Origin of the sequence: Microtetraspora fusca, assembly GCF_001570365.1 — a bacterium.
Taxonomy (GTDB): Bacteria; Actinomycetota; Actinomycetes; order Streptosporangiales; family Streptosporangiaceae; genus Microtetraspora; species Microtetraspora fusca.
The window spans coordinates 55,995-113,665 of sequence record NZ_BBYK01000052.1; the positions used below are offsets into that span (position 1 = coordinate 55,995).

General features: G+C 71.2%; 47 protein-coding genes (2 of these 47 cut by a window edge). 22 read left to right on the forward strand and 25 right to left on the reverse strand.

Going from position 1 to position 57,671, the window contains the following annotated elements; translation table 11 throughout:
• The 4 genes from AWQ68_RS21940 to AWQ68_RS21955 form a co-directional block, all read right to left on the reverse strand.
• Positions 1-416: the beginning of an ATP-dependent DNA ligase gene (locus AWQ68_RS21940; protein ID WP_066943104.1), read on the reverse strand. Its footprint begins 1,111 nt before the window's first position; only the first 416 of its 1,527 coding nucleotides appear in the window; the start codon lies at positions 414-416; the stop codon falls past the left edge of the window.
• A gap of 51 nt (positions 417-467) precedes the next feature.
• Positions 468-1,964, reverse strand: coding sequence for a glycosyltransferase family 39 protein (locus AWQ68_RS21945; protein ID WP_169808966.1), 1,497 nt, complete (start codon positions 1,962-1,964; stop codon positions 468-470).
• Between the two features lie 120 nt (positions 1,965-2,084).
• Entirely contained in the window at positions 2,085-2,459 is a 375-nt protein-coding gene (locus AWQ68_RS21950) for an FKBP-type peptidyl-prolyl cis-trans isomerase (protein WP_066943106.1), read from the reverse strand.
• A gap of 140 nt (positions 2,460-2,599) precedes the next feature.
• A complete protein-coding gene (locus AWQ68_RS21955) occupies positions 2,600-4,039 on the reverse strand; it encodes a GuaB1 family IMP dehydrogenase-related protein (protein ID WP_066943108.1) in 1,440 nt (479 codons plus the stop codon).
• 117 nt (positions 4,040-4,156) lie between these two features.
• Between AWQ68_RS21955 and AWQ68_RS21960 the strand changes: the two genes are divergently transcribed.
• The gene (locus AWQ68_RS21960) at positions 4,157-4,630 is read left to right on the forward strand and encodes a GyrI-like domain-containing protein (RefSeq protein ID WP_066943110.1); all 474 of its coding nucleotides are present in this window, start codon (positions 4,157-4,159) and stop codon (positions 4,628-4,630) included.
• Positions 4,631-4,648: 18 nt separating this feature from the next.
• On the opposite strand, the gene AWQ68_RS21965 is transcribed toward AWQ68_RS21960, so the two are convergent.
• The gene (locus AWQ68_RS21965) at positions 4,649-5,767 is read right to left on the reverse strand and encodes a CaiB/BaiF CoA transferase family protein (RefSeq protein ID WP_066943112.1); all 1,119 of its coding nucleotides are present in this window, start codon (positions 5,765-5,767) and stop codon (positions 4,649-4,651) included.
• 227 nt (positions 5,768-5,994) lie between these two features.
• On the opposite strand from AWQ68_RS21965, the gene AWQ68_RS21970 reads away from it, so the two are divergent.
• Entirely contained in the window at positions 5,995-7,365 is a 1,371-nt protein-coding gene (locus AWQ68_RS21970; protein WP_066943114.1) for an FAD-binding oxidoreductase, read from the forward strand.
• Between the two features lie 3 nt (positions 7,366-7,368).
• Positions 7,369-8,628, forward strand: coding sequence for a class I SAM-dependent methyltransferase (locus AWQ68_RS21975; protein ID WP_066943115.1), 1,260 nt, complete (start codon positions 7,369-7,371; stop codon positions 8,626-8,628).
• Positions 8,629-8,670: 42 nt separating this feature from the next.
• On the opposite strand, the gene AWQ68_RS21980 is transcribed toward AWQ68_RS21975, so the two are convergent.
• Positions 8,671-10,194 (reverse strand): long-chain-fatty-acid--CoA ligase, encoded by a 1,524-nt coding sequence (locus tag AWQ68_RS21980; protein ID WP_066943118.1) that lies wholly within the window; start codon positions 10,192-10,194, stop codon positions 8,671-8,673.
• Between the two features lie 169 nt (positions 10,195-10,363).
• On the opposite strand from AWQ68_RS21980, the gene AWQ68_RS21985 reads away from it, so the two are divergent.
• Positions 10,364-11,635 carry a cytochrome P450 gene (locus AWQ68_RS21985; protein ID WP_066943120.1) on the forward strand — a complete coding sequence of 424 codons (1,272 nt, stop codon included), beginning with the start codon at positions 10,364-10,366 and terminating at the stop codon, positions 11,633-11,635.
• A gap of 18 nt (positions 11,636-11,653) precedes the next feature.
• Here the strand turns inward: AWQ68_RS21985 and AWQ68_RS21990 are convergent, their stop codons facing one another.
• Positions 11,654-13,576, reverse strand: coding sequence for a hypothetical protein (locus AWQ68_RS21990; protein WP_066943121.1), 1,923 nt, complete (start codon positions 13,574-13,576; stop codon positions 11,654-11,656).
• Positions 13,577-14,026: 450 nt separating this feature from the next.
• On the opposite strand from AWQ68_RS21990, the gene leuS reads away from it, so the two are divergent.
• The 3 genes from leuS (at position 14,027) to AWQ68_RS45140 (ending at position 18,518) form a co-directional block, all read left to right on the forward strand.
• Positions 14,027-16,489 carry a leucine--tRNA ligase gene (leuS, locus tag AWQ68_RS21995; protein WP_157545567.1) on the forward strand — a complete coding sequence of 821 codons (2,463 nt, stop codon included), beginning with the start codon at positions 14,027-14,029 and terminating at the stop codon, positions 16,487-16,489.
• A 33-nt stretch (positions 16,490-16,522) separates the two neighbouring features.
• Entirely contained in the window at positions 16,523-16,756 is a 234-nt protein-coding gene (locus tag AWQ68_RS22000; RefSeq protein ID WP_066943122.1) for a hypothetical protein, read from the forward strand.
• 166 nt (positions 16,757-16,922) lie between these two features.
• Positions 16,923-18,518 (forward strand): cellulase family glycosylhydrolase, encoded by a 1,596-nt coding sequence (locus tag AWQ68_RS45140; RefSeq protein ID WP_245656032.1) that lies wholly within the window; start codon positions 16,923-16,925, stop codon positions 18,516-18,518.
• Between the two features lie 24 nt (positions 18,519-18,542).
• Here the strand turns inward: AWQ68_RS45140 and AWQ68_RS22010 are convergent, their stop codons facing one another.
• Together AWQ68_RS22010 and lexA are read right to left on the reverse strand one after the other, a co-directional pair.
• A complete protein-coding gene (locus tag AWQ68_RS22010; protein WP_218006970.1) occupies positions 18,543-19,664 on the reverse strand; it encodes a MalY/PatB family protein in 1,122 nt (373 codons plus the stop codon).
• Positions 19,665-19,774: 110 nt separating this feature from the next.
• Positions 19,775-20,476 carry a transcriptional repressor LexA gene (gene lexA / locus AWQ68_RS22015; protein ID WP_066943128.1) on the reverse strand — a complete coding sequence of 234 codons (702 nt, stop codon included), beginning with the start codon at positions 20,474-20,476 and terminating at the stop codon, positions 19,775-19,777.
• 426 nt (positions 20,477-20,902) lie between these two features.
• Between lexA and nrdR the strand changes: the two genes are divergently transcribed.
• Positions 20,903-21,364, forward strand: coding sequence for a transcriptional regulator NrdR (gene nrdR / locus AWQ68_RS22020; protein WP_066943130.1), 462 nt, complete (start codon positions 20,903-20,905; stop codon positions 21,362-21,364).
• Positions 21,365-21,473: 109 nt separating this feature from the next.
• The gene (locus AWQ68_RS22025; protein ID WP_066943132.1) at positions 21,474-24,308 is read left to right on the forward strand and encodes a vitamin B12-dependent ribonucleotide reductase; all 2,835 of its coding nucleotides are present in this window, start codon (positions 21,474-21,476) and stop codon (positions 24,306-24,308) included.
• Positions 24,309-24,482: 174 nt separating this feature from the next.
• On the opposite strand, the gene AWQ68_RS22030 is transcribed toward AWQ68_RS22025, so the two are convergent.
• Entirely contained in the window at positions 24,483-25,526 is a 1,044-nt protein-coding gene (locus AWQ68_RS22030; RefSeq protein WP_084464276.1) for a helix-turn-helix domain-containing protein, read from the reverse strand.
• 193 nt (positions 25,527-25,719) lie between these two features.
• Between AWQ68_RS22030 and AWQ68_RS22035 the strand changes: the two genes are divergently transcribed.
• Entirely contained in the window at positions 25,720-26,835 is a 1,116-nt protein-coding gene (locus AWQ68_RS22035) for a serine hydrolase domain-containing protein (protein ID WP_084464277.1), read from the forward strand.
• Between the two features lie 26 nt (positions 26,836-26,861).
• Here AWQ68_RS22035 and AWQ68_RS22040 read toward each other — a convergent pair whose 3' ends face one another.
• On the reverse strand, positions 26,862-27,797 hold the full coding sequence (locus AWQ68_RS22040) for a LysR family transcriptional regulator (protein WP_066943136.1): 936 nt from the start codon (positions 27,795-27,797) through the stop codon (positions 26,862-26,864).
• Between the two features lie 130 nt (positions 27,798-27,927).
• Between AWQ68_RS22040 and AWQ68_RS22045 the strand changes: the two genes are divergently transcribed.
• Complete coding sequence (locus AWQ68_RS22045) at positions 27,928-29,172, forward strand: MFS transporter (protein WP_066943138.1); 1,245 nt, start codon at positions 27,928-27,930, stop codon at positions 29,170-29,172.
• Positions 29,173-29,381: 209 nt separating this feature from the next.
• Positions 29,382-30,041, forward strand: a complete 660-nt coding sequence (locus AWQ68_RS22050; RefSeq protein WP_066943140.1) for a cysteine hydrolase family protein — start codon at positions 29,382-29,384, stop codon at positions 30,039-30,041.
• 192 nt (positions 30,042-30,233) lie between these two features.
• On the opposite strand, the gene AWQ68_RS22055 is transcribed toward AWQ68_RS22050, so the two are convergent.
• From AWQ68_RS22055 to AWQ68_RS22065, 3 genes are all read right to left on the reverse strand, one after another.
• The gene (locus tag AWQ68_RS22055) at positions 30,234-31,265 is read right to left on the reverse strand and encodes a hypothetical protein (protein WP_066943142.1); all 1,032 of its coding nucleotides are present in this window, start codon (positions 31,263-31,265) and stop codon (positions 30,234-30,236) included.
• 150 nt (positions 31,266-31,415) lie between these two features.
• Positions 31,416-31,796: a nuclear transport factor 2 family protein gene (locus AWQ68_RS43625; protein WP_066943144.1), complete on the reverse strand. Its 381-nt coding sequence runs from the start codon at positions 31,794-31,796 to the stop codon at positions 31,416-31,418.
• A gap of 323 nt (positions 31,797-32,119) precedes the next feature.
• Positions 32,120-32,695, reverse strand: coding sequence for an alpha/beta fold hydrolase (locus tag AWQ68_RS22065; RefSeq protein WP_084464279.1), 576 nt, complete (start codon positions 32,693-32,695; stop codon positions 32,120-32,122).
• Between the two features lie 53 nt (positions 32,696-32,748).
• Here AWQ68_RS22065 and AWQ68_RS22070 point away from each other — a divergent pair, with 53 nt between their 5' ends.
• Both AWQ68_RS22070 and AWQ68_RS22075 read left to right on the forward strand, forming a co-directional pair.
• Positions 32,749-33,228: a MarR family winged helix-turn-helix transcriptional regulator gene (locus AWQ68_RS22070; protein WP_245656033.1), complete on the forward strand. Its 480-nt coding sequence runs from the start codon at positions 32,749-32,751 to the stop codon at positions 33,226-33,228.
• Between the two features lie 55 nt (positions 33,229-33,283).
• Complete coding sequence (locus AWQ68_RS22075) at positions 33,284-34,315, forward strand: nitronate monooxygenase (RefSeq protein ID WP_066943146.1); 1,032 nt, start codon at positions 33,284-33,286, stop codon at positions 34,313-34,315.
• A 42-nt stretch (positions 34,316-34,357) separates the two neighbouring features.
• On the opposite strand, the gene AWQ68_RS22080 is transcribed toward AWQ68_RS22075, so the two are convergent.
• Positions 34,358-35,707, reverse strand: a complete 1,350-nt coding sequence (locus tag AWQ68_RS22080; protein WP_066943148.1) for an MFS transporter — start codon at positions 35,705-35,707, stop codon at positions 34,358-34,360.
• Between the two features lie 97 nt (positions 35,708-35,804).
• On the opposite strand from AWQ68_RS22080, the gene AWQ68_RS22085 reads away from it, so the two are divergent.
• Positions 35,805-36,323, forward strand: a complete 519-nt coding sequence (locus tag AWQ68_RS22085) for a winged helix-turn-helix transcriptional regulator (RefSeq protein ID WP_066943150.1) — start codon at positions 35,805-35,807, stop codon at positions 36,321-36,323.
• Between the two features lie 21 nt (positions 36,324-36,344).
• Here the strand turns inward: AWQ68_RS22085 and AWQ68_RS22090 are convergent, their stop codons facing one another.
• The 4 genes from AWQ68_RS22090 to AWQ68_RS43630 all read right to left on the reverse strand — a co-directional run bounded on the left by AWQ68_RS22090 (position 36,345) and on the right by AWQ68_RS43630 (position 38,794).
• On the reverse strand, positions 36,345-37,163 hold the full coding sequence (locus AWQ68_RS22090; protein ID WP_066943151.1) for an Fpg/Nei family DNA glycosylase: 819 nt from the start codon (positions 37,161-37,163) through the stop codon (positions 36,345-36,347).
• 79 nt (positions 37,164-37,242) lie between these two features.
• Complete coding sequence (locus tag AWQ68_RS22095; protein WP_169808967.1) at positions 37,243-37,677, reverse strand: YbjN domain-containing protein; 435 nt, start codon at positions 37,675-37,677, stop codon at positions 37,243-37,245.
• 246 nt (positions 37,678-37,923) lie between these two features.
• A complete protein-coding gene (locus AWQ68_RS22100) occupies positions 37,924-38,568 on the reverse strand; it encodes a pyridoxamine 5'-phosphate oxidase family protein (protein WP_066943316.1) in 645 nt (214 codons plus the stop codon).
• A gap of 49 nt (positions 38,569-38,617) precedes the next feature.
• Positions 38,618-38,794 carry a hypothetical protein gene (locus AWQ68_RS43630; protein WP_169808968.1) on the reverse strand — a complete coding sequence of 59 codons (177 nt, stop codon included), beginning with the start codon at positions 38,792-38,794 and terminating at the stop codon, positions 38,618-38,620.
• Between the two features lie 260 nt (positions 38,795-39,054).
• Between AWQ68_RS43630 and AWQ68_RS22105 the strand changes: the two genes are divergently transcribed.
• Positions 39,055-42,615 carry a protein kinase domain-containing protein gene (locus tag AWQ68_RS22105; protein ID WP_066943156.1) on the forward strand — a complete coding sequence of 1,187 codons (3,561 nt, stop codon included), beginning with the start codon at positions 39,055-39,057 and terminating at the stop codon, positions 42,613-42,615.
• Positions 42,616-42,628: 13 nt separating this feature from the next.
• Here the strand turns inward: AWQ68_RS22105 and AWQ68_RS22110 are convergent, their stop codons facing one another.
• Positions 42,629-42,814, reverse strand: a complete 186-nt coding sequence (locus AWQ68_RS22110; protein ID WP_066943158.1) for a hypothetical protein — start codon at positions 42,812-42,814, stop codon at positions 42,629-42,631.
• 78 nt (positions 42,815-42,892) lie between these two features.
• Entirely contained in the window at positions 42,893-43,333 is a 441-nt protein-coding gene (locus tag AWQ68_RS22115; RefSeq protein ID WP_066943160.1) for a hypothetical protein, read from the reverse strand.
• 236 nt (positions 43,334-43,569) lie between these two features.
• Here AWQ68_RS22115 and AWQ68_RS22120 point away from each other — a divergent pair, with 236 nt between their 5' ends.
• Positions 43,570-43,815, forward strand: a complete 246-nt coding sequence (locus AWQ68_RS22120; RefSeq protein ID WP_066943162.1) for a metallothionein — start codon at positions 43,570-43,572, stop codon at positions 43,813-43,815.
• A gap of 51 nt (positions 43,816-43,866) precedes the next feature.
• Here AWQ68_RS22120 and AWQ68_RS22125 read toward each other — a convergent pair whose 3' ends face one another.
• Positions 43,867-44,616 (reverse strand): DoxX family protein, encoded by a 750-nt coding sequence (locus AWQ68_RS22125; protein WP_066943164.1) that lies wholly within the window; start codon positions 44,614-44,616, stop codon positions 43,867-43,869.
• A gap of 82 nt (positions 44,617-44,698) precedes the next feature.
• On the reverse strand, positions 44,699-46,315 hold the full coding sequence (locus AWQ68_RS22130; RefSeq protein ID WP_066943166.1) for an MFS transporter: 1,617 nt from the start codon (positions 46,313-46,315) through the stop codon (positions 44,699-44,701).
• 152 nt (positions 46,316-46,467) lie between these two features.
• On the opposite strand from AWQ68_RS22130, the gene AWQ68_RS42645 reads away from it, so the two are divergent.
• The 3 genes from AWQ68_RS42645 to AWQ68_RS22145 all read left to right on the forward strand — a co-directional run bounded on the left by AWQ68_RS42645 (position 46,468) and on the right by AWQ68_RS22145 (position 52,589).
• Positions 46,468-48,333: a tetratricopeptide repeat protein gene (locus tag AWQ68_RS42645; protein ID WP_174554131.1), complete on the forward strand. Its 1,866-nt coding sequence runs from the start codon at positions 46,468-46,470 to the stop codon at positions 48,331-48,333.
• 58 nt (positions 48,334-48,391) lie between these two features.
• Positions 48,392-50,734 carry an AAA family ATPase gene (locus tag AWQ68_RS22140; protein WP_066943168.1) on the forward strand — a complete coding sequence of 781 codons (2,343 nt, stop codon included), beginning with the start codon at positions 48,392-48,394 and terminating at the stop codon, positions 50,732-50,734.
• 130 nt (positions 50,735-50,864) lie between these two features.
• Entirely contained in the window at positions 50,865-52,589 is a 1,725-nt protein-coding gene (locus tag AWQ68_RS22145; RefSeq protein ID WP_084464283.1) for an ABC transporter family substrate-binding protein, read from the forward strand.
• A 197-nt stretch (positions 52,590-52,786) separates the two neighbouring features.
• On the opposite strand, the gene AWQ68_RS22150 is transcribed toward AWQ68_RS22145, so the two are convergent.
• Positions 52,787-54,295 carry a hypothetical protein gene (locus tag AWQ68_RS22150; RefSeq protein WP_066943320.1) on the reverse strand — a complete coding sequence of 503 codons (1,509 nt, stop codon included), beginning with the start codon at positions 54,293-54,295 and terminating at the stop codon, positions 52,787-52,789.
• 209 nt (positions 54,296-54,504) lie between these two features.
• Entirely contained in the window at positions 54,505-54,747 is a 243-nt protein-coding gene (locus AWQ68_RS22155) for a hypothetical protein (RefSeq protein ID WP_066943170.1), read from the reverse strand.
• 129 nt (positions 54,748-54,876) lie between these two features.
• On the opposite strand from AWQ68_RS22155, the gene AWQ68_RS22160 reads away from it, so the two are divergent.
• Together AWQ68_RS22160 and AWQ68_RS22165 are read left to right on the forward strand one after the other, a co-directional pair.
• Positions 54,877-55,443: an HhH-GPD-type base excision DNA repair protein gene (locus AWQ68_RS22160; protein ID WP_066943172.1), complete on the forward strand. Its 567-nt coding sequence runs from the start codon at positions 54,877-54,879 to the stop codon at positions 55,441-55,443.
• A gap of 340 nt (positions 55,444-55,783) precedes the next feature.
• Positions 55,784-57,671 carry the 5' portion of a SpoIIE family protein phosphatase gene (locus tag AWQ68_RS22165; protein WP_066943322.1) on the forward strand. Its footprint extends 203 nt past the window's final position, so only the first 1,888 of its 2,091 coding nucleotides appear in the window; the start codon lies at positions 55,784-55,786; its stop codon lies off the right edge, out of view.

Sequence of the window (57,671 nt, forward strand, 5' to 3'; positions counted from 1 at the left end):
TTGGCGACGGCCTCGATCATCACGCCGTCGAGGGCGCCCTGGCGGAGCTCGCCGCGGATCAGGCGCCGCAGGAAGGACTGCTCCTGGTAGGTGGCCGCGCTGAAGAGCTCGTCGATGAGCGCCTTGCGCGCCGCCTGCGATCCGGGCCCCGCCTGCGCCTTGATCCGTTCGAAGAGCGAGTCGACCTGGGTGAGGGTGGCGGTCGCGATCTGGCGCGGCGCCGGTGCCTCGGTGAGTGTGCGCGGTCCCACGCCGATCTGGCGCTGCGGGATCTCGCCGGAGAGATAGGAGATCGCGATCTCGGCCTCGTCGGGGCCCACCCTGCCGAGGATCTCGGCCAGATGCGCGATCTTGGCCAGCCGCGCCGAGTCCGCCGCCACGGCGGCCGACGTCCGGGCAAGGTCGATCAGCAACACACCGTCATCCTGCCTCACCGCCCCGGCTCTTGCCCATCCGGGGACGGGCGGTCAGCTGTAGTGACGCAGCTCAGGCCACAGGGCCCCCCACGTGGTGACCGGATCCCGGCACACGGTGACGGGCACGCCCTGCTCCTCTCCGGCCATGCCGTCGACGGACGCGACCTGATCGCAGCGGGCGAACCGCCCGGTCAGGTAGGACGACGGGGCTCCCACCACGACCGCGACACGGGCCGTTTCGGGCGGCGGCCCCCACCAGTAGAGCTCGTTGTGCGGGCTGTGCACCGTGGGCAGGCCGTACTCCCCGGCCCACCGGTCGAGCGCTCCGGCCTCCCCGTAGTTGGCGGCGAGCAGGACGGCACGCGCGCGGTCATCCGCCGGAAGCGCGCGTACGACCGCGGCCACCTGGGAGGCGAACCCGGGCCAGCCGACCGACTCGCGGGCGACCTCGTTCGCCAGCGCGACCGGGGTGCCGCGCAGCGACTCGGCCGGGATGACCGGCAGGGCGAAGACGACGTTGGAGACCGCCCCCAGGGCGACCGCGGCCGTGACGAGGACCCGCCGCCGGGGCCGTCCGGCGGCCCATTCCAGCGTGGGCGCGCATCCGGCGGCGAAGAGCAGGAGCAACAGCCCCGCCACGTAGTCCGGGCGCCCACCCGCGTAGAGCACGACCGCGCAGCACAGCGGGTACGCGATCGCGAGCGATCGGACGGCGCGGTCGCGCCAGAGCCGGATCCATCCGGCGGCCATGACGGGGACGAGCGGCCAGCTCACCAGGACGAGCTGCAACGGGACGAACGTGATTCGGTTGTTGTCCCCCTCATCGACCTTCAGGGCGGCCGCCATCTGCGCCTGCGGCCAGTCGTGGGTGACCTGGTAGACCACGTTCGGCGCGGCGATCGCCAGCGCGAGCAGCGCGCCGAGCCACAGTCGCGGGTCGCGCAGCGCCGTCCGGGGACCGGCGAGCAGGATCCCGGCGCCGACCCCGGCGAGCAGCAGCACGATGAGTTGCCGGTTGTAGGCGGCCACGCCCGCCGCCGCTCCAACGGCGAGCCACCAGCGGCCGTCGCCGCGCCGCAGCGCGCGCAGGATGAACAGGATCGTGGCCGTCCACAGCGGCAGATCGAGTGTGAGGGTGAGCAGCGCGTGCCCGGCGACCAGCGGGAACAGGCCGGTCGCGATCCCGGCCGCGGCCATGATCTGCGCGGCGCGGCCCCCGCCCAGCTCGCGGGCCACGCAGGCCACGAGGACGACGAGGACGCCCGTCACCACAGCGGGGACGACCCGAAGCGCGGTGACGGTGTCGCCGAAGAGCGCGGTGGAGATCCGGGCCACCAGCGGGGTGAGGGGCGGGGTGTCGAAGTAGCCCAGCCGGGGACGCTGCCCGAGCAGGCGGAAGTAGAGCTCGTCGCGGTGGTAGCCGTACCAGGGGCTGACCGAGAGCAGGACGGCGGTGGCGGCGAGCGCGATGGCGCCGACCGGCCGGAGCGCGAAGCGAGGAATGGACGGTTCCCGGTCGGTCCGGGTGATCTGGGGGGTCCTGGTCACACGGTCATCATCGACGGGAACGCCGCGCGGTGGAATCCGGATCGGCCGCCGATTCCGGTCCGGAGCGCCGGGCGCGGGCCTTCACGACGCCGCGCGTCGTGAAGGCCCCCGCCCGATCGATCAGCTCACGCCGAGCAGGTCGACCACGAAGATCAGCGTCTCGCCCGGCCTGATGGCGTTGCCCGCGCCGCGGTCGCCGTACCCGAGGTGCGGCGGGATGGTGAGCCGGCGCCGCCCGCCGACCTTCATCCCGGCGACGCCCTGGTCCCAGCCGGCGATGACCCGGCCGGCGCCCAGCGGGAACTGGAACGGCGTGCCGCGGTTCCACGACGCGTCGAACTCCTCGCCGGTCGAGAACGCGACGCCGACGTAGTGCACGCTCACGGTGTGTCCGGGCTTGGCCTCCGGGCCGTCACCCTTTACGAGATCGACGATCTCCAGGTCCTTGGGCGCGTCGCCCTCGGGGAAGTCGATCTCGGGCTTTTCCAGTGCCACCTGGCTCTCCTTGTCGTGGTCGTGTCACTCGGGGCCGGGGCCCGATGCCCTGGCCAACCGGATGACTCTACCGGGCGCCGCCCCGCGGTCCGGGCCGCATGGAAACATCGCCGCGGGCCGGGGTGGACGGCGCCCGGTTGTCACCAGCTCTGGTGCAGGGGCATCCCCTCGGTGTAGCCGGACGCGCTCTGCACGCCGACGACGGCCCGCTCGTGGAACTCCTCCAGGCTGGTGGCGCCGGCGTAGGTGCACGCGGAGCGCAGGCCCGCCACGATCGCGTCGATCTGGTCCTCGACACTGGGCCGCACCGGGTCGAGGAACATCCGCGAGGTGGAGATGCCCTCCTCGAACAGCGCCTTGCGCGCCCGCTCGAACGGCGAGTCCTCGGCCGTGCGCAGCCGTACGGCACGGGCCGACGCCATGCCGAAGTTCTCCTTGTACTTCCGGCCGTCCGCGGCGGTCCGCGTGTCACCCGGCGACTCGTACGTCCCGGCGAACCAGGAGCCGATCATGACGTTGGCCGCGCCGGCGGCGAGGGCGAGGGCCACGTCGCGCGGGTGCCGCACGCCGCCGTCGGCCCACACTTGGCGGCCCAGCCGGCGCGCCTCGGCCGCGCACTCCAGCACTGCGGAGAACTGGGGACGGCCGACGCCCGTCATCATCCGGGTGGTGCACATGGCGCCGGGGCCGACGCCGACCTTGACGATGTCGGCGCCCGCCTCGACCAGGTCGCGCACGCCCTCGGCGGTCACGACGTTGCCCGCCACGACGGGGACGCCGGGGTCGAGCGCGCGCACGGCGCGCAGCGCGGAGATCATCTTGTCCTGGTGGCCGTGCGCGGTGTCCACCACGAGCACGTCCACACCCGCGTCGAGCAGCTCCTTGGCGCGCGCGCCCACGTCGCCGTTGACGCCGACCGCGGCCGCGACGCGCAGTCGCCCGGAGGCGTCCACCGCGGGCTCGTACAGCGTGGCGCGCAGCGCGCCGGTGCGGGTCAGGATGCCGACCAGGCGGCCCTCACCGTCCACGACGGGGGCGAGCCGGTGCCGGTGCTCGTGCAGGGAGTCGAAGGCGACCTTGGGGTCGGTGCCCCGGGGCAGCGTCTGCGGCGACGGGGTCATGACCTGGGAGAGCTGGGTGAACATGTCGACGCCGTGGCAGTCGGCCTCGGTGACCACGCCGACCGGGCGGTTGTCCCAGTCGACGACGATGACCGCGCCGTGCGCCCGCTTGGGCAGCAGGTTCAGCGCCTCGCCGACGGTGTCGTGCGGCGTCAGCGTGATCGGCGTGTCGTGGACGAGGTCGCGCTCCTTCACCCAGGCGATCACGTTGGCCACCACGTCGAACGGTATGTCCTGAGGGATAACGGCGATGCCGCCACGCCTGGCCACGGTCTCCGCCATGCGGCGGCCCGCCACGGCTGTCATGTTGGCCACGACGATCGGGATGGTGGTGCCCGTGCCGTCCTTGGCCGAGAGGTCGACGGCCAGTCGGGACCCGACCGAGGAGCGGGACGGGACCATGAAGACGTCGCTGTACGTGAGATCGTAGGGCGGCGTCACATCATTGAGGAATCGCACGTTTGTCCAGCCTATGCGGTGAACGGATGAAGTTGGCATTCCCGCCGGTCCGGTGCCGTGCACCAGCGATCCGCTTTCGTAGGATCCGTGGTGGCGAGGGAACCATTGGGAGGAAATGTGATCATCGTGGACCGGCCGGAGGTGCTCGTCGTCGGCCATGCCGTACGGACGACCAACGCGGCGGAGGCCGACCCCGCCCGTGCCCAGCTTCCGGCGCTGTGGGCCCGTGCGGGCGCGGCCGGAGCCTTCGCGCACGTGCCCGGGCGCGTGGACGAGAACCTGTACGCCGTGCTGACGGACTACGAGAGCGACCACAACGGGGCCTACACCCAGATCGTCGGCGTCGCCGTCCACACCGCGGCGCGGCTGCCCGAGGGCATGGTCGCCGTACGGGTGCCGGGCGTGCCGGCGATGCGGCTCGAGGCGCGCGGCCCGATGCCGGACGCGCTCCTGGACGTCTGGGAGCAGGTGTGGAAGCACACCGAGTCCGGCGGCACGCCGCCCCGCGCGTTCACGACGGACCTGGAGATCCACCACCCGGCGGGCGTGGACCTCTTCGTCGCCGTGCTGCCGTCCTTCGGGGACTCCTGACCCCTTCGGGGATTCCTCTCACGCCAGCGTGCCCGCCTCGCGCAGCGCGGTCGCGGTGGTGTCGTCCAGCCCCCACGGGTCGAGGTCGAGCAGGCGGGTCGCGGGGGCGAGGTCGCTCCGCCCGGCCCCCAGCAGCCGGGGCACGGGCGCGGGCTGAGTGACCCCGTCCACCTCCACGAAGGCGCCGCGCGCCTCGTTGTGCGGGTGGCGCGCGGCCTCGGCCATGGAGAGCACCGGGGACACGCAGGCGTCCGACCCCTCGAAGACGGCCTCCCACTCGGCCCGGGTGCGGCCGCGGAACGCCGCGGCGAGCCGCTCGCGGATCACCGGCCAGTTGGCCCGGTCGTCGCGGTCGGGCAGGTCGGAAAGGCCCATCTTCGCCAGCATCTCGGCCCAGAACTGCGGTTCCAGCGCGCCCACGGCCATGTAGCCGCCGTCCGCCGTCTCGTACGTGTCGTACATCGGGGCGCCGGTGTCCAGCAGGTTCGTGCCGCGCGGACCCCACAGGCCGGACTGCACGGCCTGGTAGAACATCGCGACCATCGCCGCCGCGCCGTCCACCATCGCGGCGTCGATCACCCGGCCGCGCCCGGTGCGCTCCCGCTCGAAGAGGGCGAGCAGGATGCCGTACGCGAGCATGAGCCCGCCGCCCGCGAAGTCGCCGACGATGTTGATCGGCGGCGTGGGCCGCTCGCCCTCCCGGCCGAGCATCGACAGGACGCCCGAGACGGCGATGTAGTCGATGTCGTGCCCTGCCCTCGGCGCCAGCGGGCCGTCCTGGCCCCATCCGGTCATCCGGCCGTACACCAGACGCTCGTTCACGGCGTGCAGGTCGGCCGGGCCGATGCCGAGCCGCTCGGCCACACCGGGCCGGAACACCTCGATCACCACGTCGGCGTTGGCGGCGAGCGTCTTGAACGCCTCCACGCCCGCGGGGGACTTCAGGTCGAGCCCGATCGTGCGCTTGCCCCGGTCCATCACGTCCCGGCGCGGCGCGTCGGTGACCGCGGCCACCCGGTCGACGCGCAGCACCTCCGCGCCGTGGTCGGCCAGCATCATCCCGGCGAACGGCCCCGGCGCGAGACCGGCGAGCTCCAGCACGCGTATTCCGGCCAGCGGGCCCTTCCCGTCGCTCATGGGAGCCTCCTCGGCGTCGCGTCCGTACGGCAGGCACACGAGTAGAACAAGGTTCGGTGCATCGGCGCAAGTCGGGGCAGGTGCGAAGAAATCGCCGCCCCCCCTGAGGATCACTGATTCCGGCGCCCTGATAGTTTTCTCGGGCTTAACGTGTCCGGTCTGGTCTGGGATGGTTTCCAGGGATAGCGTTCCCTAGAGACGATCTCTACATTCCTGGGGGTGGTTTCATGCCAGAGCGCACGGCCAATATGACCGCCCACGACAAGGCGGTCGAGCAGATCAGGGAGTCGTACGCCGCGATCCCCGAAGGCTCCGCGCCGCGACTGGCGAAGGCCACCACGAACCTCTTCCGCTTCCGGGAGCCGGTCAAGACGGCCAAGCTCTCCGCACGTGACCTCGACCAGGTCATCGAGGTGGACCCGGAGCGCAGGACGGCCGAGGTCCAGGGCATGACGACGTACGAGAACCTCGTCGACGCCACCCTGCCGTACGGCCTGATGCCGTACGTGGTGCCCCAGTTGAAGACGATCACGCTGGGCGGCGCGGTGACCGGCCTCGGCATCGAGTCCAGCAGCTTCAGGGACGGACTCCCGCACGAGTCGGTCGAGGAGCTGGAGATCCTGACCGGCGACGGGCGGATCGTCGTCGCCCGGGAAGAGGGCGAGTACGCCGACCTGTTCCGGGCCTTCCCGAACTCCTACGGCACGCTCGGCTACGCGCTGCGGATCCGGATCAAGCTGGCCCCGGTGAAGCCGTTCGTCCGGTTGACCCACGTGCGCTTCACCGACGCCGCCAAGTGCATGCTCGCCATGCAGGAGATCTGCCAGAGCGGCGAGCATGACGGCGAGCGGGTCGACTTCGTCGACGGCACCTACTTCGGTCCCGACGAGCTCTACGTCACGATCGGCACGTTCGCCGACACGGCGCCGTACGTGTCCGACTACACCGGGATGCGCATCTACTACCAGTCGCTGCGCACGCGCACCCGTGACTGGCTGACCGTCCGCGACTACCTCTGGCGCTGGGACACCGACTGGTTCTGGTGCTCGCGCGCGTTCGGCGTGCAGCAGCCGCTGGTCCGCTCGCTCCTGCCGCGCCGCTGGCTCCGCTCCGACGTCTACCGCCGCCTCGTCGGCCTCGACCAGAGGTACGGCATGACCGCGCGGCTGGACCGCTGGCGCGACCGGCCGGTGCAGGAGTCGGTCATCCAGGACGTCGAGGTGCCGCTGGAGCGGGGCGCCGAGTTCCTGGAGTTCTTCCAGGAGCAGGTCGGCATGACGCCGGTCTGGATGTGCCCGCTGAAGGCGACGCGGCAGTGGTCGCTCTATCCGCTGGAGCCCGGCCGGCTCTACGTGAACTTCGGCTTCTGGGGAATGGTGCCGCTGCCCAGAGGCACGCACGACGGTCATCACAACCGTTTGATCGAGAACGCCGTGCACGAGCTGGAGGGGCACAAGTCCCTCTACTCCTCCTCCTTCTATGAGCGGGAGGAATTCTGGCGGCTGTACAACGGGGACGCCTACTGGCCGGTCAAACACGCCTACGACCCCGGCGGGCGCTTGCTCGACCTGTATGAGAAGTGTGTACGGGGAAGGTGATCAATGAAACTCGCCGAGATCTTCGAGAAGATCGTTGGTCCGGACGCGGGCGTGCAGTTCGTCGCATATGACGGGAGCAAAGCGGGTTCCCCCTCCGCCGACGTCCGCATTGAGGTGAAGTCGCCCATCGCGGTCGCGTATCTCGCGCAGGCTCCGGGTGAACTCGGTCTGGCCCGGGCGTACGTCTCCGGCCACATCGACGTCCACGGCGACATGTACGAGCTGCTCAACCGGATGTGGTCGCTGACGCTCAACGACATCCCGCTCAGCGAGAAGATCGCGGCCGTGCGGGCGCTCGGCACCAAGCCGCTGTTGATGCGGGTGCCGCCGCCGCCCCAGGAGATGCGGCGCAGCACGCTGGCCCGGCTCGGCAGCCGGCACGCCAAGAAGCGCGACGCCGAGGCGATCCACCACCACTACGACGTCTCCAACCGGTTCTACGAGTGGGTGCTCGGCCCCTCCATGGCGTACACGTGCGCGGTCTTCCCGACGGCGGACGCCACGCTGGAGGAGGCGCAGTACACCAAGTTCGACCTGGTGGCCAAGAAGCTGGACCTCCAGCCCGGCATGCGGCTGCTCGACATCGGCTGCGGCTGGGGCGGCATGGTCATGCACGCCGCCCGCGAGTACGGTGTGAAGGCCCTCGGTGTCACGCTGTCGCGGCAGCAGGCCGAGTGGGCGCAGAAGGCCATCGCCGAGGCCGGCCTGTCCGAGCTGGCCGAGGTCCGCTTCATGGACTATCGCGACGTCAAGGAGTCGGGCTTCGACCGGGTCAGCTCGATCGGCCTCACCGAGCACATCGGCAAGGACAACCTGCCGTCGTACTTCTCCTTCCTGTACAGCAAGCTCAAGCCGGGCGGGCGGCTGCTCAACCACTGCATCACCCGCCCGACCGGCAAGGAGAAGACGATCAACAAGGGCGGTTTCATCAACCGCTACGTCTTCCCGGACGGCGAGCTGGAGTCGGTGGGCCACCTGGTCCGCCAGATGGAGGACACCGGGTTCGAGATCCGCCACCAGGAGAACCTCCGCGAGCACTACGCGCTCACGCTGCGCGAGTGGTGCGCCAACCTCGACGCCCACTGGGACGAGGCGGTCCAGGAGGTCGGCCGGGGCATCGCCCGGGTGTGGCGGCTCTACATGGCCGGCTGCGTGGTCGGGTTCGAGCGCAACAAGGTCCAGCTCCACCAGGTCCTCGGCGTCAAGCTCGGCCGTGAGGCGCGGTCCCACGTGGCGCTCCGCCCGTCGCTCGACTGGCCGTGAGCCCGGGCGGAGGCCGTCCGCAGTGCTACGCCGCCCTGACCGCTACCGCAGCTCCCGCTTGAGGATCTTGCCGGTGGCGGTCATGGGCAGGGCGTCGCGGAACTCGACGATCCGCGGGTACTTGTAGGCCGCCATCATCTCGCGGCTCCACGCGATCAGCTCGTCGTCCGTGACCGTCGCGTCCGCCTTGCGGATGACGTACGCCTTGATCTCCTCGCCGTGCGAGTCGTGCGGGACGCCGACGACCGCGGCGAGCGAGACGGCGGGGTGGGTCATCAGCACCTCCTCGATCTCGCGCGGGTAGACGTTGAAGCCGCCGCGGATGATCATGTCCTTGGCGCGGTCCACGATGAAGTAGTAGCCGTCCTCGTCGCGCCTGGCCACGTCGCCGGTGCGGAACCAGCCGTCCTTCATGACCTCGGCCGTCGCCTCGGGCCGGTTGTAGTAGCCCTTCATGACGTTGTGGCCGCGGACGGCGATCTCGCCCAGCTCGTCCTGGGTGTTCCACTCGGCGTCGATGAGCTTCATCTCCACGCCCCAGACGGGGGTGCCGATCGAGCCGGGCTTCGTCGGCCGGCCCGGCTGGTTGAAGGCCGCCACCGGGGACGTCTCCGACAGGCCGTACCCTTCGAGAACGCCGACGCCGAAGGTCGCCGAGAAGTCCTTGAGCACCTCGACCGGGATCGCCGCGCCTCCGGAGACGGCGGTGACCAGGGTGGAGGGCACCTCGGCGGCGCCGGTGTGGACCGCGGTCAGCATCGCCCAGTACATCGTGGGCACACCGGCGAACATCGTGACCTTCTCCGCGGCCATCAGCTTGAGGGCCTCGGCCGGCTCGAAACGGGGCAGCAGTACCAGCGCCGCGCGCCGCCGGAACCCGACGTTCATCATCGTGGTCTGGCCGAAGGAGTGGAACAGCGGCAGCGTGGCGAGGAAGACGTCGTCACCCTGGTGGGGGAACATGTCGTCGCTCACCATGGCGTTGAGCAGCATGTTCTGGTGGCTCAGCTCGGCGCCCTTGGGCTGTCCGGTGGTCCCGCTGGTGTAGAGGATGACGGCCGTGTCGTCGGGCGCCGTCTGCACCGTCTCGAACTCGCCGGATATCCCGTCGAGCGCCGCCCACAGCGACTCGCCGTACGGCGACTCCGTGGCGAACGCCTGCGCGGGCAGCACGAAGAAGTGCTCAGCGCCGGACTCCTCGAAGCCCTTGCGGCCACGCTCGCCGAGCGGGAGCTCCGGGGTGCCCTCGAAGCAGAAGAACGCCTTCGCCTCGGAGTCGTCGAGGTGGTAGGAGATCTCCCGCGACTGGAGGAGCACGTTCAGCGGGACGACGGTCGCGCCCGTCTTGAGGATGCCGAAGTAGACGAAGGGGAAGTAGGGGAGGTTCGGGCAGGCCAGCGCCACCTTGTCGCCCTTGCCGACGCCGCGTGAGACGAGCAGGTTCGCCACCTGGTTGGCGACGGTGTTGACGAGGGAGTAGGGCAGGCGAAGATCCCCGAAGATCACGGCGGTCCGGTCCGGGAATTCACGGGCGCTGTCTTCGAGCACGACAGAAAGATTGAGCATCGCCGCTCCTCGGTTCATGGGGGGTTACATACCGACCGGTTGGTAACACACCGTACTAGGAGATCGCCCGGAATGTCATGATCGCGGGAACATCTGGCGCGGGTACGGGCGCTGTGGCAGCATCAAAACCGAACGGCATTCCAGTCATCGCCGACCCGGGAGTCCGCCCATGACTTCTCAGCCCGTGGAACGCACGCCGATCAGGTCGGCGGCCGACGTCAATCTGACCGACTGGGACTTCTGGGCCCGGCCCATGGAGGAGCGCGAGCGCGCCTTCGCGTTGCTCCGCGGCCTGGAGACGCCCGCGTTCTTCGCCGAGCCCGAGTCGCCGTTCGCGACCGTCGGCCCCGGCTACTACGCCCTCGCCCGGCACGCCGACATCGTCGAGGTGAGCCGGAACCCCGAGATCTTCTGCTCCGGTGACGGCGGCTCGACGAACATCATCGACATGCCCGCCGAGTTCGCCGAGTACTTCGGCTCGATGATCAATATGGACGACCCGCGGCACGCCCGGCTGCGCCGGATCGTCTCGCGGGCGTTCACGCCGCGGATGATCAAGCAGTTCGAGGCCGACGTCGAGGCGGCGGCCGCAGGCATCGTCGACGACCTGCTGGAGACCGGGCCGGGGTGCGACTTCGTCACCGAGGTGGCCGCCCGCCTCCCCTTGAAGATCATCTGCGACATGATGGGCATCGCCGAGCGGGACTACGGGTTCGTCTTCGACCGGTCCAACATCATCCTCGGGGCCGGCGACCCAGAGTACGTCGCCGACCAGGAGGCCATCGCCACCGCGCTGCTCTCCGCCGGGATGGACCTGCAGCAGCTCGTGCAGGAGCTCGCCGCCCACCGCGCCGACAACCCCACCGACGATCTCACCTCGGCGCTCGTCAACGCCAACATCGACGGTGAGCGGCTGACCGCGCAGGAGCTCGGCTCGTTCTTCATCCTGCTCGTCGTGGCCGGCAACGAGACCACCCGCAACGCCATCTCGTACGGCATGCGCCTGCTCACGCTCCACCCCGAGCAGCGCAGGCTGTGGACCGACGACCTCGCCGCGCGCACGCCGGGCGCGGTCGAGGAGATCGTACGGCTCGCCTCACCGGTCAACTACATGCGCCGCAAGGTCACCCGCGACCACGAGATGAACGGCACGCTGTACCGGAAGGGCGAGAAGGTCGTCCTCTACTACTGGTCGGCGAACCGGGACGAGTCGGTGTTCACCGACCCGCTCCGCTTCGACATCCTCCGCGATCCCAACCCGCACCTGGGCTTCGGCGGGCCGGGCCCGCACTTCTGCCTCGGCGCTCACCTGGCCCGGCGGGAGATCAGCGTGATGTTCCGCGAGCTGCTCACACGGGTGCCGGGGATCGAGGTGGGCGAGCCGGAGCTGCTCTTCTCCAGCTTCATCAACGGCACCAAGCACATGACCTGCACGTTCTGACGTGGGTGCCCCGGTCGGCTAGCCGACCGGGCGGATCCGCTTGAAGACCGTGTTGATGTCGGGCAGCAGCTCGTTCTTCTGCTTGGGCACCTGCATGTAGACGATCGTGGGCAGCTCGCCGCCCGCGTCCAGGGCCGCGACGACCGCGGTGGTCTGCTCGGCGCCCGACTTCACCGTGTACGCCACGAGCTGACCGGTCATGCCGCCCCGCGACACCCGCTGCTGGGCGGCCTTGGAGACCTTGTTGTCCTTGTCGAAGAGCCTCTGCCGGGCCTGGAGCATCACCGAGTTGATCACCGGGCCGAGGTCGTCCCCGGCGGTGTACTTCGCGGCGAGCGACTTCTCCAGCGGCCCGGTCATCACCTGGGCGAACTGCGGCTTGCCCCCGGGCGTCATCCCGGCCGCCACGTACTGGCGGGTGGCGAAGCCGTACGTGTCGTGGATGTGCTGGCTGCGCTGGTCGAGCGTCCAGGGGCCGCCGAACTTGGGCAGCGTGATCTTGCCCTCGGAGTCGGTGACCGTCCCGGCCACCGGAGACGGCGTGCCCTTGTACGTCGGCAGGGCGGGGAGCGACTGCGGCTTGGCGGCGACCGGCGCCGACTGCTTGGCGGACGGCTTGCTGGACGGCGTCGTGTCGTCCGGGGAGTCGCCGCTCAGCGGGCCGGAGACGAACGCCCACACCAGCGCGGCGACCAGCGCGATGACCACCGTGCCGAGCAGCGCGAACAGCCAGATCGGCCGCCTGTTCTCGTCCTCGTAGTAATCGTCGTTCGGGTCGCGCTCACCCTCGGGGCCGAAGACGGTGTTCCACAGCTCCTCCTGGCGGTGCGCCGGAGGGGTCTTCGGGCCGCTGATCTGGCCGGCCGTGACGAACGGCCGGTACGGGTCGTCGGCGCGCTCCATGCCCCCCTGGGGCGCTTGGCCGTGCGGGCCGGCGGCTGGGGGGAAGCCGGGGTGCTGCTGCGGGGCGGGATGCCCGGCGGGCGGCGGACCGCCGGGGGCCGCCTGCGGGGGCGCGGTGGGCGCGGGCATCGACATCGTCGAGTCCGGCGCGGGCGCCGACGGGGTGGGCAGGGACATCGTGGCGTCGGCGGCCGCGGCCCCGCCGAAGGCCAAGCGGTCGTCGCGCAGCGGGTCCGGACGGTCCTGCCGCACGCCCAGCGGATCCGGGCGCATCGGGTCGGGCGCCAGCGGATCCGGACGCATCGGGTCGGGCGCCAGCGGATCGGGCCGGTCCGCAGAGGGGCCGGAGCGCAGAGGGTCCTGGCGGATGCCGAGCGGGTCGTCGCGCAACGGGTCGGGACGGTCCTGCCGCACGCCCAGCGGGTCCGGGCGCATCGGGTCGGGCGCCAGCGGGTCGGGGCGGGAGGAGTCCGTGGGAAGGGGGTCGGGCCACATCGGCTCCGGCCGCCTGCCGTTGTCCTGGCGGGCCGGCTCGCTCCAGGCCGAGTCCTGGCGGGCGGGCTCCGGCCACATGCTGTCCTGTCGCGCGTGCTCCCGCCGGGGCGTCTCCCACACGTCTTGGCGCGATTGCTCGGACCACGCGTCCTGACGCGCGGGTTCGGGGCGCACGCCCAGCGGGTCGCTCCCGTACGAGGCCGGCGGCGGCGGGAGGAAGGGGTTGGGACCGGTCGCGTGCTGCGACGACTGCGGCATGCCGTACGGGTCGTCGGCGCGGGTGTCGCCGTAGGAGGCCGCCGGGGGAAGGTACGCGTCGCGCGCCTCTCCACCATAAGAGGGGTTCCCTGAGGGGCCCATTGGTGGGTACTGTCCGGTGTGCCGCGACGGATCCGCGGCGTGTTCGGCCGCCTCGAACGACCGCGCGGACGGCGTGAACGACGAGCCCGGAGGGACCTCGGGCCACGCGGGCGGGACCTCCGGCCACGCCGGCGTCCGCTGCGACTCGCTGTGCTCCGAGGGCACGGTACCTCCCGTGATCATGCCCGAATTGGGTGCGCCTGGCATGATCTCATGCGAACCTGGCGACGCCGTATGGAAACCCGAGAATGCTCCGCGGAATTGCTCGCCCGTCGGGTCGGTCGGCGGGTCCTGCATCGGAAGATCCGTCTGCGGGAATTCCGGGCCCGAACCCGGCTGGACTGAGTTCACCACAGCGAAGAGAGTAAACTAAAAGGACATAGACGGTCACAGCGGATCTATCACCTTGCCGTATCTCCGTCCAGATGCGATGCCGTCCGGATAGATCCTGAAGCGACGCTCTTGCCGTCTGCGCTACCCTTGGTATATGCGCGCCGCGACCCTGCTTGCTTGGCCGCATCGACTGGGCTGATTCTCCCTCGATGCGGCTGCCCCTCGTGCGAAGCGGGGGGCTTTGTTGTGAGCAGGCGCCCTCACCGTGCCTTTAAGGAAAGCATCCCTTCGGGAGTTGACGTGGACGAGCTGGTGTACGACCCGCAGGCGCTGCAGGCCAAATGGCTGCAGCGGTGGGAGGAGCTGAACCCCTTCGCGGCGGAGGAGGACAAGGCGGACACCAGGCCGCGCCGCTACATGCTCGACATGTTCCCGTACCCGTCGGGCGACCTGCACATGGGCCACGGCGAGGTGTTCGCCATCGGCGATGTCGTCGCGCGCTACTGGTTCCAGAAGGGCTACAACGTCCTGCACCCCATCGGGTGGGACTCCTTCGGCCTGCCCGCGGAGAACGCGGCGATCAAGCGCGACGCCCACCCCGCCGAGTGGACCTACGCCAACATCGAGACCCAGGCGAACTCCTTCAAGCGCTACGCCATCTCCTTCGACTGGTCGCGGCGGCTGCACACGAGCGACGAGGACTACTACCGCTGGAACCAGTGGCTGTTCAACCGCTTCTATGAGCGCGGCCTGGCCTACCGCAAGGGCGGCCTGGTCAACTGGTGCCCGACGGACCAGACGGTGCTGGCCAACGAGCAGGTCGTGGCCGGCAAGTGCGAGCGCTGCGGTTCGGACGTGGTCCGCCGCGAGCTGACGCAGTGGTACTTCAAGATCACCGACTACGCCGACCGGCTGCTGGACGACATGACCCTGCTGGAGGGCGGCTGGCCCGAGCGGGTGCTCACCATGCAGCGCAACTGGATCGGCCGCTCCACCGGCGCCGACGTCCAGTTCCGCATCGAGGGCAGGGACGAGCCGGTCACCGTCTACACCACCCGCCCCGACACGCTGTTCGGCGCGACGTTCTTCGTGGTCGCGGCCGACGCCGCGCTGGCGGAGGAGATCGTGGCCCCCGACCGGCGCGAGGCGCTGGAGGCCTACCGCGCCGAGGTGGCCAAGCTGTCCGACATCGAGCGCCTGTCCACCGAGAAGGAGAAGACCGGCGTCTTCCTGGGCGTTCACGCGATCAACCCGGTGAACGGCGAGCGGATCCCGGTCTGGGCGGCCGACTACGTCCTGTCCGACTACGGCCACGGCGCCATCATGGCGGTCCCCGCCCATGACCAGCGCGACCTGGACTTCGCGCTGAAGTTCGGGCTGCCGGTCAAGGTCGTCGTCCACACCGGCATGGCCGACCCGGGCGAGACCGGCGTCGCCACCCCGGGTGAGGGCACGCTGGTCAACTCCGGGCCCCTGGACGGCCTGACCAAGGCCGAGGCGATCGCGCGGATCATCGAGATCCTGGCGGAGCGGGGCACCGGGCGCGCGACGGTCAACTTCCGGCTGCGCGACTGGCTGCTGTCCCGGCAGCGCTTCTGGGGCACCCCGATCCCGATCATCCACTGTCCCGACTGCGGCGAGGTCCCGGTCCCCGACGACCAGCTCCCCGTCACGCTGCCCGACCTGCGCGGCGCCGACCTGAAGCCCAAGGGCGTCTCGCCGCTGGCCGCGGCCACCGACTGGGTCAACGTGGAGTGCCCCAAGTGCGGCGGCGCCGCCAAGCGGGACACCGACACGATGGACACCTTCGTCGACTCCTCGTGGTACTTCCTGCGCTACTGCTCCCCGGGGTACGAGGACGGTCCGTTCGACCCGGGCCGGGTCCGCCGCTGGGGCCCGATCGACCAGTACGTCGGCGGCGTGGAGCACGCCGTGCTGCACCTGCTGTACTCGCGGTTCTTCACCAAGGTCCTGTTCGACATGGGCATGCTGACCTTCACCGAGCCGTTCCTGCGGCTGCTGAACCAGGGCCAGGTCATCAACCAGGGCAAGGCCATGTCCAAGTCGCTGGGCAACGGCGTCGACCTCGGCCAGCAGATCGACGCGTTCGGCGTGGACGCGGTCCGGCTGACCATGGTCTTCGCCGGCCCGCCGGAGGACGACATCGACTGGGCCGACGTCTCGCCCGCCGCCTCGCAGAAGTTCCTGGCCCGCGCCTTCCGCGTGATGGCCGAGGCGGGCGCGGCCTCCGCGCCGGGCGCCGACGTCGCCGCGGGCGACCTGGAGCTGCGCAAGGCCACCCACCGGACCATCGACGAGGTCACCAAGCTGGTGGACGTCCACCGCTTCAACGTGGCGGTGGCCCGCATGATGGAGCTGACGTCGGCGGCGCGCAAGGCCATCGACTCCGGCCCGGGCGCCGGCGACCCCGCCGTCCGCGAGGCCGCCGAGACGCTGGCCGTCATGCTGTCGCTGGTCGCGCCGTACACGGCGGAGGAGGGCTGGGAGCGGCTCGGCCACGCCCCGTCGGTGGCGCGGGCCGGCTGGCCGGTCGCCGACCCGGCGCTGCTGGTGCGCGAGTCGGTCACCTGCGTGGTCCAGGTCGCGGGCAAGGTCCGCGACCGCCTCGAGGTGTCGCCGGAGATCTCCGCCGCCGAGCTGGAGGCGCTGGCGCTGGCCAGCGAGAAGGTCCGGCCGTACCTGGACGGCGCCCCGCGCAAGGTGATCGTCCGCGAGCCGAAGCTGGTCAACATCGTCCCCTGATGCCCCGGCGGCACCCTGAGTAAAGTCTCGATCATGAGATGGCTCGGGGCGCTGCTCCTGGGGGCCGGGCTCGCCGTGACGGCGTGCGGCGGGGCCGGAGACGGCCTCACCGGCGCGACGGCGCAGGTGTCCGGTGACGGCCCCGCCGGCTCAAGCGAGGGCCGCTCCGTGTCCCGGGCCACGCTCAGGCCGGCCGAGGGCGTGCCCGCGGCGTTCGCCTGGAAACCGGCGCTCGACGGGGAGCTGGACACCGTGACCCGGCATTGACGCTCACCGATCAGATCGACACAATGGCGGCCGAGCCATAAATCACACATTGTTAGGCGTGCGGTCAGGGCATGCCACGACCACCCACCGCGTGAGCGGTGGTCCTGGAGCGTGCGCCTGACCATCCGGCTCACGTCAGCCGCGCCTCCGGGATGGGAGGCACGTCTTGTCCAGACGTATTCTCGGCGGGCTGGCCACTGTCGCCGCGATGGCGGCGGCCGTACTCGTCGCGACCGGATCGCCGGCGCAGGCGGCGGGCACCGGGACCGGATACCTGCACACCAGCGGCAACAAGATCGTGGACAGCACGGGGGCGACCGTCCGGCTGACCGGCATCAACTGGTTCGGCATGGAGACCGACAACAAGACCTTCCACGGCCTGTGGTCCGGCAACCCGTGGAAGAGCCAGCTCGACCTGATGGCGAGCCTCGGCTACAACACCATCCGGGTCCCGTGGTCCGACGACGCCGTCAAGCCGGGCGCCGTCGCCACGAGCGTCAACACCTACACCAACCCCGACCTGGTCGGGCTGTCCCCGATGCAGATCCTCGACAAGGTCGTGGACTACGCGGGCGCCAAGGGGATGCGGATCATCCTGGACCGGCACCGGCCGACCAGTGCGGGCCAGTCACCGCTCTGGTACACCTCCACGGTCTCGGAGGCGACCTGGATCGCCGACTGGAAGGCGCTCGCCCAGCACTACGCGGGCAACACGACCGTCATCGGCGCGGACCTGCACAACGAGCCGCACGCCGAGGGCACCAACCCCGCGGCCACCGGCGCGTGCTGGGGATGCGGCGACGTGAACCGCGACTGGCGGCTGGCGGCCGAGCGGGCCGGCAACGCCGTCCTCGCCGTCCAGCCCAACTGGCTGATCTTCGTCGAGGGCGTGAGCTGCCCGAGCGGGGGCCTGTCCAACGTCTGGGACAACGACCCGAGCAACGACGAGGACTGCGGCTGGTGGGGCGGCAACCTCAGCAAGGCCAAGGACTACCCGGTGCGGCTCAACGTGCCGAACCGCCTGGTCTACTCACCTCACGAGTACGCCACCTCGGTGTATCACCAAGCATGGTTCGACGACCCGTCCTACCCCGCCAACATGCCCGCCATCTGGGACCGGTACTGGGGCTACCTGTACAAGCAGAACATCGCCCCGATCATGGTGGGCGAGTTCGGCACCACGCTGGCGAGCAACGTCGACAAGGTCTGGCTCCAGGAGCTGATGAAGTACCTCGGGAGCGGCGTCAATGGCATGTCGTTCACGTACTGGTCGTGGAACCCCAACTCGGGCGACACGGGCGGCATCCTCAAGGACGACTGGACCACCGTCGACCAGGCCAAGCAGAGCATCCTCCAGCCGTACCTGATCCCGCCCACGGGTGGCGGCACGCCGTCTCCCTCGGCCTCGCCGTCCGTGTCCCCTTCCGTCTCGCCCTCGGCCCCTCCGTCTGGAGGGAAGGCATGTACAGCGACCTACTCGGTGACCAACTCGTGGAGCGACGGCTTCCAGGGTGAGGTCGCGGTCAAGAACACCGGGACGGCGGCGATGTCCGGATGGACGGTGAAGTGGACCTTCCCGAACGGCCAGACGATCAGCCAGCTCTGGAACGGCACGCTCGCCGTGAACGGCTCCTCGGTCACGGTGACCAACCTGAACTGGAACGGCGCCCTGGCGGTGAACGCCTCGACGACGTTCGGCTTCAGCGCGTCCTGGTCCGGCGCCAACGGCGGCCCGGCGTCGGTCACCTGCACCGCGTCCTGAGCGCCGCCCCCGCAGGGCGGCCGGTCAGGACAGCGCGGCGGAGATGCGGCTGAGCATCTCCTCCAGGATCGGCTCCGAGGTGCCGAAATTGAGCCGCGCGTAGCCCTCGCCCCCCGGGCCGAACAGCGGCCCGGGGTTCAACCGCACCCGCGCCTCCCGCTCCAGGAACGCCGCCGGATCCTCGTCGAGGAAGCCGAGGTCGAGCCACCCCAGATAGGTGGCCTCGGGGATCCGGTAGCCGACCCGGGGCGGGAGCCGCTTGGCGATCAGGCGGCGGTTGCGGTCGAGGATCGCGAGCACCTCGGCCAGCCAGTCGTCGCCGTGCCGCCAGGCGGCCACGGTGGCCTCGACGCCGAGCAGGTTCGGCGCGCCGTAGATGTGGGCGGGCTGCGTGTCCACCGCCTCCCGTACGGCCGCGGAGCCGAGGTGGGCGACGCAGCAGCGGATGCCGCCCATGTTGAACGCCTTCGTCGCGGACGTGAGCGTGACCGTGCGGTCGGGGAGGATCGTGCCGAACGAGATGTGGGTCCGCGGCGCGTACGTCAGGTCGGCGTGGATCTCGTCGGAGACGACGAGGGCGTCGTGCCGCTCGGCGTACGCGGCGAGGGCGGCGAGCTCCTCCGCGGTGAACACCCGGCCGGTCGGGTTGTGCGGGTTGACCACGAGCAGCACGTCGGCCCGCTCGTCCGGGACCTCGAACCGCCAGCCTTCGCCGTCCGGCACCATCGGGATGGGAAGCAGCCGCCGGCCCATCTGCGTGATCGTGTCCAGGAACGGATGGTAGGCCGGGGTGTGCAGGGCGACGGTGTCACCGGGCCGGGTGGTCAGGTGCAGCAGGACCTGGAGCGCCTGGTTGACGTCGCTGTACGAGCGGACGTGGCCGGGGTCGAGGCGGAAGCCGTACCGGGTCTCCATGCGCTCGGCGAACGCCTCGGCGAGGGGAGCGACGGAGGGCTGGTCGATCCAGGAGGGGTAGCCGAGGTCGGTCTCGACCCGGCGCACCAGCGCCTCGCGCACCGGCTCCGGAACGGGGAAGTCCATGTCGGCGACCCAGGAGGGGATCACACCGGGTGCGGTCTCCGACCACTTGAGGCCGTCACGGCGGGACGCCGCCTCAAGGGTGAGCTGGTCAAGGTTGCGCGTCACACCAGTAAGCCTATTTGCGGCAATCACCGGCATTGTCCGCTGGCCGGCCGTTCACGCTGGTGCTCCGCGGTGACCCGGGTCACCGCGGAGCGACGCGCGGACGAACCGGACTACAGCTTGCGCAGGACGGCGGTGACCTTGCCCAGGACGGTCGCCTCGTCGCCCGGGATCGGCTCGTAGTTGGCGTTGTGCGGAACGAGCCAGACGTGGCCGTCCTTGCGCTTGAAGGTCTTGACCGTGGCCTCGCCGTCGATCATGGCGGCCACAACGTCGCCGTTGTCCGCGACCGGCTGCTGGCGCACCACGACCCAGTCGCCGTCGGCGATCGCCAGGTCGATCATCGAGTCGCCGCTGACCTGGAGGAGGAACAGCGTGCCCTCGCCGACGAGCTGCTTGGGCAGCGCGAAGACGTCCTCGATGCTCTGCTCGGCCAGGATCGGGCCTCCGGCCGCGATGCGGCCGACAAGCGGCACGTACGCGGCGGTCGGGCGGCTGAAGCTCGGCTCAACCTCGGCGGCGTCCGGATCGACCCACAGCACCGGCTCGCCCGGCAGCCGGACCTCCAGGGCGCGGGGCCGGTGCGGGTCACGGCGCAGGTAGCCCTTGCGCTGCAAGGCGGTGAGCTGATGCGACACGCTCGAGGTGCTGGTCAGCTGGACCGCCTCGCCGATCTCGCGCATCGACGGCGGATATCCGCGCTGTTGCACCGAGTCGCGGATCACCTCGAGGATCTTGCGCTGCCTGGGGGTGAGACCAAGGGAGTCCCGCCTGCGCACCGCCAGGTCGTTGACGCTCTCATCCTGCCCGCTCACCAAACCACCTCCCAATCCGTGTTCTTCATGTCGCACAGAGCGACGGTACCCCGATCGAAGATCATCTTCAAACAATTGTTCGATTCGATGTGAATCGCCGTCACCTGCACAGTTGTACCGCCATCGTACGGGAGTTCGATCGACACCGTGTTCGATATTGCCGAGATTTCGCCGATCTTCTTGTAGGGTGCCCGCGCGATGTCGTTGGGGTAGGCGACACGCCCGGGATTCCAGAGGGTTCCGCTGGTTGAACAGCCACTTCGCTCGGCAGGGGTTCGCCGACTTGCGTTCAAGGTCGGGCACTTCTACGGTTGGACCACAACATCTAGTAGTTACAGAGATGTACTTCACCACAGCTTGTGTTTCCGTGACCGCTTCACGACGCTTTCGTGAGGTGGGCGTAAGCGTTTCCAGGGAGGCGATGACGTGCACTGCCCGTTCTGCCGTCACCCGGACACGCGGGTCGTCGACAGCCGCTCGACCGAGGACGGGGCGGCCATCCGCCGCCGGCGTACCTGCTCCGAATGCGGGCGCAGGTTCACCACGCAGGAGACCGTCCTCCTCATGGTCAGCAAGCGCAGCGGGGTGACCGAGCCGTTCTCGCGGGACAAGGTCGTCGCCGGAGTGCGACGGGCCTGTCAGGGGCGTCCGGTCGGCGAGGATTCTCTCGCCCAGCTCGGGCAGCTTGTGGAGGAGAGCATCAGGGCCACCGGATGCGCCGAGATCGCCTCGCACGAGGTGGGTCTGGCCATCCTGGGGCCGCTGCGCGAGCTGGACGAGGTCGCCTACCTGCGTTTCGCCTCCGTCTATCGGGGGTTCGAGACGCTCGCCGACTTCGAGGCCGAGATCGAGCAGCTCAGAGCCGCGCGCGCCGCCGTCCAGCAGTAGCGGCGGAAGGTGGCGGGGCCGCCCACGTCGGCCATCGTCACTCAGGGTGATCAAACAGACACGTGATCGGATGCGAGGGGCTCCCACCGGGCCCCGGAAGGGGGAATTCATGACGGAGATCGTGAACGGCACCGAGACGGGCACCGGGGGACGCGGTGGCAAGCGGCCGCGTAAGGGTCTCAAGATGAAGCGCGTCTTCACCACCCCGGGGGTCCATCCGTACGACACGGTCGCCTGGGAGCGCCGCGACGTCGTCATGACGAACTGGCGCGACGGCTCGATCAACTTCGAGCAGCGCGGTGTGGAGTTCCCCGAGTTCTGGTCGGTCAACGCCGCCAACATCGTCACCAGCAAGTACTTCCGCGGCGCCGTCGGCACGCCGCAGCGCGAGTCGAGCCTGCGGCAGCTGGTCGACCGCGTCGTGGACGTCTACACCAAGACCGGCGTCGAGAACGGCTACTTCGCCACGGACGAGGACGCCGAGATCTTCGACCACGAGCTGAAGCACGCTCTGGTCCACCAGATCTTCAGCTTCAACTCGCCCGTGTGGTTCAACGTGGGAACCGCCTCGCCGCAGCAGGTGAGCGCGTGCTTCATCCTGGCCGTGGACGACCAGATGGAGTCCATCCTGGAGTGGTACAAGGAAGAGGGCGTCATCTTCAAGGGCGGCTCCGGCTCCGGGATCAACCTCTCCCGCATCCGGTCCAGCAAGGAGCTGCTCTCCAGCGGTGGCACGGCCAGCGGGCCGGTGTCGTTCATGCGCGGCGCCGACGCCTCGGCGGGCACCATCAAGTCCGGCGGCGCCACCCGCCGGGCGGCCAAGATGGTCGTCCTCGACGTCGACCACCCCGACATCGAGGAGTTCATCGACACCAAGGCGCGCGAGGAGGACAAGATCCGCGCGCTGCGGGACGCCGGGTTCGACATGGACCTCGGCGGCAAGGACATCGTGTCCGTGCAGTACCAGAACGCCAACAACTCCGTCCGCGTCTCGGACGAGTTCATGCGCGCGGTCGAGAACGGCGGCGACTTCGGTCTGCGCGCGCGGCTGACCGGCGAGATCATCGAGAAGGTCGACGCCCGGTCGCTGTTCCGCAGGATGGCCCAGGCCGCCTGGGAGTGCGCCGACCCCGGCCTGCAGTACGACGACACGATCAACGACTGGCACACCTGCCCCGAGACCGGGCGCATCACGGCCAGCAACCCCTGCTCGGAGTACCTCCACCTGGACAACTCCTCCTGCAACCTCGCGTCGATCAACCTGCTGAAGTTCCTGCGCGACGACGACACGTTCGACGTGGACAGCTTCGTCAAGCTGACCGAGCTGATCATCACGGCGATGGACGTCTCGATCACCTTCGCCGACTTCCCGACCGAGAAGATCGGTGAGACCACCCGGGCGTACCGGCAGCTCGGCATCGGCTACGCCAACCTGGGCGCGCTGCTGATGGCCACCGGCCACGCGTACGACTCCGAGGGCGGCCGGGCGATCGCCGCGGCGATCACCTCGCTGATGACCGGAGTCTCCTACCGGCGCTCGGCCGAGCTCGCCGCGATCGTCGGCCCGTACGACGGCTACGAGCGCAACGCGGAGCCGCACAAGCGCGTCATGCGCAAGCACGCGAGCGCCAACGACGACCTGCGCACGGTCGACGCGATGGACAAGAAGATCCACACCGAGGCGACCCGCCAGTGGCAGGAGTGCCTCCGGCTGGGCGAGAAGAACGGCTACCGCAACGCCCAGGCGTCGCTGCTCGCGCCCACCGGCACCATCGGCCTGATGATGGACTGCGACACCACCGGCATCGAGCCCGACCTCGCCCTGGTCAAGTTCAAGAAGCTGGTCGGCGGCGGCTCCATGCAGATCGTCAACCAGACCATCCCGCGGGCGCTGCGGCGGCTCGGCTACCAGGAGGAGCAGGTCGAGGCGATCGTCGAGTACATCGCCGAGCACGGTCACGTCGTGGACGCCCCCGGCCTGCGCGCCGAGCACTACGAGGTGTTCGACTGCGCGATGGGCGAGCGGGCCATCGCCCCGATGGGCCACGTCCGGATGATGGCCGCCGTCCAGCCGTTCCTGTCCGGCGCGATCTCCAAGACGGTCAACCTGCCCGAGTCGGCCACGGCGGACGACATCGAGCAGGTCTACCTGGAGGGCTGGAAGCTCGGCCTGAAGGCCCTGGCCGTCTACCGGGACAACTGCAAGGTGGGCCAGCCGCTCTCGGCGGCGAAGAAGACCTCCGAGACCGCCTCGGAGGAGGCCGCCCCCGAGGTCCAGGTCATCGAGGTGCCCCGGCCCACCCGGCGGCGCCTGCCGAACCAGCGGCCGAGCATCACCACGCGGTTCACCGTGGGCGGAGCCAAGGGCTACATGACCGCGTCGTCCTACCCCGACGACGGTCTCGGCGAGGTCTTCCTCAAGATGTCCAAGCAGGGCTCGACCCTCGCGGGCGTCATGGACGCCTTCTCCGTCGCCATCTCGATCGGCCTGCAGTACGGCGTTCCGCTGGACACCTACGTCCAGAAGTTCGTCAACATGCGGTTCGAGCCGGCCGGCATGACCGACGACCCGGACGTCCGGATGGCCCAGTCCGTCATGGACTACATCTTCCGGCGGCTGGCGCTCGACTACCTGCCGTACGAGGACCGGGCCGCGCTCGGCATCTTCTCCGCCGCCGAGCGGGCCGCGCAGGCGCGCGGCGAGGACCCGGCCGCGCTGCACGAGGTCGTGGACACGGCGGCGCTGGCCCAGTCCGCGCCGATCGAGCAGAAGCGCGCGGAGGTGGCGCGCTCCGAGCCGAAGCACTCCTCCTCCGACTCCCTGGAGAGCCACCAGGGCCGTACGGCGGACGCGCCGCTCTGCATGACCTGCGGCACGAAGATGCGCCCGGCCGGAAGCTGCTACGTCTGCGAGGGCTGCGGCAGCACCAGCGGCTGCAGCTGATATTGGGCGAAGTTGCAGCCGAAGCAACACTCGACCTGAACGGCGGCGGGCATCGTTGCTGGTGACGAGGGGGATCCGGAGATGTTCCGGGTCCCCCTCGACTTGTTTCCGGGGTGCCGGCGCCCTGTTCCCGCCGCACGTCCCTGAGCTGACGGGCGGACGACCGGCTGGTGCTCACGACCCGGCCGGCGCCTCGGCCGCCGGCACTGAATCGCCCACCGGCTGACAGCGGTGAACTTCATCGGGCCGGCCCTCGTCGATGGGCGCCGCGGATCGCCGCTGCCGATGTCCGCCGAGCGCTTCGCGCTGTGCCGTGGTGAGCCGGTGGCCTCCGGCGGTGATGGAGTAGGTGCCGGACTCGACCGCCCGTACGGTGACCGGGTCGCAGACCTCCGGATGCCGTTCGGCGCCGCGCAGGGCGCTGGTGACGCGGTCCGGATGCCATCCCAGCGCGGTGGAGAGCTGCGCGACTGTGAGCGGCTCGCCGGCGTGCACGAGTGCGGCGAGCACGGTCAGCATGTCGCTGACGGCGGCTCGGCCGGGGCCGCCGACCATATTGGCGCTGAGACGCGCGAAGAACCGGGCCATCTCATTCAGCCGGGCTCCCGCCGGCGTGGTGGCGCCGAAGATCGCGACTCCCCGTCGGGCGGTGTCGGCCCACAGGACGTTCTTGCGGGCGCTCGCCGTCCACGCCCGGAGCCAGAGATCGCCCCCGACGACGTACATTTCGCGGCGTCGCCGGGGGGCGCGCTCGCGTCGGACGACGTCCAGGCCTACGAGGTAGCCGATCGCCTTGGACACCGACGCCGGGCTGACCTGCAGCTGCCGGACCAGGTCGGCGGAGGTCAGGGCACCGGAATCGGTCGTGACGAGGTGCGCGAGCACCCGCGCGGCGATTCGGGGAAGCCCGATCTGCACCATCAGCGCCGCGAAATCCTCCGCAAAAGCGCGGACCGCCTCAGGGTTACGCCTGTAGGCGTTCGCGGCAGCAGGGGCTCGCGGTCGCACTGCCGGTCCGCGCCGGCGGGCACGCCGCTCAGTGGCCTGCTGGGCGTGGTCCGCCCGGTAGCCTCCGGATCCGCTGTTGCGAGCCACCTCCCGGCTGACGGTAGAGGTCGGCCTGCCCAGCCGCCTGGCGATCTCGGCGTAGCCGAGCCCTTCCGCCAGCCACGACGCGATGCGACGACGGTCCTGTTCGCTCAGCCTGCTTCCCGGCATTCGCGCAGTATGCATTCGCGGCCACCGCATTGCAACGGCCGGCCGCCAGATCGTTGCAATCGGGCACAGGCCATTGCAATTTTCTTTGCGAGAAACCGCTGGTCAGCGGCCTAACGGCCCAAGCATTCAGATTGACGATCTAGGAAAGGGAACGTAGCGTTCCTCACCTCTCAAGCCACCGTAAGGAGTCGACATGACACAGCCACGCCCCCAAACCGCCGCGACGGCCTCGCCGGCCATGGGCGCCGACCGTGACGTCCTTCAGCGGCTGCTCGACCGGGCGGTCGGTGAAGGCGGCGTTCCCGGCATCGTCATCGAGGTCCGCAACGACCGCGGGCGGTGGTTCGGCACGGCGGGAGTGGCCGACACCGACACCGGGCGCGAACGCACCCCGCAAGAGCGGTTCCGTATCGGGAGCGCCACCAAGACGTTCGTGGCCACGGTGATCCTGCAGCTCGTGGCCGAGCGCAGGCTGAGCCTTGACGACACCGTGGACGAATGGCTGCCGGGAAGGGTCCACGGCCACGGTCACCAGGGCGGGAAGATCAGCATCCGGCGGTTGCTGAACCACACCAGCGGGATCTTCAACTACACAGAGGACCCCCCAATGGTGAACCGCTACGAGAAGCACACCCCGGAACTGCTCGTGGACATCGCCATGGCTCATCCGCCCGCCTTCGAAGCGGGCGCAGACTGGGGCTACAGCAACACCAACTACATCCTCGCCGGCATGATCGTCGAACGGGTGACCGGCCAGGCGCTGGCCGACGAGATCGCCCGGCGGATCACCCGGCCGCTCGGCCTGGACGGGACGTACCTGCCGAGCGGCGCCGACCCGACGATCCAGGGACCGCACCCGCGGCACTACACGAAGCTGATGAACCCCGCTCCGGACGCCGAGATCCATGACGCGACCGAGCTGGAGTCATCGATGTTCTGGGCGGCGGGCGGCATGATCTCCACGACCGGAGACCTCCACCGGTTCTTCGGCGCACTCCTGGGCGGCCGGCTCCTCCCACCCGCTCAACACGAGCGGATGTTCACCACGGTCCCGACCAAGAACTGGATCCCCGACACGACGTACGGGCTGGGCATCTCCTCGGTCACGCTTCCGTGCGGCGCCACGGTGTGGGGCATGGGCGGCGCCATCTTCGGCTCGTGGTCCTACACCTACGGCACCCGCGACGGCGAGCACATGGTCGTCATCGACGTCAACGGCGACTGGGCCAACGGCCCCTGGGACGACCCAATCGGCATCTTCACGGACGTGCTCCAGGCGGAGTTCTGCCCGCCGAAGACGACACCATAAGGGGCCGGCCGCCGAGGCGGCGGCGTTCAGCGCGGGATCGCCCAGTCCGGCACCCAGGTCCCGGCCGCGCCGTGTCCGGCCGCCGTGGCGGCGAGGTGGGCGCGGAGGGTGGCCAGCGCGGGGTGGGGGTTGTCGCGGTGCCACAGGAGCGAGTGCGGGTAGACGGGCATGGGGTCGGTCACCGGGATGCGGCGCAGGCCGTGGCCGGCGGGCCAGACGAGGCGGGTCTGCCCGCCCATGAAGGTGGCCAGGGTCGGGGTGTCGGCGATGGTGTCGAGGAGCGCGTCGGAGCCGAAGTTGGGGCCGGTCGCCTCGATGGTGAGGCCGAACTCGGCGACGAGATCGTCGTAGTAGGCGGTCCACTCGGTTCCGGGGACGAGGCCGGGCATCCAGATCCGGTGCCCCGCGAGCTGAGCGACGGTCACCGACCGGGCGGACGCCAGCGCGTGGGCGGGGCCGACGAGGAGCTGGAGCGGCTCGTCGAGCACCCGGACTGACGCGATGTCCTCAGGAAGGGGCCGGCCGGGCATGGCGACGGCGCGGAAGGACGCGTCGATCGCACCGGACCGAATGGCGGCGACGGCCTTCTCGATATCGAACAGCATCACCACGTCGAGGTCGATCTCGGGGTGCGCGCGGTGGAAGCCGCGCATCAGACCCGACGCCGCGCTGCGCGAGGTGAGCATGTCGACACGCAGCGGACGGTGGCCGGTGCGCACGGACGCGACCGCGCGCTCGGCGACGCGCAGCAGTTCCCGGGCGTGGGGCAGGAACGCCTGCCCGTCGATGGTGAGCTCGGCGCCTCGCGGCGTGCGGGTGAACAGCCGCACGCCGACGTGGCGCTCCAGCGCGGCGATGCGCTTGGAGACGGCCTGCTGGGTGACCGCCAGCTCGGCGGCGGCCTCCTGGAACTGCCCCGCGTCGGCGGCGGCGACGAAGGTCCGGACGGTGTCGAGGTCCATGCGGACACCCTATGGATACAACCATTGGTTGTGATCGGGCGGCCTTGCGGTTGTTTGATCCCCAGGCATGGTGCTCGCTTTGATGCTTCCGATCGCGGATCGGTTGTGCGAGTGACGGGGAGCGTCGGACATGACGAACGGGCACCGGTTGGGGCGGCAGTTCGGGTGGCTCTGGGGAGCGTACGGGACCAGCGCGCTCGGCACGTGGCTCGCCTTCGGCGCGTTCCCGTTGATCGCGATCCAGGTGCTGCACGCCGGGCCGGCGGAGGTCGCGGCGTTGTCCTCCGTGGGGGCGTTGGCGGGCGCCGCCGTGGCGGTGCCGCTGGGCCCGTGGGTGGAGTTCCGCCGCAAGCGGCCGGTGCTGATCGGGATGGACCTGGTGCGGTTCGCGGCGCTGCTGACGATCCCCGCCGCGTTCGCGCTCGGCGTGCTCTCCTTCGTCCAGCTCCTTCTGGTGTCGGTCGTCGTCGCGGCCGCCGACATCACCTTCCGCGCCGCCTCCGGCGCCTACTTGAAGACGCTGCTGCCGGCCGAGGACCTGCTCGTCGCCAACGCCCGATTCGAGTCCACGACCTGGACGACCACGATCATCGGGCCGCCGCTGGGCGGGGCCGCGATCGGGATCCTCGGTCCGGTGGCGACGGTGGTGGCCGACGCGGTCAGCTACCTGCTCTCGGCCCTGGGCATCCGCGCGACGGGCGGTCAGGAGCCGCGGCCCGAGCGCCGGGAGGCCGCGCGCATGCGGGCCGGGGACCTGTTCGAGGGGTGGCGATACATCCTTGCCGACGCGACGCTGCGTCCGCTGTTCTTCAACACCGCCTTGTTCAACGGCCTGGTGATGGCCACCGACGCGCTGCTGGCCGTCCTGATGCTCGGCCGACTCGGGTTCGCACCGTGGCAGTACGGCCTCGCCTTCGCCGTGCCCGCGATCGGCGGGCTGCTCGGTTCGCGGCTGGCCCGCCCGCTCGTCACCCGGTTCGGGCAGCACCGGGTCCTGGTCGTGGCCGGGGTGCTGCGCGTGATCTGGCCCGTCGGGCTGGCCTTCGTGGGGCCGGGGACCGGAGGGCTGCTGCTGGTGATGGGCGTCGAACTCGGGCTGATCTTCTGCTGCGCGATCTTCAACCCTGTTTACGCCACCTACCGCCTCGAGCGCACCGCGACCGAGCGGGTCACCCGCACGCTGTCTGCCTGGTCGGTGACGACCAAGGCCTCGACCGCGCTCCTGACGGCCGCATGGGGCGTGCTGGGCGGCCTGCTCGGCCCGCGCACGGCCATCGGCCTGGCCGGCGTGCTCCTGCTGGCGACCCCGCTGATGCTCCCCCGACGCGCCGCGGCGCCCCTCGCCGAGCCGGAGCCGGCACCGAGTCGCGCCTGACGGATCGCCACGGCCGTCACCGCGATCGCGCTGCGCCGCCCTATCGGAGCGGTTCGCCCCTCCGCGTAGAGCTCGGAGATGAGCGCGACGGCCTTCGCCGCGGCCGGTGGGGTCGCGGCGCGCAAACCGTGGCTCAGGTGCCCAATGTGTAGCCGGCCCCGGCACGCGACCTCGCGTGTCAGGGCGCCCTCATCACCCAAGGAGAGAAAATGACCGTCACGCCCCCGGCGCTGGACCCCCGGACGGCCGCACTGCTCGTCATGGATTACCAGCAGGGAATCCTGGCCTCGCTCCCTGGCCTGGCAGACCCGGAAGCGCTGCTGTCACGGGTGGCCGGCGCCATCGCCGACATGCGAGCGCACGGCGCCGCCATCGCCTACGTGCGAGTCGGCTTCACCGCAGCCGACTGGGCGGCGATCCCGCCGGCCAACAAGACGTTCTCCTTGCTCGGCCGGCAGCGCCTCATGCACCACGCGGATCCCGCCACGGACTTCCACCAGCAGCTCGCTCCCGAGCCCGGCGACATCACCGTCCGCAAGACCCGCTACGGCGCGCTGTCCACGACAGACCTGGACCGGCAACTGCGGGATCGCGGAATCACCACCCTGGTCATCGCCGGCATCACCACCAGCGGTGTCGTACTGTCCACCGTCACTGACGCCGCCGACCGCGACTACCGGCTCTACGTCCTCTCCGACGGCGTCACCGACCCGGACGCGCACGCCCACCAGACCCTGATGACCAGCGTTTTCCCGAGACTGGCCCACATCATCGATACCGCCGAACTGCGCTCGCTTCTGCACGAGAGCAATCCCGACCGTTCTGTCGCCCGCTCGGGCCCGGGGATCGGAACGACGGACGACTTCTGACGGTCGGGGGCGTCAGATCCGTCACGTGGCCATGCCGCCCGTTTGGGACGTCGCCCCCCATCCAGATGCCACCGCCGCGGCATGGCTGGACCGCACGGCACATCTGGAGTCACCCCTCGCCTGACCGGCGTGAGGCACGCAGGTGGAGCTCCCATGCCAACCGGCCGGCCGCCGAGCGAGGTTGGCAACGGCTCACTGCATGATTTCGAGGTGCGGGTGGTCGAAGGACGCGGGGCAGGTATAGATCTGCATGTTGTAGCCGCGGCCGATCTGCACCATTGGAGGGTTGGACGGGTCCCGGATCCCGACAGGGCCCGTGTGGTCGCGATCTTCGAGGGGAATCCAGCTGCCGCTGCCTCCGTCCCACTCGTTCGAACTGATGGTCAGCAGCGGCCGGTACTCGGAGCCGCAGGTGTCACAGTTCATGGGCCACGGGTCGCAGAAGCTCCAGGGGCCCCACCCGCCGACCTTCCAGCCAGGAGCGACGCTGTGCTCGTACTGGTAGTACGCGCTGCCGCGATTCAGCTCATCGTCCGCGTGCAGTTCGGCCCACTCGGCGCGCCCCCACGCGTGCAGGCGCTTCGCGAGTTCGCTGGGAAGCTCGTGGGGTGCCGGGTACTCGGTGACGACCTCGGGGTGCAGCACGCATGGCTCCGGCACGTAGTCGCCGGAATGGTCGACGTCGAGCGGGGCGGGCGGGTCAGCGAGCGCCTTGTGGACGTCGGAGGAGTCTCGCCAGATCAGACGGGCCGTGGGCATGCTCTCTTCGTGGTCGAGCGGGCACCACAGTACTTGGAGGACGTCTGCTCCTTCGGGGCCGGCGAGTCCCGGGACATCGCGGAGGTACAGCTGCGCGACGGGCAGGAGCGGATTCGGCGCACTGTGCGAAGGACGCCCTGCTTCGAGCCTGTCGAGGTACGCGCGCTGCTCCGGGGTGAGCAGGTTCTCGTGGGGCCGCCGGGGCCGGAGCCACGCAGCCTCCAGCAGGTCGCGGCGCCGGCGGATGTCGTCAAGTGAAGCGGGCGGCTGCCAGTGGTCATGTTCGTCGCGGCAAGCGGGCCAGACCTCGTCGGCGGGCCAGAGCAGAGGCCCGCCGATCGAGCTCTCGTGGATCGTGGGCCGGCCCGGGCGGGGGTGCAGGCGAACTGCCCGCCGTGCCAGCGGCACCAGCTCAGGGAACACGGCGGCGACGTCGACCGGCCGAGGTGGAGTGGTCCTCGCCATCCGAACTCCTTCAGCTCACCTGCACGTGTCGGGCGGACTCTATCCGTATGCGCTGACAGATCCATCTACAGCTATGACGGGCAGGGGGCGTCAGGGAGCTGGGGAGAGTCCGGCTCCTCACTTCTGGTTGTGGCTCTGCCGGCTCGGCCTTCAGAACATCCCGTTGGGGATCTCGGCGGCGTCCGGCACGGGTTGGACGACGTCCCAGTGCTCGGCGATCAGTCCGTTCTCCAGTCGCCAGATATCGACGACCGCGGTGCCGCGTTCGTCGTCCGGCGGGAGCATGAGGTAGTGCATGACCACGTAGGGGCCGTCGGCGAGGACACGCTTGAGCTCCAACCTGGCGGCCGCCACCGGAGCGTGCGCGATGTGGTCGATGAACGCGTCCCGGCCCGAGGGGTTGCCCGGACTGTGTTCGATGAAGTCCTCCCGGAGGAGCGTGCGCAGGATGTCCACGTTGCCCTTGGCGAACTCTGCGAAGCCCTCCTGAACGAGCTTTCTGTTGCGTTCCGTCTCACTGGTTGCTGTCATACCGGGGACCCTCGCACTTCTCGGATATCGCCGTCCATTACGTGCCTTGTAATGGCGATGGGTCTCTGGGGCGGGAATCCGGCATCGAAGGGCAGAACTGAGCTTCTTCAATACGATCACCACGTTCGGGGCCGCCTTCGACATCACGCTCGAAGAGGTCGCGGTCGAGGCGTACTTCCCCGCAGACACGCCCGCCGCCCGCGCACGGCGTGATGGTTTCCCGTCGGTGACGCCGAACGCCGTGTCCACCGAATGAGTGCCGGCGTCCGGCGTTGGAACCGTGAGAGGAGCGGGGCCCCGGACAATCGGGGCCCGCTCCCGCTTCATGCCGAGACGTGCCCCGCTGACGCCGTCACGCCGTCGGCGACGAGGTGGTCCACGATCGTGGACACGAAGAGGTCCGGGTTCTCGAACGGCAGGCCGTGACCGCCGGGGAGCGACACGAGATCCGCCCGCGGGATCGACGCGGCGAGTTCGCGCTGGTGGTGCGGCGGCACGATCCGGTCGTGGGCACTGGAGATGATCAGCGTCGGCGCGGTGATCTTCGGAAGCAGTGCGGTGATGTCGATGTCGATGTCGGCGCGGGCCTGCCGTACGAACCCGGCTTCCGCGCCGTCCATGAGGGCGGCGAACCCGGCCGCGGCCTGCTCGAAGTCGGCGAGGTCGCGGGCGCGGAGCGTGTCGTCGCCCATGGCGGTCACCTGGAGCAACCGGGCCAGCAGTTCCCTGTCGACGCGCACCAGGCGGATCCAGAGGTCCATCTGGAAGGCCATCCAGGGGTCCGTCCTGGCCCACCCGGCATGGGCGACGAGTGAGAGCACGCGCTCCGGTCGCGTCCCCGCCGCGGCCAGCGCGACGACGGCTCCCAGCGAATGACCGACCAGGTGGAACCGCTCCAGCCCGGCGTGCGGTTCAGGCGTACATCAGGGCTTTGATAGTTCGGGGAGCGCGGGTGGCAATCGACGAGAAGAAGATCGCGGAGTCGGTGGCGTGGCGCCCCGGCGGTGCCGTCAAGCGCGCCGAGCAGGCGCTGATGGCGGAGAAGAGCCGCGTGCTGCGCCCGTTCGGGCTGACCGTGCCGCAGTACGCCGCGATGTACGCGCTCTCGCTCGCCCCCGGCATCTCCGGGGCGAAGCTGGCCCGGCTGTGCTCGGTGACGCCGCAGAGCATGGCCACCGTGCTCAAGACGCTGGAGTCGCGCGGCCTGGTCGAGCGCCGTCCCTCCAGCGACCACGCGCAGGTGCTCGTCACCCGGCTGAGCCGGGCCGGGCAGGCGCTGCTGCGCAAGGCCGACGCCGAGGCCGTCGCCGTGGAGCGCCGCCTCGTGGACGCCTTCACGCCTGACGAGATCGCGTTGCTGCGGGAGCTGCTCGAACGCGCCGTCGTCGTCCTCGCCGGCACCGGGCACGACGACGGCGCCGACTCCTTCTGACAGCCCGCGGACCCGGGCCGAGGGGCGCCCATGGGGGCGCGGTTAGGCTGCCGTCATGCTCGATCGCATCCTGGAATCGCTGGCCCACCCCGTCGTCCTGTCGCCCATGGCGGGCGGGGCGGGCACGCCCGAGCTGTGCGCGGCCGTGTCCGAGGCCGGAGGGCTGGGATTCCTCGCCGCCGGATACAAGACGGGCGAGGCGGTCGCCGCCGAGATCGAGCGGGTCAGGGCCGCCACGGATCGGCCGTTCGGGGTGAACCTCTTCGTCCCCGGCGAGCCGGCCGATCCCGACGTGGTGGAGGCCTACGCCGCCGAGCTCGCGCCGGAGGCGGAGCGGTACGGCGTCGAGCTGCCCGACGTCCCGCTCGACGATGACGACGACTGGGACGCCAAGCTCGACCTGCTGCTCCGGAGTCCGGTGCCGGTGGTGAGCTTCACGTTCGGATGTCCCGGCCTCGCTCTCGTGGACCGCTTCCACGAGGTGGGGACGACGGTCGTGGTGACCGTCACCGACCCAGGCGAGGCGGTGGCCGCCGTGGCCGCGGGCGCGGACGCGCTGTGCGTCCAGGGGCCGGAGGCGGGCGCGCACCGGGGCTCCTTCGTGGCGCGCAAGCCGTACGGGCGCTCCGAGCCGGGGCTGCTCGACCTGCTGGCGGCGGTCCGCGCGGCCGTCCGGACGCCCCTGATCGCGGCGGGCGGCATCGGCGACGCGGCGGCGGCCGCGGCCGCGCGGGAGGCGGGCGCCGTGGCCGTGCAGCTCGGGACGGCCTTCCTGCTGACGCCGGAGAGCGGGGCCAACGCCGTCCACCGGGCCGCGCTGCGCGACTCCCGGTTCACCTCGACGACGGTGACCACCGCGTTCTCGGGACGGCCCGCGCGCGGCCTGACCAACCGGTTCATCGTCGATCATCCGGACGCCCCGGTCGGTTACCCCGCCGTCCACCACCTGACCACACCCATCCGCCGCGCCGCGGTGGCGCAGGGCGACCCCGACGGGGTCAACCTCTGGGCGGGCACGGCCTGGCGGCTGGCCGAGGAGCGTCCCGCGGCGGACGTGGTACGCGAGATCGGCCGGGCTCTCGCCTGACCCCGTCCGGGCCGTTCCACGTGGGCCGTTCCGCGTGGAAGGTCAGGAGGCGGCGAACCGGACGAGCCCGGCGGTGAGAGCGGCGGCCGCCGCGCACGCCACGATCACGAGATCGGTGCCCGTGGCGAGCCCCTGACCGGCGATGACCGCCGCGGTCAGCGCCGCGCCCACCGAGGAGCCCACGTACCGCGCGGTGTTGTTGGCCCCGGACCCCATGCTGGCCCGGTGCCGCGGCACGCTTTCGATCGCGAGGTGGGTGAGGGACCCGTTGAGCAGTCCGCTGCCGATCCCCGCGACCAGGAGCCCGGCGAGCGCCCGCGGCGCCGACCAATGGGCCGTCGTGCCGAGCAGGGCGAGGCTGCCGACGGCGGAGAGCAGCAGGCCGAGCGCGAGCCGGCCACGGGCGGCGAGCCGCAGTCGGGGAGCCAGGAGCGCGGCGACGAAGGACGTCCCGGACCAGACGGCGAAGACGGCGGCGGTGGCGAGCTGCGTCATGCCGAGGGCCGACTGGAGCACGGTCGGCAGATAGCTCATCAACCCGATGATCGCGATGCCGGTGACGAGCGCGCCGCCGGTGGCGACGAGGAACGACGGGCTCTGGAACAGGCCCATGTCGATCAGCGGCTCCGGACGGCGGACCTCCACCAGGGCGAAGGCGGCCAGGAGAACGGCCGCCGCGGCCAGGGACGCGAGCACGACCGGCCGGGACCAGCCGAGCCGTCCCTCGGTCACGCCGGTCACCAGGGCGGCGAGCCCGAGGGTGAGCGTGACGGCGCCGGGCACGTCGAGCCGCCGCCCCGGCCGCGGCTCCGTCCGCGCGGGCAGCGTACGTGCCGCCAGCACGGCCAGCACGACGGAGCAGGCGGCCGTCAGCCAGTACACGCCGCGCCAGCTCGACAGCGCGGCGAGCCCGCCCGACACCAGGGGGCCGACCGCGATGCCCAGGCCGAGCATCGCGCCGTACCATCCCGTGGCCCGCGCCCGCTCGGGACCCGGGGGAACGACCTCGCCGACCACGCCCAGGCTGGCGGCGAGCAGCGCCGCGCTGGCCACCCCCTGAACGATGCGGCCGAACACGAACATCGGCACATCTCCCGCGAGGGCCACGATCGCGCTCGACACCGCGAGCGACGCCATGCCGATGACGTAGACGCGCCGGCGGCCGTGATCGTCGGCGAGCCCTCCGGCGAGGAGGAGTGACACCGCGAGACCCAGGGTGACGGCGTTCAACATCCAGACCGGGCCGGTGGGACCGGCGTCGAGCGCGCGGGCGGCCTCCGGCAGCGTGACCATCGGCGCGGTGTAGTTGACCAGCGCGAGCAGCGGCGCCGCGCACGCGACCGCGAGGGTCGCCGGCCTGGCCCGTAAGGGAGCCGGGGTCTCGACCAGCACAGGACCTCCAAGGTTCAGCCATTGAACTGACGGCGTGACGATAACACGGGTCAGTTCAGTGAATGAACTAGGATGGGGTGAAAGGAGGGCGCCGCTGATGGGGCTCGGCAAGAACTACGAGGGGCAGGACTGCTCCCTCGCCCGGTCACTGGAACTGCTCGGCGAGCGGTGGACGCTGCTCATCGTGCGCGACGCGCTGTACGGCGTGCGCCGGTACGGCGACTTCCTCTCCCACCTCGACATCCCGAGGGCGGTCCTCTCCCAGCGGCTGTCCGCGCTGGTGGACGCGGGGGTCATGGAACGGCGCCGCTATCAGGAGTCCCCGCCGCGCGAGGAGTACGTCCTGACCGGCAAGGGGAAGGAGCTATGGCCGCCGGTGCTCGCCCTCGCCCAGTGGGGCGAACGGCACATGAGCGCCGCGGGGCCGCGCCGCGTCTTCCGCCACGTCCCCTGCGACGCGCCGATCGGCGCGGGCGCCACCTGCTCGGTGTGCGGGGCGCACGTGCCCGCCGGGGAGGTCGAGATATGGCCCGGTCCCGGCGCCGACCTCACCCGCGAGGACCCGGTGAGCGTGGCCCTGCGCGGGCCGCACCGGATGCTGGAACCGCTGCCCTGACCTCCGCCCGGCCTTCCGGCGTCAGCGCCGCTGGCAGGCGGGACACCAGAACAGGTTGCGCGCCTCCAGGTCGGCGGTGCGGATCTCGCCTCCGCAGATGTGGCAGTGCTGCCCGGCCCGGCGGTAGACGTACACCTCGCCGCCGTGGTCGTCCACGCGCGGCGGCCGCCCCATGGCCTCGGGCATGTGCTCGGGGCGTACGGTGTCGATCCGGCCCGAGGCGGCGCCGTCGCGCATGAGTGCGACGAGGTCCGCCCAGATGGCCTCCCACTCGGCGCGGCTCAACTCGCGGCCGGGGCGGTAGGGGTCGATCCCGTGACGGAAGAGCACCTCGGCCCGGTAGACGTTGCCGACCCCGGCGATCACCTTCTGGTCCATGAGCAGCGCGGCGATCGCCACGCCTGATCGGGTGATCCGCGACCAGGCGCGTTCGGGGTCGTCGTGCGGCCGCAGCGGGTCGGGTCCGAGGCGGTCGTGCACCGCCCGCTTCTCTCCGGCGGTGATGAGCTCGCAGGCCGTGGGCCCGCGCAGGTCGGCGTAATCCCGCTCGTTTTCCAGGCGGAGCCGTACGGCGCCGACGGGTGCGGGGGCGGGGGCCGGGCCGAAGGCGACCTTCCCGTACAAACCGAGGTGGACGCGCACCCAGCCGTGGCCGTCGAACCCCTCGAAGCCGAGGAAGAGATGCTTGCCGTGGGCGTCGGTCACGGCCATGCGCTGCCCGTCGATCAGGGCCGCGCTGTCGGAGAACTTGCCCTGCGGGCTGCTCGCCGCGACCACGCCGCCCGTGAACCGCCGGCCGTACTCGGCCGCGAGCAGGTGGATGATGTGACCTTCGGGCATCGGCGGGCAGCGCTCCGGGGAGTCGGGGGAGAGGGGAGCCCCACCATATCCGGGTTCCGGGCCGCCCCGGGGGCGCGGGTCAGTCGGTCTCGAACGCGAGCCGGTCGGTGAGCCAGCGGTGGAACTTGATCGCGTACCTGACCCAGTGGGCGACCACGGTGGTGAGGTGTTCGCGGGTGACGCCGGCCCCGATGTAGAGCTGGGAGTCGCCCACGATGCGGAGCACGCCGCTGTCCTGGGTGAAGGTGTAGACCTTCGGCCACATGGTGTCGGCGTTCCACTCGTTCAGCGCGGTGACCAGTGTCGGCTTGTCGTCGACCGAGTAGTGCCGGTCATAGAAGGTGCGGATCGTGAACAGGTCGCCCTCGGAGCCGAACAGGAAGTAGACCGTGAGCTCCGGCGTGGCGATTGCGATGTCGCCCTCGGCGTCGAGGGTGTGGTCGAGGGCCAACTCGTCCAGGATCTGGGTGATCAACTCCTGATCGGGCCGGACGACCGCTGGGGAAGGGGTCACGGCCCCATCCTGCACCATCAGATCCAGCGAGGGGGACTGCCCTGTTCACCTGGCAGGGAATCGCTTCCTTGATATGACCACGAAGTGCGCGACACGCCCCGGATGCCCGGGGTTCCGCGGTCCGCCCGCGCGCGGGCGGTAGGCACCCTGCGCACGACGGCGGCGAACCTGGAGCCGGCCGGGCGGTACGCCCGAGGCCGCCGCCCGGAGGTGGCGGCCGTCCCAACCGTCTCGGCGCCCGCGTCGTCAGCCGAGGCGGGTGCCGGCCCGGAGCCGTACGTGCTCGGGGACCTCGTGGGAGGCCGCCGGGTCGGTGACGGGGGGCTGCCAGGTGGCGGCGAGCGGCAGCACGCCCGCCCACACGTCGTGCGGGTCGTCGGCGTCGTCCGGCGGCCCTTGGCGGACCTTGACCGAGGCCTCCTCCAGCGAGACGGCCAGGATCGTGGTGGCCGCCAGTTCCTTGCGGTTCGGGCGGCGCGCGTAGTCCCACTGGCCCGGGGCGGTGTGCTCGGTGAGGATCCGGAGCGCCTCCAGCTTCTCCTCGCCCTCCAGCGGGCGGGGCACTCCGTAGATCATCGCGCTGCGGTAGTTGACGCCGTGCTCGAACACCGACCGGGCCAGCACCAGGCCGTCGACGTGGGTGACGGTCACGCACACGGGCGTCGGTCCGCCGGCCGCGAGGCTGCGGCTGGCGACCGAGCCGTGGATGTACAGATTGTCGGAGTCGAAGCCGTAGGCAGTGGGCACCACCATGGGCGCGCCGTCCACGATCACTCCGAGATGGCAGACGAACCCGGCTTCAAGCACGTCGAACAGCTCTGCCCTGTTCGTACGGCCTTGCTCGCGCAGCCTGCGGTGCCGGGTTCGTTCTGTTGACGACAAGTCGGACATGTCACGCATGAGGTGACATCAAATCAGTAGACGGGCGCCGCCGGGAAGGTCAGGCGGCCGAGGTCGGGCCGGGCTTCGGGAAACGGATGACGTTGCGGCCGGCGTATGCCCGCATGTCCACGATCTTGTCATCGCGCTTCGGCTTGCGGCGCAGTACGGACCTGATGTCCCGCACCTTGCCGAACGTGTCGAGCGACTCGTCGAGCGACGTGACCACCCTCAGCATCTTCCGATCCCCCCGACCGTGATGATTCCGTTATTTACCGAGATGTCTACCGATCTACCCGTAAAACTGGTGTAAAGCGGTGATGTCTAACGGGATATTTGTGACTAATGTGCCATGACCTGTTGGCGAGCCCTCCGCCGGGGTGGCCCGGAGCCGTCGCCGCCCGGGTCCCCGTACGGGCGGCGGCCTCCCGTACGGCCTGGCGCTTTATCGAAACGAGACGAAACGCGATCGCGGTCGCGGACGTCAGATGATGCGTGGTGTCGGGAACGTTGATCGCGGAGGACCCCAGGCGGCTGGGTGACTACTGGCTCGCCGGACGGCTCGGCGCGGGCGGGCAGGGGGTGGTCTACGAGGCGTACGACCCCGCCGGGCGCCGCGTCGCCATCAAGGTGCTGCACGGGGAGGCGGCGCAGGACCCGGAGCTGCGCCGCCGGTTCGCCCGCGAGGCGGAGGCGGCCCGCCGGGTCGCGTCGTTCTGCACCGCCCAGGTGATCGACGCGGTCCTCGACGGGCCCCGGCCGTACATCGTGAGCGAGTACGTCGAGGGAGCCAGCCTGCGCCAGGCGGTCGCCGGAGGCCGCCTGTTCACCGGGGACGACCTGCACCGCCTGGCCACCGCCGTGGCGACGGCGATCGCGGCGATCCACGACGCCGGGGTGGTCCACCGCGACCTCAAGCCCGACAACGTGCTGCTCGGCCCGGACGGCCCGCGCGTCATCGACTTCGGCGTCGCCCGCGCGCGCGACATGTCCCTCACCGCGACCGGACTGGTGGCCGGGACCCCCACCTACATGGCCCCCGAGGTGTTCGTCGGCGAGCGGGCCGGGCCGCCCGCCGACCTGTTCGCCTGGGGCGGCATCGTCCTGTACGCCGCCACCGGCGCGGACCCGTTCAGCGCGGAGAGCCTGGGCGGCGTCATGCATCGCGTGCTCTCCGAGGACCCCGATCTCGGCGAGCTCCCGAACTCGCTGCGCCCCCTCGTCGCGGCCGCGCTGGCGAAGGACCCGAACGCCCGCCCGGACGCGCGCGAGCTGCTGCACGGCCTGATCTCCGCACCCCGAGGCGTCGCCGCGGAGGACCTGCTGGTCCTCGGCAGCGCCGAGGCCGGGCTGCTGCCCGGACCGGAGGTCGCCGACCCGGGGCTCGGCCCGCTCGCGGAGGAGAGGTACGGCGCGCTCGGCCAGCCGGAGCGCGAGCTGGTGCCCGAGGTGCTCCTCCGGCTCGCGACCGTGACCGACGACGGCGAGGTCGCCACCAGACGGGCCGCGCGCGCCGAACTGCTCGACGGCCGTACGGAGGAGGAGACCGCGGCGGTCGCGCGGGTCATCGAGACCTTCGGGCACCTGCTGGTCGAGCGTGACGGCGAGATCGAGTTCGCCCGCCCCGCGCTGATCCAGGCGTGGCCGCGCCTGCGCGCCTGGGTCCAGGCCGAACGCGAGGGACTCGCCGTGCTCCGCGAGATCACGGTCGCGGCGCGGCGGTGGAACCGCGGCGCGGACGGCGACCTCCTTCAGGGGGACCGGCTGGACACCGTACTGCGCTGGGCGGCGACCGGCCGTCGCCACCTCGCGCTGAGCCGTCTCGAACGCGACTTCCTCGACGCGGGGTCCGGGCTGGCCCGCCGCCGGGCCCGCCGCCGCCGGATCGTCACCGCCGCCCTCGCCGTGCTGCTGGTGCTCGCCGTCGGCTTCGGGGCCGCGACGGTCTGGCAGAGCGCCGCGGTGAACGAGCAGCGGTACCTGGCCGAGTCGCGCGGTCTCGCCTCCGCGGCCGACCGGCTGAGGGACACCGACCCCGTCAAAGGGATGCTGATGAGCGTCGCCGCCTGGCGGCTCGGCCACACCGACGAGGCGCGCGGCAGTCTGATCACCTCGCTCGGCCAGCGGGAGACGGGCGTGCTGTCGCTCAAGGGCGCCGCCCACGCGCTCAGCGGGGACGGGCGGACCGCCGCGTCGCTGGACGGCGACGGCGTGACGCTCTGGGACGCGCGCTCGGGACGGCGGATCGGCGGGTGGTCCGGGCTCGGCGTTCAGGGCAAGCACGTGCACTCGATCGCGTTGAGCGGGGACGGCCGGCTCCTCGCCGTCGCCGCCGGGCGGTGGGTGCGCGTCTGGGACGCGCGCACCGGACGGGCCACCGGGCGCGAACTGTTCCTCGGCACCGACACGTACGAAGCGCACTATCCGATCGAGATCGCGTTCGGGGCGAGCCCGCGCCTGCTGATCATCGGCTTCAGTGGCATGGTCCGCCTCTGGGACCTCGACACCGGGACGGCGAGCCCCAAACGGTCCGGCTACCTCGCGGACGCGGACCCGGCCGGCCGGATCGCGGCGATCGACGGCGTCGGCGGGCGCCCCCGGCTGTTCGACCTGCCCGGCGCGACCCCGCGCCGTACGCCCTCGGGCATCTGCGGCGGCTCGCTGCCGGCCTGGGCGGGTGAAGGGGTGGGACCGCAGGCGCTCGCGTTCAGCCCGGACGGCCGCAGGCTCGCCTGTGCCGCCAACGAGGGCGTCACGCTGACCGACCTCACGGCGGGTCGCACCGGACAGCCGTTCGGTCCGCCGGTGGCGGGGCGGCCGGCGGTGACCTTCAGCGCGGACGGCAGGTTCCTCGCGGTCCGCGCCGAGGGGGCCATCACGGTGTGGCGGGTGGCGGACCAGACGTCGCTCCTCGTCCAGCCGACGCTGGGGGAGGCCGCGCAGGTGCGCTTCGACCGGGACGGAGGGGCGCTGCGGTACATCGTGGACGACACTCTCCACACGGTCGGCATCGCGGACCTGACCGGCCCGCTCAGGGCGGGACCGGCCGACGAGTCCGCCGTGCTCACTCCGGACGGCAGGTACGCCGTCCACGGCGCGGGCGACGGCGCCGTCGCGTTCCGGGACGCGGGGACCGGCCGGCCCGCGGGCGCGTCCGTCCCGATCACGGCGTCGTTGCAGGCGGTCGCCTTCAGCCGCGACGCGCGGATCATGGCGGTCGCCGACGACGAGGGCCGCCGGGCCTGGGCCGTGGACCGGGTGAGCGGCCGGAAACTCGCGACGACCGAGGTCCGGGACGACCGTACGCAGACGATCCTCGGGGTCGCGGTCAGTCAGGACGGGACGAAAGCGGCCACGATCACGGGGACGTCGTCCACGGAAATGGAGGTCGGTGTCGGCGACCTGCGGACGGGCGCCTGGCGCACCGTCGCCAAGATCGCTGACGCGGCCGGCGGAACCGCCGCCTTCAGCCCCGACGGGCGGGACCTCGCCGTCCTCGGATCGGGCGCCGGCTACCTGGTCGACGTGGCCGACGGGAAGGTCCGGACCTTCGGAGCCACCGCTCAGACGCTCACGGCGGTCGCCTTCCACCCCCGTGCGCCCATCGTCGTGACGGGGGACTTCGCGGGTCGGGTGATCGCGTGGAACTCGCGGACGGGCGAGCGCCGCGGCGCGGTGCTTCCGCAACGGCGGCCGGTGTCCGCCGTGGCGTTCAGCCCGGACGGCTCGCTCCTGGCCGTCGCGGCGGGACAGGGCGTCCGGCTGTGGGACGTCGAGGCCGGGACGGCGGTCGGGGAGCCGGTCGGCACCTTCGGGTCCGGCGTGGTGTCGGTGGCCTTCCGCAGCGACGCCTCGGCGCCCGGAGCGGACGGTTCCGGCGGACTCGCGGTGGTCGGCCTGGACGGGAGCGGCGCGGTCGCGTCCCGGCCGGTGACGCCGGACGCCGTCGCCGCCGCGGTGTGCGCGCGGGCGGGCCGGACGCTGACCGAAGCCGAGTGGCGGGAATACCTTCCCGGCCTGCCGTACGAGGACGTCTGCCCGGGAGGCGTCCGACCTTAGGTCTTCGTCGAGGTCAGCCCTCGGCGGAGGCCTCCCAGAGGGAGCAGGGGCGGACGGCGTGGTGGTGGTAGATCATGCCGACGGGCTCGCGGGTGGCGAGCGTCTCCACCTGCTGGCCGCCCGGCCCGCAGACGCAATCGGGGCTGCCCTCATGGCTGATGACGTCGTCGAGTGGCATCACATGAACGAAGTTGGCCATGGGGGCATCCCTTTCGCGTCAATTAACCCCCGATATTACCTCAAATTCGGACAAAAGGGATAAAGGTGAGCTTTCTGGTCATCCGCAGTTGTCGAACTTGGTCCGGCCGCCGTACGCCGACTTCTTGCCGTCCGGAGAGCTCACGTTGCCCCAGTAGCTCACGCACTTGTGGCGGGCGCTTACGTATACCGGGCCGGCGTACCGCGTGAAGTCGCCCGAATCGGAGTCCCAGGGCCCCTTCTTCACTTCGAGCCGGACGTAGGTGTAGCTCGGCTTGCCGACGTACTTCGTCTTGATCGTGACGGCGCAGTTCTTGCCGGTCCGCCCGCTGTAGAGGACGTAGGTGACGCCGAGTTGCTCGCCCGACTTCGTTTTGATCGCGCGCGATCCGTCCTTGACGATCGTGTACCCGGCGCCGCACAGGCTCTGCGGCGATGCCGCCTCGGCGGCGGTGGGCAGGAGTGCGACGGCCGTGATCGCGCTGAGTGTCAGGGCCCCCGCCTTGACGAACTTGATCATCCGGTTCCAATCCTCGGAGGGGAGCCCGCCCTGCGGGGCGGGCCGATTTTGGGCACCGACGAGTATTCCGACCCGAACAGACGCCTGTAAAGGATCTATACGGAAGATCCGAAAACAGCGGCTTATGTCCTGCTGTCACGGGTTTTCGGGGACCTTGGGGGAGATTGACCAATATGTGTGGTGATCGACGCGGTCGCGAGGGTAGACGAAAGCAAGCAACAGATTCGGGGGGAATCATGGCGGCTTGCGAAGTCTGCGGAAACGACTACGACCTGAGCTTCGAGGTGCACGCGCAGGGTGCGGTGCACACCTTCGACAGCTTCGAATGCGCGATCACCAAGATGGCCCCGGTGTGCGAGCACTGCGGCTGCCGCATCGTGGGCCACGGCGTCGACGTCAACGGCCGCTTCTGCTGCTGCGCCCACTGCGCGCGCGAGATAGGCGCCACCCAGATCGTGGACAAGGTCGGCGCGGCGATGTGATCGCCCGCGGCGGGCGCGGTCGCCGGCATGCGGGTCGTCGGCCGGCCGGGGTCAGGGTGCCTCGGGGCGCCGCCCCGCGACCAGGGTGTCGCCGGCCTCGGGACCGGAGCCCGGCTCGCTCCGGCTCTCGGCGGCCTCGTCCTGTGCTCGCTTCGTGCGGCGCGTCCGCGCCTTGGCCGGACCGCCGGCGTTCCGCGCGGCCTCCGGCGCCGCGTTGGGCACCGTGTCCGCCGCCGCGCTCGCTTTTCGCGACGCGGTGTCCCCTGGGGCCGCGGCGGTCTCGCCGGGCGCGGTCGCCGGAGGGATCGCCCTGGGCCCCTCCGTGGGGTCGCGCAACGCGGCGAGGACGGCGTCCGCCTCCTTGTCCGCGGCGAACTCGTCCGCCGCCTCGGCCTCGCGGCGCTTGATGACGACCATGTGATCGACCGAGACGCGCCCGGCCCCGCCGACCGAGAGCAGGACGGACGCCGCGCCCAGCGCGACGATGATCTTGACGTCTCCGCCGGTCAGCGGCATGCCGCTGTGCCCGGTGGTGATGACGAAGACGGCGACCGCCTCGGCGAACAGCAGCAGGCCGACGAACGGCACGGCGAGGCCGGCCACCAGCAGCGTGCCGCCGAGCAGCTCGATGAGCATGGTCGCCGCGGCCCATACCGACGGCAGGGGAGCGCCCAGCTCGGCGAACTGGGTGCCGGTCGCGGTGAGGCCCGCTTCCAGCTTCTCCCAGCCGTTCGCGAAGAAGATGCCGCCGACGCCCATCCGGGCCGCCAGCGAGGCCACGTCGTGGAGGGTTCGCTTCACGCTTCCTCATTCTGGGGAGACGGGCAACAATTGCCCAGACATCTGCCCATAAGGATCGACCTGACACCCGTGGCGCCGCCCGTCACGATGACGGCCGGGGTGACCTCTCCGATTTCTCCGGCTTCGCCGCTTCCTCTGGCTCGTCGGCGCAGTGACCGGCCGCGGCCTCCCTGGAGATGAACACGGCCGCGGCCAGGGCGGTGAGCCCGAGCAGGACCACGCTGACCACGACCGTGCGGTGCAGGGCGGTGATGAACGCGAGGCGGGCCGCGTCGAGCAGGGCCGCGCCGGGGGTGCCGCCCACCCGGGCGGCGACGTGCGCCGCGGCCGCCAGGGACTCCCTGGCCTCGTTCATCTGGGCGCCGGGCACGCCGGGGACCACGCCGAGCGCCGGGGCGTAGACCATCGTGGTGATCGTGCCGAGGACGGCGATGCCGAGACCGGCCCCCAGCTCGTAGGCCGTCTCCTCGATCGACGCCGCGCCGCCCGCCCGCGACTCGGGGACGGCCGCCATGATCGTGTCGGAGGCGGCGAGCAGCGCGACCTCGACGCCGAACCCGATCCCGATGAAGCAGACGGCGAGCATTCCCGGGTTCTGCTCGACCCCCCAGGTGAGTACGGGCACCAGCGAGAGCGTGGTGAGCGCGAGGCCGCCGCTCATCGTGGCCCTCAGCCCGATCCGCTGGAGCACGTGCGCCGCCGCCAGCCCGCCCGCGATGGCGGCGACCATCAGCGGCAGCATCCGGACACCCGCCGACAGCGGGGAGAGCCCGAGGACGAGCTGGAGGTACTGCGCGAGCAGCAGTTCCAGCCCCACCAGCGCGAAGATCGCCAGCAGCACGCAGGCGACGCCCGTGGCGAAGCCGCGCCGGGTGAACAGCGAGATGTCGAGCAGCGGGTACTCCAGCCGCCGCTGCCGCCGGACGAACCAGGCGAGCAGGGCGATCCCGAGCAGGGCGACGGCCAGGGCGGGCCCGCGGCCGATCATGTGACCGTACCCGGCCTCCTTGAGCCCGAACGCGAGGGCGAGGATGCCGAACGTGGACAGGACGGCGCTCAGCACGTCCCACGGGTGGCCGGACCTGTTTCGCGACGGAGGCAGCAGCCGTACGGCGAGGGGGAGCGCCACGATCAGCAGCGGCACGTTGATGAGGAAGACCGCGCCCCACCAGAAGTGCTCGACGAGGACGCCGCCGACCAGCGGGCCGACCGCGGCGCCCGCGGCGGCGACCGCGCTCCAGACGCCGAGGGCGATCGCGCGTTCCTTGCGGTCGGTGAAGACCTCACGGATGATCGACAGCGTCGCCGGCATGATCATCGCGCCTCCGACGCCGAGGAAGGCGCGCGACAGGATCAGCGCCAGCGGCGTCTCGGCGAGCGCGGCGGAGAGCGAGGCCAGCCCGAAGACGACGTAGCCGGCCAGTACCAGGCGGCGCCTGCCGTACCGGTCGCCGAGCGTGCCGAAGGTGACGAGCAGCGGCGCGACCACGAGCGAGTAGATGTCGATGATCCACAGCAGCTCGACGGCGGACGGTTCGAGCGCCGCGGTCAGCGCGGGCACCGCGATGTGGAGCACGGTCGCGTCCACCGCGATGAGCAGCAGGCTGAAGCAGAGCAACGCGAGAACAGCCCACCGGCTCGCGTGACGCGCGGCGGCGGGAACGGTGCGGGACTGCGCCCCGACCCCCACGACGATCATGGGCGGAAACCGCAGGCCTGGTGGAACATGCGTCGCAGCTTAGGCCATTCTCGGTAGATCCCTCAGCAGCTTCCGGCATTGCGCTCTCTAGCGAGATATAGGTATATATCCGGCATCTAGGCAACCCCTGCCCGGCAACCGATCATGCGGGAGTGGGGAGCGACATCGAGGACCCGGACCATGCCCGCGACCAGGACCGTTACCGCGCCGGGAACCACGCCCGAGATCACGTACCGCATCGCTCCCCGGGGACGGACCCCCGATCTTGGTGCCTCCTCGCGGCGGAGCGGCTGGAGCGCGACCGCCCGGAGGCGGCGCTGGAGGCCGCGCGGCAGGCGATCGAACGCGACCCCGGCGGCGAGTGGGGGCACCGGCTGGCCAGCCTCGCCCTGGAACGCCTCGGCCGCGACGCCGAGGCCGTCGCCGCGGCCAGGGAGGCCGTACGGCTCGCGCCCGGCTCCTGGACGGCCCGGCTCAGGCTGGGCGGCGCGCTGCGCCGGACGCCGGATGGCTGGCGCGAAGCGTGGGCGGAGGCGCGCAAGGCGGTGGCCTTCGCGCCCGAGGAGCCCGACCCGCACGTCCTCGCCGGTGACCTGGCCCTGCTCCGGGGCGACCACGAGCGCGCCGTCGCGTCCTATCAGGCGGCGCTGCGGCTCTCGCGCGACCACCCGATCGCGCGGGTCAACCTGGGGCTCGCCCTGCTGTGCTGGGAGCGCCCGCGCACCCACCACGACCCCGCATGGGATGCCGACCATCGCGAGACCACGCGGGCGCGGCGCGCCCTCGACGTCTGGTCCCGGCAGGTCCGCGCCCTGCTCGCCGTCGCGACGGTCGTCGTCACGGCCGCCGCGCTCGGCCTCGGCCTGCACCGGGAGGCGCAGATCGGCGGCGCGCTCGTGCTCGGCGGCGTCGTGGCCGTGACGGTCAGGCAGGCCGGGCGCGTCCCCGTCTGGTCGCGCGTCCCCGCGATGCTCCACCGCGACCTCTGGTTCACCACGGACGCCGTGATGGCGCTCGCGGTCGTCGGCGCGTACGTCGCCGGCCTGGCCACCCTCCCCGCCGACGTGGACGGCGTACGGGACGGCGTGTGGGCCGGCGCGTGCGGCATCGTGCTGCTCAACGGGGTCGCCGCCCGGGCTCTTCGGCTGCTCGCCGAGTCGTGGCGGGGCCGTCCGGTCAGGGCGCTCGCGCAGTTCGCCGCCGCCGGCCCGGTGCCCGCGGCCCGGCGGAACGCAGACGTGGCCCTCTGGATCCTCGCCGGGCGGGCGTGGTGGGCGCTCGTGCTGCTGCTGTCGCTGTGCGTGGTCGCCGCCCAGCCGCGCCTCGCGCTCGCCGCCGCGGCGGTGCCGGTCGCCGTCGCCCTCGCCGTCCGCCGCGGCGGGGTGACCCCCCTCCTCCGCGCGACGTCGCGCCGCGACCGGCCGCTCGCGCTGTCGCCGGCCCTGCTCGCGGTCGCCGCCCTCCTCCTCGCCCTCGCGGGCGCGGCGCCGGGACGCGTGGTCGCCGGGCTGCCCGCCGTACCGGCGCTCGGGACGGCGGGGTCGGCCGCGTGCGTCGCGCTCGCGGGCGCGGCCGGCGCCTTCGCCGTACGGGCCGCCCGCGCCTGGTGGGGCGGCGCTCCCGGCCCCTGGCGCTCCGCGCTGATCCTGTGCGAGTCGCGCGGGAGGCGGCTCCCCGGCGACGCCTCGCCCTCGCCGGGCGTCAGCGACGCCGTACGGCACGCCGCCACCTATTCGAGGAGCGTCGTGCTCGCCTACACCCAGCAGGGCTGCCCCCGGGCGCTCGCGGTCAGCGCGGTGACCTCGGTGAGCGCGTCGGGCGAGCTCAGGCTGATCGCGGGGGACGAGGCGTGGGAGGCGGTGGAGCGCGATCCGCGGGTCGTCCTCTTCGTGGGCGACCCGAGGTTCTGGGCCGAGGTGCGCGGGATCGCCGTCCCCTCCGGGGACGTCCTGCGCATCACGCCCAAACGGGTCCTCGTGCGGGAGTACCCCGGCCGCCACCAGGCTCGCGCACGTTAGATCCACCCATCGCGCGTTCGCGTGCGGTATAACCGGGGGGCGAACCGGGGAGGCGTTGATGCGGGACTCCGACAGGGCCCAGCCGGCGGGCAGCGCCGGGGCGCGGGATCTGTTCGAACAAGTGCGACTGCGCTATTTCCACCTTCCTCCCTTCGCGCGGCGCGTGCTCTTCGCCGGGACCCTGATCGCCTCGATCGGCACCGCCGCGGCCCTGGGGTGGCCGCTGCTCACCACGTTCTTCACCACGGTCGTGGTGCTGGCCTTCATCGCGCTCGCGCTCAGCTATCCGCGCGCGGCGGCGACCGCGCTCGTCCTCGCCGGCTGGGGGATGCTGCTCCCGCTGTTCCTCGGCGCCTTCGGCGGCGCCCAGGCCGCCGGGCCGTACCTGCTGCTGTTCCTGGCGGTCCCGGTCGCGGGCGCGGCGCATCTCATCCGGTGGGTGCCTCCGTGGCTGACCACGCTGGCCGCCCTGGCCCCGGCGGCCGTCGTGGCCTTCGCGATCTCCCCGGTCTCCGCCACCGTCGCCCTCTGGGCCGCGTACGGCACGGCCTGCGTGGTGCTCGCCTACCGCTTCGCGCTGGCGCGGCGGGTGCGCGCGGCCCTCGCCGTCCCGCCTCAGGGCGGCGACGGCCAGGTCAGGCAGCGGCTGCGGGTGGGCGGGCACCAGCACCCCACGGGTGAGAGGGGCGCGCCGCCGCCGATCACGGTCGAGCAGGCGCTGGGAGAGCTGGAGTCGATGATCGGCCTCGAGCCGGTCAAAGAGCAGGTGCGGGCCATCGCCGCGTCCATCGAGGCGGCCCGGCTGCGCAAGGAGGCGGGGTTCACCAACGAGCCCCCGATGCGGCACTTCGTCTTCGTCGGGCCGCCCGGCACGGGCAAGACAAGTGTCGCCCGCACCCTCGCCAAGATCTTCTACGCGTTCGGCCTGTTGGAGACGCCCTTCGTGGTCGAGGCACAGCGGGCCGACCTGGTCGGCGAGTACCTCGGCGCCACCGCGATCAAGACCAACGAGCTGATCGACCGGGCGCTCGGCGGCGTGCTGTTCATCGACGAGGCGTACGGGCTGATCAACTCCGGCGACGGCCAGCCCGACCGGTTCGGCGCCGAGGCGGTGCAGACGCTGCTCAAGCGGGCCGAGGACGACCGCGACCGGCTGATCATCGTGCTGGCCGGCTACGAGAAGGAGATGGGCGCCTTCCTCTCCTCGAATCCGGGCCTCTCCAGCCGGTTCGCCACCCGGGTGCGCTTCCCCGGCTACACCCCGGACGAGCTGCTGGAGATCACCGAGGCGGTGCAGGCCAGGAGAGGCGACCGGCTGGCCCCCGACGCGCGTCCCGTCCTGCGCGGCCTGTTCGAGGACGTCCACCGGCGCGGGCTGGTCGACGAGCTGGGCAACGCCCGCTTCGCCCGCACCCTCGCCGAGGCCGCCGCGCAGGCCAGGGACGTGCGCGTGGTGAGCGCCGGGGGAGCGCCGCGCGGCGAGGACCTGGTCACGACCACCGCCGACGACGTCACCAGGGCGTTCAACGAGATCACGGCCAGGTTCCGCGGATACCAGGCCACGCCCACCCTGGAGGAGGCGCTGGCCGACCTGGACGGCATGGCGGGGCTCGAACCCGTCAAGCGGCAGGTCCACGCGATCGCCGCCCAGCTCAAGGTGGGGCGGATGCGCCAGGAGCAGGGCCTGCCGGTCCAGTCCCAGATGCGGCACTTCGTCTTCGTCGGGCCGCCCGGCACCGGCAAGACCACCGTCGCCCGCATCCTGGGCCGGATCTTCTCCGCTCTCGGGCTGCTCGCCCGGCCGGACGTCGTCGAGGCGTCCCGCGCCGACCTCGTGGGCCAGCACCTCGGCGCCACCGCGATCAAGACCAACGAGCTGATCGACCGGGCGCTCGGCGGCGTGCTGTTCATCGACGAGGCGTACGGCCTGGTCAACAACGGGTACGCGGGCGGGGACGCCTTCGGCGCCGAGGCGGTGCAGACGCTGCTCAAGCGGGCCGAGGACGACCGCGACCGCCTGGTCGTCGTCCTCGCCGGATACCGCAGGGAGATGGACGCCTTCCTGGCCACCAACCCCGGCCTCGCCTCGCGGTTCAACCAGTTCGTCGCGTTCCCCTCGTACGCGCCGGACGAGCTGGCCGAGATCGCCGAGCTGCAGGCGGCCCGCGCGGGGGACAGGTTCGACGCCTCCGCCCGCCGGGACCTCGCCGACGTCTTCGACTGGGTCTGCCGCGAGGGGCTGATCGACGGGCTCGGCAACGGCCGGTTCGCCCGTTCCCTCTACGAGCGGGCCGCCATGCGGCGCGACGTGCGGCTGGCCGCGCAGGGCTCGGCCAACACCGCCGAGCTGACCACGATCACCAGTGACGACGTGCGCAGCGCCGTCGACGAGCTCTCCTGACCCGCGCCGCGGCCGCCTGAACGTCACGGCGGCTTCCCGGTTGTCCCCGTCCACGGCGCGTGGACTCGCCTCGCTGATTACGGTCTGCTACATAACGCATGCAAACTGCGACCGTATCGGGAGGGGCGCCGTGAAGGCACGAAGGCTGGCCGCGTTGATCGCGCTGCTCGTTGTGGGGACCGCGACAGCCTGCTCGGGCGGGTCCTCCGGCGACGACCAGGGGAGCCACGCCACCGGCTCCCTCAAGGCGTACGACATCAACCCGGTCCCCCGGGACAAGGTGAAGGACGGCGGCACCCTCAAGTGGGGCCTGTCCACCTTCCCGACCCAGTGGAACGTCAACCAGGCGGACGGCGACAGCGGCGAGGCGTGGGCCGTCATCGGCGCTCTCATGCCCATCGCGTTCCGCTCCGACGAGAAGGGACGGCTCTCGCTCGACCGCGACTACGTCCTCCAGGCGAAGGTCACCGAGAAGGCCTCGCACGAGGTCGTCACGTACAGGCTCAACCCCAAGGCCAAATGGTCCGACGGCAAGCCGATCACGTGGCACGACTTCGCCGCTCAGTGGAAGGCCATGAACGGCCACGACAAGGCGTACGGCGACTACACCGGATCCGGATATGACTCGGTCAAGAGCGTCACGAAGGGCGCGAACGACCGCGAGGTCGTGGTCACCTTCGCCGAGCCGTTCGGCGAGTGGCGGGCGCTGTTCTCCCCGCTCTACCCGCGCTCGGCCACCGAGTCCGTGACCGCGTTCAACTCCGGCTGGGTCAACCGCATCCCCGTGACCGCCGGGCCGTTCAAGGTCGAGGGGCTCGACCCCGCGGCCAAGACCGTCACCCTGGTGCGCGATCCCTCCTGGTGGGGCGATCGCGCCAAGCTCGACCGCATCGTGTTCCGCGCCCTGCAGGGCAACGCCCTCGTCAACTCCTACAGCGGCGGCGAGCTGGACCTCTTCGACGCCGGTCTGTCGCCCACCGCGTACGACTGGGGCAAGAGCGAGCGGACCATCTCGGTGCGGCAGGCGGGCAGCACCGACTTCCGGCAGATCACGCTCAACGCCGAAAGCCCGGCGCTGTCCGACGTACGGGTCCGCCAGGCCATCGCCGTCGGGATCGACCGCAAGGCCGTCATCTCGGCCGACCTGAAGGGGATGGGCTGGCCGACGGTGCCGCTGAACAGCCACTTCTACGTCCACGGGCAGGGGGCCTACCAGGACAACGCGGGCTGGCTCGGCACGTACGACCCGGCCCGCGCCGGGCGACTGCTGGACGAGGCGGGCTGGACGATGACCGCCGGCACCCGCAAGAAGAACGGCCAGGAGCTCGCGCTGCGCTTCCTCATCCCCTCCGACGCGCCGGTGGCCCGCACGGAGGCCGACACCGTACGCGCGTCCCTGGAGAAAATCGGGGTGAAGGTCGCCGTCGTCGCCGTGTCGAGCGACGACTACTTCGACAAGTACATCGTCCCCGGGCAGTTCGACCTGACCGCCTTCGCCTACGCGGCCTCGCCGTTCCCCGTGTCGGCCAACTACGGCGTGTACCTCAACGCGACCAGCCCGTCCTCCGGCGGCAAGCGCGAGGAGAAGCAGCAGGTTGCCAAGCAGTGGGACGCGAACCTCGGCCGCGCCGGCAGCCCCAAGATCGACTCCGCCCTGTTCACCGCGGGATCACAACTCGACCAGGCGAAGGCCGCCGCCAAGCTCAACGCCGCCGACCGGCTCATCTGGCAGCAGGCCACGGTCCTGCCGCTGTTCCAGCGCCCCCAGACCGTGATCGCACGGTCCACCCTGGCCAACATCGGCGCCCCCGGCTTCTACGACCTGAGGTACACCGACATCGGCTTCACGGGCTGAATTGCCGCGCTGTGCTTACTGGCCTCGCTTCGCTCGGCGGCTCGGGGCGCCTTGAGGCGATGTCTTCCCTCGTCTCTCGAGGCTTCGTTCCTCAGCCCGCTCGTTCCTCAGTCCAGACACCGCCGCGCCCCGAGCGTGATGGTTTGGCGCCGTGATGATTGATGGGTGCTCGCGCGGGCTCGGTGGGTTGAGGTGGGTCAGGGGGAGGGCTCGTCGGGGATGTCGGCGATGTCGTCGAGGGCGGCGGCCAGCTCGTCGGGGTGGTCGCCCATCCGCTCGGCGATCTCGATGAGCAGGTGCAGCACCTCGTGCCGGTCGTGGCCGAGATCCAGCAGCCGCTGGGCGGCCTCCCACATCTGTGGGGGGTCGCCCTCCCAGAGCCGGGCCGCGATCTCCTCGTGCCAGGCGAGGTGCTCGTCGAAGTCGGGCCGGTCGCGCTCGTCGGCGTGATCGATCTCCAGCAGGATCCGGCGGTCGCCCTCGTCCGCCGGATTCAGCGTGTCCAGGATGATCGAGCCGTGGACGCCCTGCAGCAGCGGGAAGGCGAAGGCGCGGCGGGCCAGCGCCGACAGGTCGCCGTCCGGGAGCAGCCGCTCGACCAGCGCCCGGTCCAGCCCGAAGGTGGTCGGGTCCCGGTACGCCTCGGTGAACCGGGCGGTCGCCTCCCACACCGCGTCCAGCGTCGCCCGGACGCCCTGCTCCGGCAGGCCGGTACGCGGCCCGGCGAACCGGATCCACGCCGCCAGCGCGTGCGGCATGGCCTCCTGCTCGGCCGGCCGCAGCATCACCTTCCGCGGCAGCCAGTCCAGCAGGAACGTCTCGCACTTGGCCGGGCTCACCCGCAGCGGCCGTCCGAGGTCCTGGTCGCACCCGTAGTCGATGATGTGGTCGGCGCACCGGGACGCCGCAGAGGGGTCGGAGAGGTTCTCCGCCGCGTCTGAGGCGAGGAACTCGGCCGCGAGCATCGCCCGCCGGTCCCTGCTGTACGGCGCCTCGCTGTGCGGGGGCGCGGGACGCTTGCGACCGGGCGGAAGCGCCTTGATCCGCGAGCGCGCGAACGCGTGGTAGGCGCTGTAGCCGTCGCCGACGAGCCGCGGCGCGTTCCGGCGGTCGCGGCCGAGGGAGTCCCGCGTCGCCTTCATGGCGAACTCCAGCAGCGCCCGCGCCTGCTGCGGCTCGATCTCCTCGAACCGGAGCATGGGGTTGACCGCAGCCTCCAGCCGGGCCTGTTCCAGCAGCTTGTCCACCTGGGAGGAGACCCAGGCGTCGCGGGCCATGCCGCGCATGTTGTAGTCGACGACCACGACCAGGGCGTGCGTGTCCTCACCGTTATAGGCGAAGGTGCACACCACCGTGTCCTGGTCGCCGTAGACGTCCCTGGACACGTAGCACCCGGCCGGCTTCACCGCGCCCACCCGGTCGGCCCACCGGGGGCGGGCGACGTCGGACTCCATCAGAGCGAGGGCGGCGCCCTCGGCCTTGGCGGCCTGGCGGGCGGTGCCGAGGTAGGCGACGGAGATCAGCAGGGTGAGGGCGGCGGGCGTGCCGGCCTTGGCGGCGTAGTCGACCAGGCCCTCACCGAGGATCTGTTCGACGTCGCCGCCGCGCAGCCTCCGGCCCCACCAGGCGCCCAGCATGTCCGACACCATGAGCTCCGCGTCCAGCGGGCTCCGTACGGCGAGCAGTTCGCGCGCCGCGAGAAGCATCTCGGCGAAGACGTCGTCCGGGGTCTGCGTCTCCCGGGGATCGCGCCGCCTGCGCCCCCTCACCGGGCCGCCCCGCCGCGTCCGGGCGTGCGCGAGCCCGGCCTGCGGTGATTGTCGGGGAGCTCGCTCACGGAACCCACCTTCTCGCATTCCCGGCCTGATCGGCATCCGGAACACGGCCCGGTGACTTCCCTGTTATACGGACGGCGCTATTCCGCCCGGGAAGGCGGCGCCGAGTTCACCAGGGCGAGCAGGTGCTCGCGCGCGATCCATTCGACCGTCGCCGGCGTGGCGCGCAGCCCGAGATGCTCGGTGCAGGCCCAGACGTCCGCGACACAGCGGCTCACCCTTTCCGCGGGCACGCTGAAGAACTCCGCGGCCAGACGGGCGCTGACCGGCTCGAGCTGGGGCGTCGGCGCGCGGCCGTCGACCCGTGTGGCGAGTACGGGCATCGTCGCATTCCTCGCTGAGTGAACACCCGGCGGTCTCCGCGCCGGAAATGACAGGGACCGGCCGCTTTCATTCCATAACTTTCCGCAGACGTGTCAACCCCTCACGGAGCTCCATGCAAAGCTGTCCCCATGCGTATCCAGCTCGCCCAGCGTCAGGACGCCGACGACCTGCTCAGTCGGAGCTCCCTGGCGCTGCTCGTCGGCATGCTGCTTGATCAGCAGATCCCCATGGAGTGGGCGTTCGCCGGCCCGCGCACCATCGCCGACCGGCTGGGGCATGATCTGGACGCGCGGGAGATCGCCTCCTATGATCCTTCGGAGTTCGTGGCACTGTTGGCAGCCAAGCCGGCCGTCCATCGGTATCCGGGCTCCATGGCGGGCCGGATCCAGCGACTGGCCGCCTATCTGGTCGAGCATTACGATGGCTTGGCCGACCGGGTGTGGGAGGATGTCGACGACGGTGCCGAGTTGCTACGCCGCCTGCTGGCGCTGCCCGGGTTCGGCAAGCAGAAGGCACAGATCTTCCTCGCGCTGCTCGGCAAGCAGCTCGGGGTCCGCCCGCCCGGCTGGCGCGAGGCCGCCGGGCCGTACGGCGCCGAGGGTGTGCACCTGTCCGTCGCCGACGTGGTCGACTCCGCGAGTCTCGGTCTGGTGCGGGCCGCCAAGCAGGAAGCGAAGAGGTCCGCCAAGAAGTAAGCCCGATCCTGCTGCGTGAGATGGCGCCTTTTGACAGGATGCGTTGACCGCATGCCGGGCGGGGCTTCCGTCCGCGTATGCCCATCGCCGATGATGTAGGGCAGATCCTGCGCTACAGGGAGTGTCTTATGGATCTTGCGGTAGCGATCTGCGGCCCGACGGGTGCGTCCCGGAGCGGAGGAGGGGAGCATCACGGGGGTGTGCACGGCCGCCGGCATGACCAGGCCGTTTGGCGCGGAACCGGCGTCACGCGGTAGGCAGAGATCAGGACACGACCGTAAATCACAGTTATGGAGATGTGCCTCGTGGGAGACCCTGGCACGCGACGGAGGTGCCGACCGTGAGCGCCGAAACCTCCGTGCCCCGTCCCCGGGAGTCGGGTTTGGACATCTCAGACTCCGGCCTCTTCCGTGGCCTCATGTCGGAGGCCCCCTTCGCTTTCGCGTTCTTTGACGCGTCTGGGCGGTTCGTCCGTGTCAATTCGACCTTTACAGAGCTGACCGGCCATCCTGTCGAGCGGCATCTGGAGATGACGCCCGCCGAGCTGCTGTCTGCCGATCTCGCCACCATGATCGAGTCGGCGCTGCGCAGGATCGGCGGCGAGGGCCTCCCCGTCACCGACCAGCGGATCAGGACCCGCGCCGAGAACGGCGACACCCGGCACTGGGCGGTGTCGTTCTTCCCCATGCGCGAGGACGACCTGCTCCTCGGCACCGCGCTCTTCGGCGTCGACCTGACCGAGCGCCAGCAGAACGAGGAGGACCTGCGGCGCAGCGAGGAGCGTTACCGCTCGCTGGTCGAGTCCCAGCAGCAGCTCGTGTGGATCACTTCTCCCAGCGGCGTCGCGATCGAGGACGCCCCGCAGTGGCGCGCGGTCACCGGCCAGGGTCTGGAGGAGTATCTGGCCCACGGCTGGCTGGACGCCGTCCATCCCGACGACCGCCCCGGCGCCGAGGAGGCGTGGCGGGAGGCGCTGCGCGGCCGGACGATGTTCGAGTGGAGCTACCGCGTCCGCACCAGGGCCAGCGGCTACCGGCACTTCGAGGTGCGCGCCGTCCCGATCATCCGGCACGGCCGCGTGATCGAGTGGGTGGGCGCCAACTCCGACGTCACGCCGCAGCGTGAGGCCGAGGAGATGCGCGGGCGGCTGACCGACCAGCTCGGCGCGGCCGCGTTGCGCACCGCCCGGCTCCAGGGTGCGACGGCCATGCTGGCCGAGGCGCTCACGGTCGAGCAGGTGGTCCAGGTCATCATCGACGTCGGCCGTACGGCTCTCGCCGCGGACCACTCCGGCGTGGCGCTGCTCGACCCGGACCGTGCCAGCCTGAACGTGATCAACAGCGGCGGCGTGCCCGACGCGCCCGGCGTCCCCGGCGACGAGATCGCGCTCTCGACCACCAGCGTGATGACGATGGCGGTGAACAGCCGGCGCCCGGTGTTCGCCGAGTCGCCGCAGAGCCTGCGCAACCAGCTCGTCGAGGCGGGCGCCGACGACGAGCGGATCACCGAGTTCCTCGACAGCACCGACGAGCGGGGCTGGGTCGGCCTGCCGCTGCTCGCGGCCGGACGGGCGCTCGGCGCGCTGCGGTTCTCGTTCAACCGCTCGCAGAAGATCTCGCAGGAGGACGGCGTCTTCCTGGAGGCCCTGGCCGGGCAGTGCGCGCTCGCCGTGGAGCGCGCGACGCTCTTCGAGCGCGAGCACAAGACCGCCGAGACGCTGCAGCGGAGCCTCCTTCCCGACAGCCTGCCCGTGGTACAGGGGCTGGTCCTGGCCCAGCGCTTCCGGTCCGGTTCGCGACACGTGCAGGTCGGCGGCGACTGGTACGACGCGTTCGTCCTGCAGGACGGCCGGGTCGCGGCCGTGCTCGGCGACGTCATGGGCAAGGGCGTCAAGGCCGCCGCGGGCATGGGCCGGATCCGCAACGCCATGCGGGCGCTGGCGCTGACCAACCCGCCGCCGGCCGCGGTGCTCACCGGCCTCGACCGGGTCTTCGAGGCTACCGAAGAGGAGGAGCAGGTCACGACGCTCGCCTACATGGTGGTCGAGCCGAGCACCGGCGAGGGCACGCTGGCGCTGGCCGGCCACCCGCCACCGCTGCTGATCTCGCCGCAGGGCGTGGCGGTGCTGCACGAGACCGAGCCCGGCACGCCGCTGGGCTGGGCGACCAGCCGCAAGCAGTTCAGGTTCTGCGTCCCGCCGGGTCACACCGCGGTGCTGTACTCCGACG

Coding starts and splice junctions, on each gene's coding strand:
- AWQ68_RS22130 (WP_066943166.1), bottom strand. CDS start 46,315: ATGATCGTCGTGGGGGTCGGGGCGCAGTCCCGCACCGTTCCCGCCGCC.
- AWQ68_RS22140 (WP_066943168.1), top strand. CDS start 48,392: ATGCGGGACTCCGACAGGGCCCAGCCGGCGGGCAGCGCCGGGGCGCGG.
- AWQ68_RS21990 (WP_066943121.1), bottom strand. CDS start 13,576: ATGATCACGGGAGGTACCGTGCCCTCGGAGCACAGCGAGTCGCAGCGG.
- AWQ68_RS22150 (WP_066943320.1), bottom strand. CDS start 54,295: ATGCTTCTCGCGGCGCGCGAACTGCTCGCCGTACGGAGCCCGCTGGAC.
- AWQ68_RS22090 (WP_066943151.1), bottom strand. CDS start 37,163: ATGCCCGAAGGTCACATCATCCACCTGCTCGCGGCCGAGTACGGCCGG.
- AWQ68_RS21970 (WP_066943114.1), top strand. CDS start 5,995: ATGCCAGAGCGCACGGCCAATATGACCGCCCACGACAAGGCGGTCGAG.
- AWQ68_RS22000 (WP_066943122.1), top strand. CDS start 16,523: ATGAGATGGCTCGGGGCGCTGCTCCTGGGGGCCGGGCTCGCCGTGACG.
- AWQ68_RS22050 (WP_066943140.1), top strand. CDS start 29,382: ATGACCGTCACGCCCCCGGCGCTGGACCCCCGGACGGCCGCACTGCTC.
- AWQ68_RS22040 (WP_066943136.1), bottom strand. CDS start 27,797: ATGGACCTCGACACCGTCCGGACCTTCGTCGCCGCCGCCGACGCGGGG.
- AWQ68_RS22160 (WP_066943172.1), top strand. CDS start 54,877: ATGCGTATCCAGCTCGCCCAGCGTCAGGACGCCGACGACCTGCTCAGT.
- AWQ68_RS43625 (WP_066943144.1), bottom strand. CDS start 31,796: ATGACAGCAACCAGTGAGACGGAACGCAACAGAAAGCTCGTTCAGGAG.
- AWQ68_RS21985 (WP_066943120.1), top strand. CDS start 10,364: ATGACTTCTCAGCCCGTGGAACGCACGCCGATCAGGTCGGCGGCCGAC.
- AWQ68_RS22100 (WP_066943316.1), bottom strand. CDS start 38,568: ATGTCCGACTTGTCGTCAACAGAACGAACCCGGCACCGCAGGCTGCGC.
- AWQ68_RS22025 (WP_066943132.1), top strand. CDS start 21,474: ATGACGGAGATCGTGAACGGCACCGAGACGGGCACCGGGGGACGCGGT.
- AWQ68_RS22075 (WP_066943146.1), top strand. CDS start 33,284: ATGCTCGATCGCATCCTGGAATCGCTGGCCCACCCCGTCGTCCTGTCG.
- AWQ68_RS22115 (WP_066943160.1), bottom strand. CDS start 43,333: ATGATCAAGTTCGTCAAGGCGGGGGCCCTGACACTCAGCGCGATCACG.
- AWQ68_RS22030 (WP_084464276.1), bottom strand. CDS start 25,526: ATGCCGGGAAGCAGGCTGAGCGAACAGGACCGTCGTCGCATCGCGTCG.
- AWQ68_RS22085 (WP_066943150.1), top strand. CDS start 35,805: ATGGGGCTCGGCAAGAACTACGAGGGGCAGGACTGCTCCCTCGCCCGG.
- AWQ68_RS22110 (WP_066943158.1), bottom strand. CDS start 42,814: ATGGCCAACTTCGTTCATGTGATGCCACTCGACGACGTCATCAGCCAT.
- AWQ68_RS22035 (WP_084464277.1), top strand. CDS start 25,720: ATGACACAGCCACGCCCCCAAACCGCCGCGACGGCCTCGCCGGCCATG.
- AWQ68_RS22055 (WP_066943142.1), bottom strand. CDS start 31,265: ATGGCGAGGACCACTCCACCTCGGCCGGTCGACGTCGCCGCCGTGTTC.
- AWQ68_RS21965 (WP_066943112.1), bottom strand. CDS start 5,767: ATGAGCGACGGGAAGGGCCCGCTGGCCGGAATACGCGTGCTGGAGCTC.
- AWQ68_RS22045 (WP_066943138.1), top strand. CDS start 27,928: ATGACGAACGGGCACCGGTTGGGGCGGCAGTTCGGGTGGCTCTGGGGA.
- AWQ68_RS22155 (WP_066943170.1), bottom strand. CDS start 54,747: ATGCCCGTACTCGCCACACGGGTCGACGGCCGCGCGCCGACGCCCCAG.
- AWQ68_RS21975 (WP_066943115.1), top strand. CDS start 7,369: ATGAAACTCGCCGAGATCTTCGAGAAGATCGTTGGTCCGGACGCGGGC.
- AWQ68_RS22120 (WP_066943162.1), top strand. CDS start 43,570: ATGGCGGCTTGCGAAGTCTGCGGAAACGACTACGACCTGAGCTTCGAG.
- AWQ68_RS43630 (WP_169808968.1), bottom strand. CDS start 38,794: ATGCTGAGGGTGGTCACGTCGCTCGACGAGTCGCTCGACACGTTCGGC.
- AWQ68_RS21980 (WP_066943118.1), bottom strand. CDS start 10,194: ATGCTCAATCTTTCTGTCGTGCTCGAAGACAGCGCCCGTGAATTCCCG.